At 60.2% G+C, this 57671-nt stretch carries 51 protein-coding genes (2 of these 51 only partly in view); 28 read left to right on the top strand and 23 right to left on the bottom strand.

The window, feature by feature from the left end; translation table 11 throughout:
- The 3 genes from GKKCFE_RS09360 to GKKCFE_RS09350 form a co-directional block, all read right to left on the bottom strand.
- Positions 1–553, bottom strand: the beginning of a protein-coding gene (locus GKKCFE_RS09360; RefSeq protein WP_339491524.1) for a helix-turn-helix transcriptional regulator. Its footprint begins 935 nt before the window's first position; only the first 553 of its 1488 coding nucleotides appear in the window; its start codon is at positions 551–553; its stop codon lies beyond the left edge, outside the window.
- Between the two features lie 117 nt (positions 554–670).
- On the bottom strand, positions 671–1954 hold the full coding sequence (locus tag GKKCFE_RS09355; protein WP_316912953.1) for a Zn-dependent hydrolase: 1284 nt from the start codon (positions 1952–1954) through the stop codon (positions 671–673).
- 152 nt (positions 1955–2106) lie between these two features.
- A complete protein-coding gene (locus tag GKKCFE_RS09350) occupies positions 2107–3585 on the bottom strand; it encodes an NCS1 family nucleobase:cation symporter-1 (RefSeq protein ID WP_047230186.1) in 1479 nt (492 codons plus the stop codon).
- Between the two features lie 622 nt (positions 3586–4207).
- Here GKKCFE_RS09350 and hydA point away from each other — a divergent pair.
- From hydA to preA, 3 genes are all read left to right on the top strand, one after another.
- Positions 4208–5647, top strand: coding sequence for a dihydropyrimidinase (gene hydA, locus GKKCFE_RS09345; protein WP_160892436.1), 1440 nt, complete (start codon positions 4208–4210; stop codon positions 5645–5647).
- A 177-nt stretch (positions 5648–5824) separates the two neighbouring features.
- Positions 5825–7192 (top strand): NAD(P)-dependent oxidoreductase, encoded by a 1368-nt coding sequence (locus GKKCFE_RS09340; RefSeq protein WP_076385282.1) that lies wholly within the window; start codon positions 5825–5827, stop codon positions 7190–7192.
- On the top strand, positions 7193–8467 hold the full coding sequence (preA, locus tag GKKCFE_RS09335) for an NAD-dependent dihydropyrimidine dehydrogenase subunit PreA (protein ID WP_047230183.1): 1275 nt from the start codon (positions 7193–7195) through the stop codon (positions 8465–8467).
- A gap of 142 nt (positions 8468–8609) precedes the next feature.
- On the opposite strand, the gene GKKCFE_RS09330 is transcribed toward preA, so the two are convergent.
- Both GKKCFE_RS09330 and GKKCFE_RS09325 read right to left on the bottom strand, forming a co-directional pair.
- On the bottom strand, positions 8610–9230 hold the full coding sequence (locus GKKCFE_RS09330; protein ID WP_047230182.1) for a TetR/AcrR family transcriptional regulator: 621 nt from the start codon (positions 9228–9230) through the stop codon (positions 8610–8612).
- A 278-nt stretch (positions 9231–9508) separates the two neighbouring features.
- Complete coding sequence (locus GKKCFE_RS09325; protein WP_316912951.1) at positions 9509–9844, bottom strand: DUF6124 family protein; 336 nt, start codon at positions 9842–9844, stop codon at positions 9509–9511.
- An 821-nt stretch (positions 9845–10665) separates the two neighbouring features.
- Here GKKCFE_RS09325 and GKKCFE_RS09320 point away from each other — a divergent pair.
- From GKKCFE_RS09320 to GKKCFE_RS09290, 7 genes are all read left to right on the top strand, one after another.
- Positions 10666–11853, top strand: a complete 1188-nt coding sequence (locus GKKCFE_RS09320) for an OprD family porin (protein ID WP_410479140.1) — start codon at positions 10666–10668, stop codon at positions 11851–11853.
- A gap of 190 nt (positions 11854–12043) precedes the next feature.
- Positions 12044–12865 (top strand): NAD-dependent epimerase/dehydratase family protein, encoded by an 822-nt coding sequence (locus tag GKKCFE_RS09315; protein WP_047227597.1) that lies wholly within the window; start codon positions 12044–12046, stop codon positions 12863–12865.
- Positions 12866–12908: 43 nt separating this feature from the next.
- Positions 12909–13814, top strand: coding sequence for an SMP-30/gluconolactonase/LRE family protein (locus GKKCFE_RS09310; protein ID WP_047227598.1), 906 nt, complete (start codon positions 12909–12911; stop codon positions 13812–13814).
- A 55-nt stretch (positions 13815–13869) separates the two neighbouring features.
- The gene (locus tag GKKCFE_RS09305; RefSeq protein ID WP_047227599.1) at positions 13870–14847 is read left to right on the top strand and encodes a TRAP transporter substrate-binding protein; all 978 of its coding nucleotides are present in this window, start codon (positions 13870–13872) and stop codon (positions 14845–14847) included.
- A 73-nt stretch (positions 14848–14920) separates the two neighbouring features.
- Positions 14921–15448 carry a TRAP transporter small permease gene (locus tag GKKCFE_RS09300; RefSeq protein ID WP_047227600.1) on the top strand — a complete coding sequence of 176 codons (528 nt, stop codon included), beginning with the start codon at positions 14921–14923 and terminating at the stop codon, positions 15446–15448.
- Entirely contained in the window at positions 15448–16728 is a 1281-nt protein-coding gene (locus GKKCFE_RS09295) for a TRAP transporter large permease (protein WP_047227601.1), read from the top strand. Before GKKCFE_RS09300 ends, GKKCFE_RS09295 begins: the two co-directional genes overlap by 1 nt.
- A 183-nt stretch (positions 16729–16911) precedes the next feature.
- Positions 16912–17781, top strand: a complete 870-nt coding sequence (locus GKKCFE_RS09290) for an aldose 1-epimerase (RefSeq protein ID WP_076385294.1) — start codon at positions 16912–16914, stop codon at positions 17779–17781.
- A gap of 37 nt (positions 17782–17818) precedes the next feature.
- Here GKKCFE_RS09290 and bkdR read toward each other — a convergent pair whose 3' ends face one another.
- Positions 17819–18307 carry a Bkd operon transcriptional regulator BkdR gene (bkdR, locus tag GKKCFE_RS09285; RefSeq protein WP_047227603.1) on the bottom strand — a complete coding sequence of 163 codons (489 nt, stop codon included), beginning with the start codon at positions 18305–18307 and terminating at the stop codon, positions 17819–17821.
- A 192-nt stretch (positions 18308–18499) separates the two neighbouring features.
- Between bkdR and GKKCFE_RS09280 the strand changes: the two genes are divergently transcribed.
- From GKKCFE_RS09280 to GKKCFE_RS09260, 5 genes are all read left to right on the top strand, one after another.
- Entirely contained in the window at positions 18500–19735 is a 1236-nt protein-coding gene (locus tag GKKCFE_RS09280; RefSeq protein WP_107322737.1) for a 3-methyl-2-oxobutanoate dehydrogenase (2-methylpropanoyl-transferring) subunit alpha, read from the top strand.
- 1 nt (position 19736) lies between these two features.
- Positions 19737–20795 carry an alpha-ketoacid dehydrogenase subunit beta gene (locus GKKCFE_RS09275; RefSeq protein ID WP_047227605.1) on the top strand — a complete coding sequence of 353 codons (1059 nt, stop codon included), beginning with the start codon at positions 19737–19739 and terminating at the stop codon, positions 20793–20795.
- A complete protein-coding gene (locus GKKCFE_RS09270) occupies positions 20796–22058 on the top strand; it encodes a dihydrolipoamide acetyltransferase family protein (RefSeq protein ID WP_445577769.1) in 1263 nt (420 codons plus the stop codon).
- 3 nt (positions 22059–22061) lie between these two features.
- Entirely contained in the window at positions 22062–23444 is a 1383-nt protein-coding gene (lpdA, locus tag GKKCFE_RS09265; RefSeq protein WP_445577768.1) for a dihydrolipoyl dehydrogenase, read from the top strand.
- A 257-nt stretch (positions 23445–23701) separates the two neighbouring features.
- Complete coding sequence (locus tag GKKCFE_RS09260) at positions 23702–24721, top strand: branched-chain amino acid aminotransferase (protein ID WP_047227608.1); 1020 nt, start codon at positions 23702–23704, stop codon at positions 24719–24721.
- A gap of 54 nt (positions 24722–24775) precedes the next feature.
- On the opposite strand, the gene GKKCFE_RS09255 is transcribed toward GKKCFE_RS09260, so the two are convergent.
- Complete coding sequence (locus GKKCFE_RS09255) at positions 24776–25705, bottom strand: DMT family transporter (RefSeq protein ID WP_139050561.1); 930 nt, start codon at positions 25703–25705, stop codon at positions 24776–24778.
- 109 nt (positions 25706–25814) lie between these two features.
- On the opposite strand from GKKCFE_RS09255, the gene GKKCFE_RS09250 reads away from it, so the two are divergent.
- Positions 25815–26609 carry an AraC family transcriptional regulator gene (locus GKKCFE_RS09250; RefSeq protein WP_047227610.1) on the top strand — a complete coding sequence of 265 codons (795 nt, stop codon included), beginning with the start codon at positions 25815–25817 and terminating at the stop codon, positions 26607–26609.
- Between the two features lie 477 nt (positions 26610–27086).
- Here GKKCFE_RS09250 and GKKCFE_RS09245 read toward each other — a convergent pair whose 3' ends face one another.
- Positions 27087–27842, bottom strand: coding sequence for an ArsR/SmtB family transcription factor (locus GKKCFE_RS09245; protein WP_445577767.1), 756 nt, complete (start codon positions 27840–27842; stop codon positions 27087–27089).
- 55 nt (positions 27843–27897) lie between these two features.
- A complete protein-coding gene (locus GKKCFE_RS09240; RefSeq protein WP_076385304.1) occupies positions 27898–28239 on the bottom strand; it encodes an FKBP-type peptidyl-prolyl cis-trans isomerase in 342 nt (113 codons plus the stop codon).
- 146 nt (positions 28240–28385) lie between these two features.
- Between GKKCFE_RS09240 and GKKCFE_RS09235 the strand changes: the two genes are divergently transcribed.
- Positions 28386–29447 (top strand): M4 family metallopeptidase, encoded by a 1062-nt coding sequence (locus GKKCFE_RS09235; RefSeq protein WP_047227613.1) that lies wholly within the window; start codon positions 28386–28388, stop codon positions 29445–29447.
- Positions 29447–29779 (top strand): protealysin inhibitor emfourin, encoded by a 333-nt coding sequence (locus tag GKKCFE_RS09230; protein WP_139050564.1) that lies wholly within the window; start codon positions 29447–29449, stop codon positions 29777–29779. Before GKKCFE_RS09235 ends, GKKCFE_RS09230 begins: the two co-directional genes overlap by 1 nt.
- On the opposite strand, the gene GKKCFE_RS09225 is transcribed toward GKKCFE_RS09230, so the two are convergent.
- The gene (locus GKKCFE_RS09225) at positions 29776–30084 is read right to left on the bottom strand and encodes an RcnB family protein (RefSeq protein ID WP_047227615.1); all 309 of its coding nucleotides are present in this window, start codon (positions 30082–30084) and stop codon (positions 29776–29778) included. The genes GKKCFE_RS09230 and GKKCFE_RS09225 overlap by 4 nt on opposite strands.
- A 162-nt stretch (positions 30085–30246) precedes the next feature.
- Here GKKCFE_RS09225 and GKKCFE_RS09220 point away from each other — a divergent pair, with 162 nt between their 5' ends.
- Positions 30247–30870, top strand: coding sequence for a DJ-1/PfpI family protein (locus GKKCFE_RS09220; protein ID WP_139050565.1), 624 nt, complete (start codon positions 30247–30249; stop codon positions 30868–30870).
- Positions 30871–31016: 146 nt separating this feature from the next.
- The gene (locus tag GKKCFE_RS09215; protein ID WP_445577766.1) at positions 31017–32120 is read left to right on the top strand and encodes a DNA alkylation repair protein; all 1104 of its coding nucleotides are present in this window, start codon (positions 31017–31019) and stop codon (positions 32118–32120) included.
- A gap of 8 nt (positions 32121–32128) precedes the next feature.
- Here GKKCFE_RS09215 and GKKCFE_RS09210 read toward each other — a convergent pair whose 3' ends face one another.
- Entirely contained in the window at positions 32129–34207 is a 2079-nt protein-coding gene (locus GKKCFE_RS09210) for a putative bifunctional diguanylate cyclase/phosphodiesterase (RefSeq protein ID WP_139050567.1), read from the bottom strand.
- Between the two features lie 187 nt (positions 34208–34394).
- Between GKKCFE_RS09210 and pncA the strand changes: the two genes are divergently transcribed.
- Positions 34395–35021 (top strand): bifunctional nicotinamidase/pyrazinamidase, encoded by a 627-nt coding sequence (gene pncA / locus GKKCFE_RS09205; RefSeq protein WP_139050568.1) that lies wholly within the window; start codon positions 34395–34397, stop codon positions 35019–35021.
- A gap of 14 nt (positions 35022–35035) precedes the next feature.
- On the opposite strand, the gene GKKCFE_RS09200 is transcribed toward pncA, so the two are convergent.
- Complete coding sequence (locus tag GKKCFE_RS09200) at positions 35036–36334, bottom strand: ATP-binding protein (protein ID WP_139050569.1); 1299 nt, start codon at positions 36332–36334, stop codon at positions 35036–35038.
- A 4-nt stretch (positions 36335–36338) separates the two neighbouring features.
- Positions 36339–37040: a response regulator transcription factor gene (locus tag GKKCFE_RS09195; RefSeq protein ID WP_047227621.1), complete on the bottom strand. Its 702-nt coding sequence runs from the start codon at positions 37038–37040 to the stop codon at positions 36339–36341.
- Positions 37041–37430: 390 nt separating this feature from the next.
- Here GKKCFE_RS09195 and GKKCFE_RS09190 point away from each other — a divergent pair, with 390 nt between their 5' ends.
- Positions 37431–37892: a hypothetical protein gene (locus GKKCFE_RS09190; RefSeq protein WP_139050571.1), complete on the top strand. Its 462-nt coding sequence runs from the start codon at positions 37431–37433 to the stop codon at positions 37890–37892.
- A gap of 85 nt (positions 37893–37977) precedes the next feature.
- Here GKKCFE_RS09190 and GKKCFE_RS09185 read toward each other — a convergent pair whose 3' ends face one another.
- The 5 genes from GKKCFE_RS09185 to GKKCFE_RS09165 all read right to left on the bottom strand — a co-directional run bounded on the left by GKKCFE_RS09185 (position 37978) and on the right by GKKCFE_RS09165 (position 46197).
- The gene (locus GKKCFE_RS09185; RefSeq protein ID WP_445577765.1) at positions 37978–40236 is read right to left on the bottom strand and encodes an autotransporter outer membrane beta-barrel domain-containing protein; all 2259 of its coding nucleotides are present in this window, start codon (positions 40234–40236) and stop codon (positions 37978–37980) included.
- 329 nt (positions 40237–40565) lie between these two features.
- The gene (locus GKKCFE_RS09180; protein ID WP_445577764.1) at positions 40566–42584 is read right to left on the bottom strand and encodes a hypothetical protein; all 2019 of its coding nucleotides are present in this window, start codon (positions 42582–42584) and stop codon (positions 40566–40568) included.
- Between the two features lie 119 nt (positions 42585–42703).
- Positions 42704–43519 carry a hypothetical protein gene (locus tag GKKCFE_RS09175; RefSeq protein WP_188252361.1) on the bottom strand — a complete coding sequence of 272 codons (816 nt, stop codon included), beginning with the start codon at positions 43517–43519 and terminating at the stop codon, positions 42704–42706.
- Between the two features lie 208 nt (positions 43520–43727).
- The gene (locus GKKCFE_RS09170; protein ID WP_188252362.1) at positions 43728–44915 is read right to left on the bottom strand and encodes a pyridoxal phosphate-dependent aminotransferase; all 1188 of its coding nucleotides are present in this window, start codon (positions 44913–44915) and stop codon (positions 43728–43730) included.
- 145 nt (positions 44916–45060) lie between these two features.
- Entirely contained in the window at positions 45061–46197 is a 1137-nt protein-coding gene (locus GKKCFE_RS09165) for a glycerate kinase (protein ID WP_445577763.1), read from the bottom strand.
- Positions 46198–46540: 343 nt separating this feature from the next.
- Here GKKCFE_RS09165 and GKKCFE_RS09160 point away from each other — a divergent pair, with 343 nt between their 5' ends.
- On the top strand, positions 46541–47554 hold the full coding sequence (locus GKKCFE_RS09160) for an aldo/keto reductase (RefSeq protein ID WP_445577762.1): 1014 nt from the start codon (positions 46541–46543) through the stop codon (positions 47552–47554).
- A 182-nt stretch (positions 47555–47736) separates the two neighbouring features.
- The gene (gene rarD / locus GKKCFE_RS09155; RefSeq protein ID WP_139050620.1) at positions 47737–48621 is read left to right on the top strand and encodes an EamA family transporter RarD; all 885 of its coding nucleotides are present in this window, start codon (positions 47737–47739) and stop codon (positions 48619–48621) included.
- A gap of 173 nt (positions 48622–48794) precedes the next feature.
- Here the strand turns inward: rarD and hppD are convergent, their stop codons facing one another.
- Positions 48795–49871: a 4-hydroxyphenylpyruvate dioxygenase gene (gene hppD / locus GKKCFE_RS09150; RefSeq protein WP_047227629.1), complete on the bottom strand. Its 1077-nt coding sequence runs from the start codon at positions 49869–49871 to the stop codon at positions 48795–48797.
- Between the two features lie 249 nt (positions 49872–50120).
- A complete protein-coding gene (locus GKKCFE_RS09145; protein ID WP_445577761.1) occupies positions 50121–51065 on the bottom strand; it encodes a DMT family transporter in 945 nt (314 codons plus the stop codon).
- A gap of 189 nt (positions 51066–51254) precedes the next feature.
- Here GKKCFE_RS09145 and GKKCFE_RS09140 point away from each other — a divergent pair, with 189 nt between their 5' ends.
- From GKKCFE_RS09140 to GKKCFE_RS09130, 3 genes are all read left to right on the top strand, one after another.
- Positions 51255–52121, top strand: a complete 867-nt coding sequence (locus GKKCFE_RS09140) for a LysR family transcriptional regulator (protein WP_281459340.1) — start codon at positions 51255–51257, stop codon at positions 52119–52121.
- Between the two features lie 58 nt (positions 52122–52179).
- The gene (locus GKKCFE_RS09135; protein ID WP_445577760.1) at positions 52180–53760 is read left to right on the top strand and encodes an EAL domain-containing protein; all 1581 of its coding nucleotides are present in this window, start codon (positions 52180–52182) and stop codon (positions 53758–53760) included.
- Between the two features lie 186 nt (positions 53761–53946).
- Positions 53947–54312, top strand: a complete 366-nt coding sequence (locus tag GKKCFE_RS09130; protein ID WP_188252367.1) for a histone-like nucleoid-structuring protein, MvaT/MvaU family — start codon at positions 53947–53949, stop codon at positions 54310–54312.
- A gap of 91 nt (positions 54313–54403) precedes the next feature.
- Here the strand turns inward: GKKCFE_RS09130 and GKKCFE_RS09125 are convergent, their stop codons facing one another.
- Positions 54404–54940: a DUF4946 domain-containing protein gene (locus GKKCFE_RS09125; RefSeq protein ID WP_047227633.1), complete on the bottom strand. Its 537-nt coding sequence runs from the start codon at positions 54938–54940 to the stop codon at positions 54404–54406.
- A gap of 191 nt (positions 54941–55131) precedes the next feature.
- Between GKKCFE_RS09125 and gloA the strand changes: the two genes are divergently transcribed.
- Positions 55132–55653 carry a lactoylglutathione lyase gene (gloA, locus tag GKKCFE_RS09120; RefSeq protein ID WP_047227634.1) on the top strand — a complete coding sequence of 174 codons (522 nt, stop codon included), beginning with the start codon at positions 55132–55134 and terminating at the stop codon, positions 55651–55653.
- Between the two features lie 210 nt (positions 55654–55863).
- On the opposite strand, the gene ahpF is transcribed toward gloA, so the two are convergent.
- On the bottom strand, positions 55864–57426 hold the full coding sequence (ahpF, locus tag GKKCFE_RS09115) for an alkyl hydroperoxide reductase subunit F (RefSeq protein ID WP_076385334.1): 1563 nt from the start codon (positions 57424–57426) through the stop codon (positions 55864–55866).
- Positions 57427–57550: 124 nt separating this feature from the next.
- Positions 57551–57671, bottom strand: the 3' portion of a protein-coding gene (gene ahpC, locus GKKCFE_RS09110; protein ID WP_047227636.1) for an alkyl hydroperoxide reductase subunit C. The gene runs 443 nt beyond the window's last position; only the last 121 of its 564 coding nucleotides appear in the window; the start codon falls outside the window, past its right edge; its stop codon occupies positions 57551–57553.

Below are 57671 nucleotides of genomic sequence, written 5' to 3'. Positions count from 1 at the left end.
CGATCACCTGCTCGCGGCTGTAGCCGGTCATTTCCAGAAAGCCTTGGTTGACCTTGATATAGCGCAAGTCACTGAGGCGGCAGATTACCGCCGGCGCCGGGTTGGCACCGAAGGTTCTTTCAAAACGCTGCTCGGCGCTGGCCCACTCGGTGGCATCGCTGAGAATCAGCACCAGCAATTCCGCCTGGCCGCTACGGTCGGTCAGCACCATGCTGCGAATCCGATGAACCCAGGTGCGATCCGGATCAGCCTCGGGCGTGACCTCCACCAATACATCGCTGAACTCATCGCCACGGGCGACCCGGGCAATGGGGTAGTTGTCCGCGGTCAGCGGGTGGTTGTTGCGATAACGCAAATTGAACCGCTGGGCGTATTCCTCGGCGTTGGCCCCCAGCGCCTTGAGGTCAGTGACCCCGTGCATGGTCAACGCCGCTTCGTTGGCCCAGGCGATGGTCTGATCGACTTCGATCAACATCACCCCGTCAGACAGCCCGGCGATGATTTGCAGCAGTTGACGACGATTGGTATCGGTAGTCGGGACATCCTGGCTCATCGGGTCTCCATGTGGTCAGAGGAGCATGGAGATTACGACCATTCGCGGCGATGACACGTTCCCCTATAGGAACTGTCGAGTGCAACGAGGCTGCGATCTTTTAATCCTCAAGCTGCTTCAAGCCGCCATGCGTCCCTCGGCAATTGCCTGTGAGGCGGCGAGCATCGCTCGCAGCAGCACCGCACACCCGGCGGCCAGATCATCCGGGGCGGCGTTTTCGATTTCGTTGTGGCTAATGCCGCCTTCGCACGGCACGAAGATCATCCCGGCCGGCCCCAGTTCGGCGAGGAAGATCGCGTCGTGGCCTGCGCCGCTGACGATGTCCATATGGGACAGGCCCAGCCCTTGGGCAGCACCGCGCACAGCTTCGACACAACCCTTGTCGAAGTACAGCGGAGGAAAATCGGCCGTAGGGGTCAGTTCATACGTCAGGCCGTGTTGCTGACAGGTGTCATCAATGACTTGCCTGACCTCGGCGATCATCGAATCCAGGCGTGCCGGCTCCAGGTGACGAAAATCCAGGGTCATGCGCACTTCGCCGGGGATGACATTGCGCGAACCGGGATAGGCTTGCAGGCAGCCAACCGTGCCGCAGGCATGGGGTTGATGGCCGAGGGCCGCGCGGTTGAGCGCACCGACGATGATCGAAGCGCCGACCAAAGCGTCCTTGCGCAAGTGCATCGGGGTCGGGCCGGCGTGGGCTTCGACGCCCCGCAAGGTCAGATCGAACCACTTCTGCCCCAGTGCCCCCATCACCACACCGATGGTCTTGCGTTCGTCCTCCAGGATCGGCCCCTGCTCGATGTGCGCCTCGAAATACGCCCCCACCGGATGCCCGCTGACCTGGCGTGGCCCGGCGTAGCCGATGGCATTGAGTGCCTGGCCGACGGTAATGCCCTCGGCGTCGGTCTTGGCCAGGGTTTCTTCGAGGGTGAACTTCTCGGCGAATACGCCGGAGCCCATCATGCACGGGGCGAAGCGCGAACCTTCTTCGTTGGTCCAGACCACCACCTCCAACGGTGCTTCGGTTTCTATTTTCAAGTCATTGAGGGTGCGCAGCACTTCCAGGCCGGACAGCACACCGAAGCATCCGTCGAACTTGCCACCGGTAGGCTGGGTGTCGATGTGGCTGCCGGTCATCACCGGTGGCAGGTTCGGATTGCGCCCCGGCCGACGGGCGAAAATATTGCCCACCGCGTCAATGCTGACGGTGCAGCCGGCCGCCTCGGTCCATTGCACGAACAAGTCCCGGGCTTGGCGGTCCAGATCGGTCAGGGCCAGCCTGCACACCCCACCCTTGACCGTGGCACCGAGCTGCGCCAGGTCCATGAGCGACTGCCACAAGCGGTCGCGATTGATGTGCTGTTGGGTGGACTGTAGAACGTCGACGGCTGCGTTCATGGGGGATCTCCAGTTTTTTCAGGCATTTTCTCGTTGTACTTGAGGCCGCTATCGCGAGCAGGCTCGCTCCCACAGGGGATCTGCTGTGCACACAGGCTTGCATTCCCCCCAATCCAGTGTGGGAGCGAGCCTGCTCGCGATGAGGCCCTCCTTTACACCGCAGTTTTAGCGATGGACGGGCTAGCCCGCATACTGCACAACCCGTAATAAATCACCCCGCCCAGTGCCGAGCCGGTGAACCAGCCGTAGCTGTAGAACCAGCTGAATGCGTCGCTGCCCAGCGACAGCAGCGTCAGCACCACGGGCACGCCAAAGGCGATGAAGCCGTTCCAGTTCCAGGCCGGGTAGACGTCGTCGCGGTACAGCCCGGCCAGGTCCAGTTGTTGTTTCTTGATCAGGAAATAGTCCACCACCATGATTCCGGCAATCGGCCCCAGCAGGCTCGAATAGCCCAGCAGCCAGTTGGAATAGACCGACTCAAGGCTGACCTCGGAAACGATCAGACCGAGTTTCTTGAGCAGTTCGTGGGCCATCAGCGCCAGCCCTACCAGCCCGGTCAGCATCACCGCCTTGGTACGGCCGATCAGTTTTGGCGCCAGGTTCTGGAAGTCGTTGGTGGGTGAGACGATGTTGGCGGCGGTGTTGGTCGAGAGCGTGGCGATGATGATCAGCACCATGGCCAGGGCCACCCACAGCGGGCTCTGAATGTGTCCGATCAGGGTCACCGGGTCAGAGACGGTCACGCCCACCAGTTTCGCCGAGGCCGCCGTCATCACCACGCCGAGGGCGGCGAACAGGAACATGGTCAGCGGCAGGCCGATGATCTGCCCCACGATCTGGTCTTTCTGGCTCTTGGCATAACGACTGAAGTCAGGAATGTTCAGCGACAGCGTGGCCCAGAAACCCACCATCGCTGTGAGCCCTGCCAGGAAATAACTGGTCACGCCGGCACCTTCGGGCCGCTTGGCCGGCTGCGCCATCAGTTCGGTCAGGGAGACGTTGGGCAACGCCCACATCAGCAGCCCGACTCCCACCAGCACCAGCAGCGGCGCGGACAGGGTTTCCAGCCATTTGATCGACTCGGCACCGCGCAGCACCACCCACAGGTTCAGGACCCAAAACACCATGAAACCAATCACTTCGCCGGTGCCGCCCAGGCTCTTCCAGCCTTCGAACACCGAGCCGAGAAACAGGTGAATCGCCAACCCGCCGAACATCGTCTGGATTCCGAACCAGCCACACGCCACCAGTGCGCGGATCAGGCAGGGAACGTTGGAGCCGATGACGCCGAAGGACGAACGCAACAGCACCGGGAACGGAATGCCGTATTTGGTCCCGGCAAAGGCGTTCAGGGTCAGGGGAATCAGCACGATGATGTTGGCGAACAGGATGGCCAGCAACGCTTCACCCACCGACAACCCGAAATAGGCCGTGAGCACGCCGCCCAGGGTGTAGGTCGGCACACAGATCGACATGCCGACCCATAACGCAGTGATGTGCCATTTATTCCAGGTTCGCTCGTGCACCTGGGTTGGCGCGATGTCATGGTTGTAACGAGGGCTGTCGAGAACGTCGCTGCCGGCTTCAAGCTCGAATAACCCGTCGCGCTCGGTCACTGTTGATCTGGTCATGTCCGCTCCACTGTTTTCATTATTTTTGCTCATCGACTGGCGATGGCCGGAGTACTTGCATGTAAAGCGCGCGTTCTACCGGCGGCCCTGCCTGGCAGCGACAGCACTCAATAACTGTGCCGATTGCCTCGCCGGGTTGACCGGTTGAACGATATAACACTGACAACTTTATGATATTTAACGCTTTAATTTAATTTCATTGTCCGCTCGCACTGCGCGCCAGTGCCCTTGAGGCTAGATGACCTGCACGTTCTGTCGAGTCCGAGATTCAAAGTGGTGCACCCCACAATATTGCGAAGCGTCTAAACCGTACTTTAACGCCTTTCAAGCTGCTGATTTAGCATGATAAATCTCGCTCAAATAATGATCCTGTCAAGTGCGTCAAAATGGTGAGGCGGCTCACCATTTTGGTGATTTATAGATTAAATTGATATTTTTCAATGAGTTATATATTCAAACAACCCATTAAAAATAATCTTGCCGATTCGTAAAACTCCAGCTAGCTTCTAATCCTGACAGCTGTGACAGGATTAGAACTCTGCACGACTTCATCACTTCCCCATCATGATCTATACAACATAAAGAACCGGCATCAGTCGGTCATGCCTGCGAGGAACTCGGAATGTCTTTGTTGATCCGTGGCGCCACCGTAATAACCCATGATGAACGTTATCGCGCCGATGTGTTGTGTGCCGAAGGTGTGATCAAGGCCATTGGTGAAAACCTGGATGTGCCCGCCGATGTCGAAGTACTCGATGGCAGTGGCCAATACCTGATGCCGGGCGGCATCGACCCGCATACCCATATGCAGTTGCCGTTCATGGGCACCGTCGCCAGCGAAGATTTTTTCAGTGGCACGGCAGCAGGCCTGGCGGGAGGCACGACGTCGATCATCGACTTTGTCATTCCCAATCCCCAGCAATCGCTGATGGAAGCCTTCCACCAGTGGCGCGGCTGGGCGGAAAAAAGCGCCAGTGACTACGGCTTTCACGTGGCGATCACCTGGTGGAGTGAACAGGTTCGTGAAGAGATGGCCGAGCTCGTCAGCCATCACGGGGTAAACAGCTTCAAGCACTTCATGGCCTACAAGAACGCGATCATGGCGGCCGACGACACCTTGGTGGCAAGCTTCGAGCGCTGCCTGGAACTGGGCGCCGTGCCCACGGTGCATGCCGAGAACGGCGAGCTGGTTGATCACCTGCAGCGCAAGTTACTGGCCCAGGGCATTACCGGTCCCGAAGCCCATCCGCTGTCGCGACCATCGCAAGTGGAAGGTGAAGCTGCGAGCCGGGCCATCCGTATTGCCCAGACCCTGGGCACGCCGCTGTACCTGGTGCATGTGTCGACCAAGGAAGCCCTGGATGAAATCACCTATGCCCGCAGCCAGGGCCAGCCGGTCTACGGTGAAGTACTGGCCGGGCATCTGCTGCTCGACGATAGCGTTTATCGCCACCCCGACTGGCAGACCGCCGCCGGTTACGTGATGAGCCCGCCCTTCCGCCCTCGCGGGCACCAGGAGGCGCTCTGGCATGGCTTGCAGTCAGGCAACCTGCACACCACCGCCACCGACCATTGCTGTTTCTGCGCCGAGCAGAAAGCCGCCGGCCGCGAAGACTTCAGCAAGATTCCCAACGGCACCGCCGGTATCGAAGATCGTATGGCGGTGCTGTGGGATGAAGGGGTCAACAGCGGCAAATTGTCGATGCATGATTTCGTCGCCCTCACCTCCACCAACACGGCGAAGATCTTCAACCTTTACCCGCGCAAAGGCGCCATTCGCGTCGGCGCCGACGCCGACCTGGTGCTCTGGGACCCGCAAGGCAGCCGCACGATTTCGGCCAAGACCCACCATCAACAGGTGGACTTCAACATCTTCGAAGGCAAAACCGTGCGCGGCGTGCCCAGCCACACCATCAGCCAGGGCCGGCTGGTCTGGGTCGATGGCGACCTGCGGGCCGAACGCGGAGCGGGACGCTACATCGAACGACCGGCTTACCCGGCGGTGTTCGATTTGTTGAGCAAGCGGGCGGAGTTGCACCGGCCGGTTGCAGTGAAACGCTGATAGCGGCCTACGGCCTATCGCGAGCAGGCTCGCTCCCACACTGGATTTTGAATGGATACAAAATCTGTGTGCACCGCAGATCCCTGTGGGAGCGAGCCTGCTCGCGATGAGGCCAGTCCGGACACAAAAAACACTGCCCACCAGAGGCAGCACCTCAAACACCGTGAGGCCAATTCCATGATCCAGCCCTTGAGTCACCTCCCCCATTCCCAGGAAGACCCGACCACCCTGGCCGCGCGTTTCAGCGACCTGGCGCCGCCGCTCAACCCACGACAGGCGCACCTGGAAGCATCCCGTTGCCTGTACTGCTACGACGCGCCGTGCGTGAACGCCTGTCCGAGCGAGATCGACATCCCTTCGTTCATCCGCAACATCCATCAGGACAACGTTCAGGGCGCGGCGCAGAAGATTCTCTCGGCCAATATCCTCGGCGGCAGTTGTGCCCGGGTCTGCCCCACGGAGATCCTTTGCCAGCAAGCCTGCGTGCGCAACAACGCTCAAGAGTGCGCGCCGGTACTGATCGGCCTGTTGCAACGCTACGCCGTGGACAACGCCCACTTCAGCGAACACCCGTTCAAACGCGCCGCCGCCACCGGCAAGCGCATTGCCGTGGTCGGCGCGGGTCCTGCGGGGTTGTCCTGCGCTCACCGCAGCGCGATGCACGGCCACGATGTGGTGGTGTTCGAGGCCCGGGAAAAGGCCGGTGGCCTCAACGAATACGGAATCGCCAAATACAAGCTGGTGGACGATTATGCCCAGCGCGAACTGGACTTTCTGCTGGGCATCGGCGGCATCGAAATCCGCCATGGGCAAAAGCTGGGCGAAAACCTCAGCTTGAGCGACTTGCATCAGCAATTCGACGCTGTGTTCCTCGGCCTCGGCCTGGCCGCCAGCAAACAACTGGGCCTGAGCGATGAACAGGCGCCGGGGCTGCTGGCCGCCACCGAGTACATCCGCGAACTGCGCCAGGCTGACGACCTTAGCCAGTTGCCGCTGGCCGACCGCTGCATCGTCCTCGGTGCCGGCAACACCGCCATCGACATGGCCGTGCAGATGGCCCGTCTCGGTGCCCGGGACGTCAGCCTGGTGTACCGGCGCGGCCTTGAGGACATGGGCGCCACCGGCCATGAGCAAGACATCGCCAAGGCCAATCAGGTGCGTCTGCTGACCTGGGCCCAGCCGCAACAAGTGCTGCTGGACGAGGCCGGGAATGTGCGGGGCATGCGTTTCTCCCGCACCCACCTGGAGAACGGTCGGTTGGTCACCGGCGCCGACACCTTCGACCTGCCCGCCGACGGGATTTTCAAAGCCATTGGCCAGGCCTTCGATGACCACGCGCTGGCGGACCCGCTGGCCCGGGAACTCAAACGCCAGGATGGACGGATCCTGGTAGACGAGCATTTGCGCACCAGCATCGCCGGCGTGTATGCCGGCGGTGACTGCACCAGCCTGGACCAGGACCTGACGGTGCAGGCCGTGCAGCACGGCAAGCTTGCCGCCGAGGCGATCAACGCTCAACTCATGCTCAACGTGGAGGCTGCGTAAATGGCCGATCTGTCGATTGTCTTCGCCGGCATCAAAGCCCCCAATCCGTTCTGGCTGGCCTCCGCGCCGCCGACCGACAAGGCCTACAACGTGGTACGTGCCTTCGAGGCCGGTTGGGGAGGCGTGGTCTGGAAAACCCTTGGAGAGGATCCGGCGGCCGTGAACGTGTCGTCGCGTTACTCGGCCCACTTCGGCGCCAATCGCGAGGTGCTGGGCATCAATAATATTGAGCTGATCACCGACCGTTCGCTGGAGATCAACCTGCGGGAAATCACCCAGGTGAAAAAGGACTGGCCGGACCGGGCGCTGATCGTGTCGTTGATGGTGCCGTGCGTGGAAGAATCCTGGAAACGCATCCTGCCCCTGGTTGAAGCCACGGGTGCCGACGGTATCGAGCTGAACTTCGGCTGCCCCCACGGCATGCCCGAGCGGGGCATGGGCGCAGCCGTCGGCCAGGTGCCGGAGTACGTCGAGCAAGTCACGCGCTGGTGCAAGACCTATTGCTCGCTGCCAGTGATCGTCAAGCTGACGCCGAACATCACCGACATCCGCGTCGCTGCCCGCGCGGCCCATCGGGGCGGCGCCGATGCAGTGTCGTTGATCAACACCATCAACTCCATCACCAGCGTCGACCTGGACCGCATGGTCGCCCTGCCCATCGTCGGCAGTCAGAGCACCCACGGCGGCTACTGCGGCTCGGCGGTCAAGCCGATCGCGCTGAACATGGTCGCGGAAATCGCCCGCGACCCGCAGACCCAGGGCTTGCCGATTTGCGGCATCGGTGGCATCGGCAGTTGGCGCGACGCGGCGGAATTCATCGCCCTGGGCAGTGGCGCCGTGCAAGTGTGCACGGCGGCGATGCTCCACGGTTTTCGTATTGTCGAAGAGATGAAGGACGGTCTGTCACGCTGGATGGACGATCACGGCCACGCCAACCTGCAGGCATTTTCCGGTCGCGCGGTGGGCAACACCACCGACTGGAAGTACCTGGACATCAACTATCAAGTCATCGCGAAGATCGACCAAGCGGCCTGCATCGGCTGCGGTCGCTGCCACATCGCCTGTGAAGACACGTCCCACCAGGCCATCGCCAGCCTCAAGCAAGCGGACGGGACGCATAAATATGAAGTGATCGATGAAGAGTGCGTAGGCTGCAACCTCTGCCAGATCACCTGCCCGGTGCAGGATTGCATCGAGATGGTGACGGTGGAAACGGGCAAGCCGTTCCTGGATTGGAATCATGATCCGCGTAATCCCTATCATGTAGCGGTCTGAAATTTGCGGTGTCTGGCCGGGCGCCATCGCGAGCAAGCTCGCTCCCACAGAGGATCGTGTCGTTCACAGATGTTGTGTACGCCAGAGATCCAGTGTGGGAGCGAGCTTGCTCGCGATAGGGCCATCAGCCCCAACATACCTCTCAAGGCTCCAACCCAATCCCCCGCAAAATCACACTGGTCACCGTCTGCACCGCCCGTTCAAACTGCATGTCGGACAGTGGCTGGTGATCATTGAGGATGTTGATCTGGTGATCGAAGTCGGCGTAGTGCTGGGTCGAGGCCCAGATCATGTAGAGCAGGCTTGACGGCTCCACGGGGAGGATGCGTTTGTCCTCCACCCACTGGCGGATTTTTGCCTCTTTCATCTTGGCCCAGTCATAGAGGCTGGCATCCAGCGCCTGGCCCAGGGTCGGGGCGCCGTGGATGATTTCGTTGGCCCAGACCTTCGAGCCGTAGGGCCGGCTACGGGAGTGGTTCATCTTGGCGCGGATGTAACTGCTGAGCACCACCCGCGGGTCATCGAACATCTCGAAGCACAAGGCATCCTGCTTCCAGACCTCCAGCAGATCGAACAGCACGGCGCTGTACAGCTCGCTCTTGGTGCTGAAGTAATAATGCAGGTTGGATCGGGGCAGTTGCACCTCGGCGGCGATGTCGGCCATGGCGGTGCCGCCGAAGCCCTTTTCGGCAAAGACCTTTTCGGCGGCCAGCAGGATTTTCTCGACGTTACTGCGACGAATCTCGATCTTGTGATTGCCCATGAGGGCTCCCTGACGACAGCGTTGGTCAAGACTAGCATTCACCCACTTCTGAAAACACCGGCGCTGCTTGTGGGAAAGCTTCTGTGGCGAGGGAGCTTGCTCCCGCTCGGCTGCGCAGCAGTCGTAAAACCGGCTGGCGCGGTATCCCTGGAAAACCGCGCCAGTTCATTTTGGGGCTGCTGCGCAGCCCAGCGGGAGCAAGCTCCCTCGCCACAAAAGCAGGTTCGGGTTGGCCTCTGGGGGTGTTCTTCAAAGGCCAGTTTCAAGGGGTGAGTCAGCTAGTGCGCTTCGACGTTATCCAGCGCACGGTTCGCCAGCAATCCGCTCAATTCGATCAATTGCTGGATGCCCAGGGCGATGTGGCGCCTGGGACCTTCCAGGTCGAAGGCCAAGTCACTGACCATGGCATTGGCCGAGGCCAGGTTTTCGCTGAGGTTGGCGAGCAGGGTTTCGGTGTCGACGCCATTGGCGACGGTGAACAGTTGGCCGGGATCGGCCTCGGATTTGCTGGGTTTGGGCTTGAGGTAGTGGTCGAGGATGCGGTCGGCGGCTTTGTCGAACGCCTTGGAATTGGATGGATCTGTACCGGGTGGGTTGGGGGTTACTTTGAACATTGGTGAATCTCCAAATCGAAAAATGGAGCCATCACTCTCGCTACCAAACGAAGGGTGGCGGCCATACGCGGGTTGGTAGACCGGTGACTTGGAGAACCGGCGCGTCCGAAAACGCCCTGCGCATGACCGCCATAAAACAGATACCAAAACGGACTGTATGACAGGGGCTATGCGTCAAGTCAAAAGCCGGGCTACCAAACCCGATCACTGATTCAATCAGCGACCCGGAAACGATAGAGCCCTGCCCCCCAGACGCACAAGCCGGCGGATTCTGGCGCAGTTGTAGGCAACGGCGCAAGACAACGCAGCCCGACCCCGAACGATCCTACATCTGGATAAACACAAACCCGTTTGGACCCGGCATAGGGTTAAACAACACACCCTTGTGGCGAGGGGATTTATCCCCTCGCCACAAAGGACTTCACCGTCCGTTGGATCGTGCGCATTCGACTAATGTCTTAGACCAGTCATCGCACAACCAAGCACCCTCCCCGCTACTCTCAAACCACGCTTCGACACGGCGCCACGGCCTGCAATCTTGAGCTCGGCCAGCGCCAGCCATTGAAACGTCTCATTTTGAGCACACCCGAGTTGGACAATTCCGATAATGGCCAGTTGACAACGAGGAGCAGCTTCCAAATAATCCACCTCATGTTGTACGACGACGTATGACAAATAAAAACAACAAAAAAGTAGGGAGCGTCATAGTGAGCACACGTGTCCGTTTTTCGCCCAACCACCGTCAAAATCGCCGTACCTTTCTCAACGCCAGCCCCGCCCTGGTCCTTCTCGGTTGCAGCAGCCTTGCCGCGTTCCTGCCAATGTCCGCCAGCGCCGAAGGCTTCGTCGATGACGCTAAGGTCAATCTCAACCTGCGCAACTTCTACATCAACCGCAACTTCACCAACCCGGCTAACGCCCAAGGCAAAGCCGAGGAATGGACCCAGAGTTTCATTCTCGACGCCAAGTCCGGCTTCACCCAGGGCACAGTCGGTTTCGGTGTAGACGTGCTGGGCATGTACTCGCTCAAGCTCGACGGTGGTCGCGGCACGGCCAATACCGCCTTGTTGCCGGTGCATGACGATGGCCGCCCGGCCGATGACTTTGGTCGCCTGGGTGTCGCACTCAAGGCCAAGGTGTCGAAAACTGAGCTGAAAGTGGGCGAATGGATGCCGGTGCTGCCGATCCTGCGCTCTGACGATGGCCGCTCCCTGCCGCAGACTTTCCGCGGCGGTCAGGTCACCTCCACCGAGATCAACGGTCTGAGCCTGTACGGCGGCCAGTTCCGCGCCAACAGCCCGCGTAACGACGCGAGCATGGAAGACATGTCGATGAACGGCCGCGGCGCGTTCACGTCCGACCGCTTCAATTTCGGCGGCGGCGAATACGCTTTCAACGACAAGCGCACCCAGGTCGGCGTCTGGTACGCGGAGCTGTCGGACATCTACCAGCAAAAATATTTCAACCTGACCCACAGCCAGCCCATCGGTGACTGGACCCTGGGCGCCAACCTGGGCTACTTCATCGGCAAGGAAGAAGGCAGTGCCCTGGCGGGCGACCTGGACAACAAGACCGCCTTCGCCATGCTCTCGGCCAAATACGGTGGCAACACCTTCTACGTCGGCCTGCAAAAACTCAGCGGCGACGATGGCTGGATGCGCGTCAACGGCACCAGCGGCGGCACCCTGGCCAACGACAGCTATAACTCCAGCTACGACAACGCCCAGGAAAAATCCTGGCAAGTGCGCCACGACTTCAACTTTGCCGCCGTCGGCGTACCGGGCCTGACCCTGATGAACCGCTACATCAGCGGTGACAACGTACACACCGGCACCATCACTGACGGTAAGGAATGGGGTCGCGAAAGCGAACTGGCCTACACCGTACAAAGCGGTGCGTTGAAGAGCCTCAATGTGAAATGGCGTAACGCGTCGATTCGTCGAGACTTCAGTAACAACGAGTTCGATGAAAACCGCTTGATCGTCAGCTACCCGATCTCGCTTCTTTAAGCCGGGATCGGTCGCCATGGTCGCTTTTCAAATGGGCCATGGCGACGCGACAGCCAAAGGCAGGGACGCCGTTGTAGAGCGATTCGTCGATCAAACGTTGACAAGGTAGCGGTAGGATAAGGATATTCCCTCTCGGTCGTACGACAACTTATAACAACTGATACCTCTCACCGTTTGCTCAGGTAATTTCATGACTACGACACACATTCGCCACCCCTTCAATCGTCTGCTGCTGACCGGTGCTGCCGGCGGCCTGGGCAAAGTCTTGCGTGAACGCCTCAAGCCTTTCGCCCGTCACATTCGCCTGTCGGACATCGCCAACATGGCCCCGGCCATTGATGAAAGTGAAGAAGTGGTGCCGTGCGACCTGTCTGATAAACAGGCGGTGCATCAACTGGTGGAAGGCGTCGATGCCATTTTGCATTTCGGCGGTGTTTCGGTAGAGCGTCCGTTCGAAGAAATCCTCGGCGCCAACATCAGCGGCGTGTTCCACATCTATGAAGCCGCCCGCAAGCATGGCGTCAAGCGCGTGATCTTCGCCAGTTCCAACCACGTCATCGGTTTCTACAAGCAGGACGAGGCCCTCGACGCCCTATCCCCTCGCCGTCCGGATGGCTACTACGGCTTGTCCAAGTCCTACGGCGAAGACATGGCCAGTTTTTACTTCGATCGCTACGGCATCGAAACCGTGAGCATCCGCATTGGCTCGTCGTTCCCCGAGCCACAAAACCGCCGGATGATGAGCACCTGGCTGAGCTTCGACGACCTCACCCAACTGATCGAATGCTCGCTCTATACCCCGAAAGTCGGCCACACCGTGGTGTATGGCATGTCCGCCAACCGCGACGTCTGGTGGGACAACAGCCAGGCCGCGCACCTGGGCTACCAGCCCAAGGACAGCTCCGAAATCTTCCGTGACAAGGTCGAAGCGCAGCCGATGCCGGCCGCCGATGACCCGGCCAGGGTCTACCAGGGTGGCGCCTTTGTCGCAGCCGGCCCGTTCGACGACTGATTCGCCTGTTTTTCATGGGATACGAACGAACCAAGGAATCGCCATGCAAGCCGAATTGATTGTCGATGCACGCAACGCCGTCGGTGAGAGCCCAGTGTGGGTTCCCGAGGAGAACGCCCTGTACTGGGTGGACATTCCCAGCGGTGGGTTGCAGTGCTGGAATGCCGGAACCGGACAGCTCAAAGGCTGGGAAACCCCCGAAATGCTCGCCTGCATCGCCCGTCACCAGGACGGGGGTTGGATCGCCGGCATGGAGAGTGGTTTCTTTCGCCTGCACCCCTTTGATGACGGCAGCCTGGACAGCGAATTGTGCGCCAGTGTCGAGCACGCCCGCACCGACATGCGCCTCAACGATGGCCGTTGCGACCGCCAGGGCCGCTTCTGGGCCGGCAGCATGGTGCTGAACATGGGGGCCAACGCCGACCAGGGGCGGATGTACCGCTTCGATGGCGGACAGCGCGGGCCGGTCGAGGCACAACTGAGCGGGTTCATCGTGCCCAATGGCCTGGGCTTCAGCCCCGATGGGCGCACGATGTACCTCTCCGACTCACATCCGTTGATCCAGCAGATCTGGGCTTTCGACTACGACATCGACAGCGGCACGCCCTCCAACCGACGGCTGTTCGTCGACATGATGCCCCTGGCCGGACGCCCGGACGGCGCGGCGGTGGACGCAGAAGGTTGCTATTGGATCTGCGCCAACGATGCCGGCCTCATCCATCGTTTCACCCCGGATGGCCGACTGGATCGCTCTTTGGCGGTGCCGGTGAAGAAACCGACGATGTGCGCCTTTGGCGGCAGCCGTCTGGATACCCTGTTCGTCACCTCGATCCGACCTGGCGACGACACTGATCCGCAGTCCCTGGCCGGGGGCGTGTTTGCCCTCAACCCCGGCGTCAAGGGCCTTGCTGAAACGGCTTTCGGAGGATCGAAACACGCCGCCAACTGACCTGCATTGCCGCTTCATTCGATAGATATAAAAACAACAACACTGGAGATTGACCATGAATTTCAAACGCACGCTTCTGATCGCAGCCCTCCCCCTGGCCTTCCTTGCGCAAGCGGCACAGGCTCTTGAGATCAAGTTTGCCGATATCCACCCCGATGGCTATCCAACCGTGGAAGCGGAAAAAATCCTTGGCAAGACGCTGGTCGAGGAAAGCAAAGGCCAAAAAGACCCGTTCACCTTCAAGATGTATTCCGGCGGTGTGTTGGGCTCGGAAAAAGAAGTCATCGAGCAGCTTCAGGTCGGTGCCGTCCAGATGGCCCGCGTCAGCCTGGGCATCGTTGGGCCGGTGGTGCCGGACGTAAACGTCTTCAACATGCCATTCGTGTTCCGTGACCAGGCACACATGCGCAAGATCATCGACGGTGAAATCGGCCAGGAAATCCTCGACAAGATCACCAACTCCGAATTCAACCTGGTGGCCCTGGCCTGGATGGACGGCGGTACTCGCAACCTCTACACCAAGAAACCCGTGCACAAGCCCGAAGACATGCATGGCATGAAAATTCGTGTCATGGGCAACCCGATGTTCATCGAGACCCTCAACGCCATGGGCGGTAACGGGATTGCCATGGACACCGGTGAAATCTTCAGTGCTCTGCAGACCGGCGTGATCGACGGTGCGGAAAACAACCCGCCGACCATGCTCGAGCACAACCACTACCAGAACGCCAAGTACTACAGTTTGACCGGCCACCTGATCCTGCCGGAGCCGGTGGTGATGTCCAAGTTCACCTGGGAAAAACTCACCCCCGAGCAGCAAGCCCTGGTGAAAAAAGCGGCCAAACAATCCCAGCTGGACGAGCGCGAATTGTGGGACAAGAAGACTGCCGCCAGTGAAGAGAAACTCAAGGCCGCGGGCGTTGAGTTCATCACCGTCGACAAGAAACCCTTCTATGACGCCACCGCACCGATCCGGGCCAAATACGGTGCACCGTACGCCGACCTGATCAAGCGTATCGAAGCCGTTCAGTAACACCTCTCAATCTGTACTTGAAAAGGCCAGGTGCGCCCGATGTCACGGGCGCGCCCGGTTACGGTGGAACCCGATGAAGAATTTGCTGCTGCGCATCAACGACAAGATTTACATGACTTGCATCTGGGTCGCCGGCCTCTCTGTCCTGGCAATTGCTCTGATGATTCCCTGGGGCGTGTTCGCCCGCTACGTGCTGGGTACCGGCTCAAGCTGGCCGGAACCCACCGCGATTTTGCTGATGATCGTGTTCACGTTCATCGGCGCCGCCGCCAGTTACCGCGCTGGTGCGCACATGGCCGTGGACATGCTCACCAACCGCCTGCCCCCTCACTTGAAAACCGCGGCATCGGTGTTTTCCCAACTGCTGATGGCGGTGATCTGCATCTTCATGATCAGCGGCGGCACCAAACTCTGCCTGTCCACCTGGAACCAGTACATGAGCGCCCTGCCCACACTGCGGGTCGGCATCACGTACATGCCCATACCGGTCGGTGGTTTTCTGACCCTGATTTTTGTCCTGGAAAAACTCTTGCTCGGTGATCAGAGCAAGCGCCGGGTCGTGCAGTTCGACCTGGTCGAAGAAAGTGAAGGTGCCGCTTAATGGACGCTCTGATTCTGCTGGGCAGTTTTTTCCTGTTGATCCTGATCGGCATGCCGGTCGCCTACGCCCTGGGTGCCGCTGCGCTGATCGGCGCGTGGTGGATCGATATTCCATTCCAGGCCGTGATGATCCAGGTCGCGGGCGGGGTGAATAAATTTTCGTTGCTGGCCATTCCGTTCTTCGTCCTGGCCGGTGCAATCATGGCCGAGGGTGGTATGTCTCGCCGGCTGGTGGCCTTCGCCGGTGTGCTGGTGGGTTTCGTGCGCGGCGGTCTGTCACTGGTCAACCTCATGGCCTCGACGTTCTTCGGTGCCATTTCCGGTTCCTCGGTGGCCGACACCGCCTCGGTGGGTTCGGTACTGATCCCGGAGATGGAACGCCGCGGCTACCCGCGGGAGTTCTCCACCGCAGTGACCGTCAGTGGTTCGGTACAAGCCCTGCTGACCCCGCCCAGCCATAACGCGGTGCTGTACTCCCTGGCAGCCGGCGGTACGGTTTCCATCGGTGCGCTGTTCATGGCCGGCATCGTGCCGGGCCTGCTGATGAACGCCTGCCTGATGGTGTTGTGCCTGATCTTCGCGAAGAAGCGCAACTACCCCAAGGGCGAAGTGATTCCCCTCAAGCAGGCACTGAAAATCTGCCGGGAAGCCATGTGGGGCATGATGACCATGTTCATCATCCTCGGCGGCATCCTCTCGGGTGTTTTCACCGCCACCGAATCGGCCGCCATCGCTGTGCTCTGGGCATTTTTCGTGACCATGTGCATTTACCGCGACTACAAGTGGAGTGAGTTGCCGAAACTGATGCATCGCACGGTGCGTACTATCTCGATCGTGATGATCCTGATCGGCTTCGCCGCCAGCTTCGGCTACATCATGACGCTGATGCAGATCCCGGCGAAAATCACCACCCTGTTCCTGACCATCTCCGACAACCGCTACGTGATCCTGATGTGCATCAACGCGATGCTGCTGGTCCTGGGTACGGTGATGGACATGGCGCCGCTGATCCTGATCCTGACCCCGATCCTGATGCCGGTGATCATGGGCATCGGCGTGGACCCGGTGCAGTTCGGCATGATTATGCTGGTGAACCTGGGTATCGGGCTCATTACTCCGCCGGTGGGAGCAGTGCTGTTCGTCGGCTCCGCCATTGGCAAGGTCAGTATCGAAAGCACCGTCAAGGCCCTGCTGCCGTTCTACGGCGTGCTGTTTCTGGTGTTGCTGGCCGTGACCTACATTCCGGCGATCTCGCTGTGGTTGCCGCGTCTGGTGTTGTAACCCTATAAATGAGCAAGCCCCCTTGTGGCGAGGGAGCTTGCTCCCGCTGGACTGCGAAGCAGGCCCATAGGTTTTTGACTCCGGGCGTCTGCTGCGCAGCCGAGCGGGAGCAAGCTCCCTCGCCACAAAAGCATGCACACAAGAGTCGTCCCGAAGTTTTTCCAACCCAGCAGACAAGCCAACATGACCCCGCCTCTTCTCCAACTCGAAGACGAACAGACTCGCCTGACCCTGGCCCCGCACCTGGGTGCCAGCCTGGTCAGTTGGACGTTGCGCGGCAGCGGCCAGCCGCTGTTGCGCCCGCCCGCGCCCCAGGCCGTGGAAAACGGCCTGCCCGGTAAGCTCGGCTGCTTCCCGCTGATCCCATGGTCGAACCGGATCGCCCAGGGCGGTTTCGATTGCCCCGGCGGCTGGCTCGGTCTGGACGCCAACAGCCCCAACGACCCGTTCCCGATCCATGGCAGCGCCTGGCAACAACCGTGGCAAGTGATAGAGCAAAGCGCCCAGGAAGCCTTGTTGCAACTCGACAGCCAACATCCATTCGCCTATTGCGCCAGCCTGCGGATTCGCTTGAGCGGCGGTCAGTTACAGATCGCGATGCACGTCACCCACCTGGCCGAACAGGCCGCGTGGCACGGGCTGGGTTTACACCCGTACTTCCCGCGCACTGCTGGCACACGCCTGCAAACCCGTGCGACCGAAGTCTGGATGTGCGATGAGAAAAAACTGCCAACCACGTTGGGCAGCGTTCCTCGAATCTGGGACTTCCAACAACCCCGCTTGCTGCCGGACACATTGGTGGACAACGGCTTTGGCGGCTGGGACGGGCATTGCCTGATCCAGCAACCGGACCTGGGTTATGAGCTGGAATGCCGAGCCAGCGGCAGCGAATACTTCCTGCTGTACTGTCCCGTGGGCCTGGATTTCTTTTGCATCGAGCCGGTCAGCCATCCGGTCAATGCCCACCACCTGCCAGGGCGGCCAGGGTTGCGCTTGCTGGAGCAAGGGCAGTCAGTGACGCTGGGGTTTTCGATGCAGTGTCGACTCCTGTAACCCCTCCAGACAGGTTTCTCTCCCGCTCGGCTGGGCGTCAGGTCCCCAAGGTCAAACCGTTGGCCGGCAACGGCAGCGCCGTTTTATATCGAACCTGCTTGAGCGCAAAGCTTGAACGGATATTCGCCACCCCCGGGACCTTGGTCAGAAAGTCCATCATGAAGCGCTCCAGCGACTGGATCGACGGCACCAGCACGCGGATCAGATAATCCGGGTCGCCTGCCATCAGGTAGCACTCCATCACCTCCGGTCGGTCGGAGATCGCCTCTTCGAAGTGCTGCAACGCCTCCTCCACTTGTTTTTCCAGGCTCACGTGGATGAACACGTTGACATGCAGGCCCAGCAGATCGGCATCCAGCAGCGTGACTTGCTCGCGTATCACCCCCAGCTCCTCCATGGCCCGGACCCGGTTGAAGCAAGGCGTGGGCGATAGATTGACCGACCGGGCAAGCTCGGCGTTGGTGATGCGGGCGTTTTCCTGAAGGCTGTTCAGAATGCCGATGTCGGTGCGATCCAATTTACGCATGAGACAAATAATCCTGTTTTTTATCGTTGTGCAGATTTTTTATCTGCAAATGATCTGAACAGCAACCCAACAGAGAAAAATATTCTTCTGCGTCGAGCCTATGATTGTTGTAGGACAATTTTCCTTACCCGGGAAAGTTCGTCAGCTAGCGCGCCCACTACAAGAAATTCACAAGATCGAGCGTAGAAAGCCATGAACCCAGCGTATGAACCGCTACGCCTGCACGTCCCCGAACCCTCGGGCCGTCCCGGCTGCCAGACCGACTTCTCCTACCTGCATCTAAGCGATGCCGGCACGGTGCGCAAACCCTCCATCGACGTTGAACCGTCCGACACGGCCGACCTGGCCCGCGGGCTGATTCGCGTGCTCGATGACCAGGGCAATGCCCACGGCCCATGGGCCGAAGACGTGCCTCTCGAGATCCTGCGCAAAGGCATGCGCGCCATGCTCAAGACGCGCATCTACGACAACCGCATGGTGGTCGCCCAGCGCCAGAAAAAAATGTCGTTCTACATGCAGAGCCTCGGCGAGGAAGCCATCGGCAGCGGCCAGGCCCTGGCGCTGAACATCGATGACATGTGCTTTCCCACCTATCGCCAGCAAAGCATCCTGATGGCCCGCGAGGTGCCGTTGGTGGGCATGATCTGCCAACTGCTGTCCAACGAGCGCGATCCGCTCAAGGGCCGGCAGTTGCCGATCATGTACTCGGTCAAGGACGCCGGTTTTTTCACCATTTCCGGCAACCTGGCCACGCAATTCATCCAGGGCGTGGGCTGGGGCATGGCCTCGGCGATCAAGGGCGACACCAAGATCGCCTCGGCCTGGATCGGTGACGGCGCCACCGCCGAATCGGACTTTCACACCGCCCTGACCTTCGCCCACGTCTACCGGGCGCCGGTGATCCTCAACGTGGTCAACAACCAGTGGGCGATCTCCACCTTCCAGGCCATTGCCGGCGGTGAAGCCACCACCTTCGCCGGACGCGGCGTCGGTTGCGGCATCGCCTCTCTGCGTGTCGATGGCAACGACTTCATGGCGGTCTACGCCGCTTCGCGCTGGGCCGCCGAACGCGCCCGCCGCAACCTCGGCCCGGCGCTGATCGAATGGGTGACCTACCGCGCCGGCCCGCACTCCACTTCCGATGATCCGTCCAAATACCGTCCCGCCGACGACTGGAGCCACTTCCCGCTGGGCGACCCGATTGCGCGCCTCAAGCAGCACCTGGTGAAAATCGGCCACTGGTCCGAAGAGGAACATGCCGCCGTCAGCGCCGAACTCGAAGCCGAGGTGATCGCTGCGCAGAAGGAAGCCGAGCAGTACGGCACCCTCGCCGGCGGGCAGATCCCAAGCGCCGCGACCATGTTCGAAGACGTCTACAAAGAGATGCCGGAGCACTTGAAGCGCCAGCGTCAGGAGTTGGGGATCTGACATGAACGATCACAACAACAATATCCAGCTGGACACCGCCATGACCACTACCACCATGACCATGATCCAGGCCCTGCGCTCGGCCATGGACGTGATGCTCGAGCGCGACGACAACGTCGTGGTGTTCGGCCAGGACGTGGGCTACTTCGGCGGCGTCTTCCGCTGCACCGAAGGCCTGCAGAATAAATACGGCACCTCGCGGGTGTTCGACGCGCCGATTTCCGAGAGCGGTATCGTCGGCGTGGCCGTGGGCATGGGCGCCTACGGGTTGCGGCCGGTGGCCGAGATCCAGTTCGCCGACTATGTCTACCCGGCCTCGGACCAGATCATTTCCGAAGCGGCGCGCCTGCGCTATCGCTCGGCCGGCGAGTTCACCGCGCCGATGACCCTGCGCATGCCCTGCGGCGGCGGCATCTATGGCGGCCAGACTCACAGCCAGAGCATCGAAGCGATGTTCACCCAGGTTTGCGGCTTGCGCACCGTCATGCCATCGAACCCTTACGACGCCAAGGGCCTGCTGATCGCCTCCATCGAAAACGATGACCCGGTGATCTTCCTCGAACCCAAGCGCCTGTATAACGGCCCGTTCGACGGCCACCACGACCGCCCGGTAACCCCATGGTCGAAACACCCGTCGGCGCAGGTGCCGGACGGCTACTACACAGTGCCGCTGGATGTCGCCGCCATCACCCGCCCGGGCAAGGACGTGACCATCCTCACCTACGGCACCACGGTGTATGTGTCCCAGGCCGCCGCCGAAGAAACCGGCATCGACGCCGAAGTCATCGACCTGCGCAGCCTCTGGCCACTGGACCTTGAGACCATCGTCAAATCCGTGAAAAAAACCGGCCGCTGTGTGGTCGTCCACGAAGCCACCCGCACCTGCGGTTTCGGCGCCGAGCTGGTGTCGTTGGTGCAAGAACACTGCTTCCACCACCTGGAAGCGCCCATCGAGCGTGTCACCGGTTGGGACACCCCCTACCCGCACGCGCAGGAGTGGGCGTATTTCCCAGGGCCGTCCCGTGTGGGTGCGGCGTTGAAACGGGTCATGGAGGTCTGAATGGGCACGCACGTTATCAAGATGCCGGACATTGGCGAAGGCATCGCCGAAGTTGAACTGTCGGTGTGGCACGTCAAGGTTGGCGACATGGTGGTCGAGGACCAAGTGCTGGCCGATGTCATGACCGACAAAGCCATGGTCGATATCCCCTCGCCGGTGCATGGCCGGGTTATCGCCTTGGGCGGCGAGCCGGGCGAAGTCATGGCGGTGGGCAGCGAACTGATCCGCATTGAAGTCGAAGGTGCCGGCAACCTCAAGGAATCGGTGCAACCCGCCGTCGCCGCGCCAGCGCCGAAACCCGCGCTGGTGGCAACGCCTGAACCGACGATAGAACAACCCGCTGTGGCGCCACGCCCCGCGCCGCAAGCGCCGGTGGCCCGCGATCCGGACCAGCGGCCGCTGGCCTCCCCGGCCGTGCGCAAACATGCGCTGGACCTGGGCATTCAATTGCGCCTGGTCCAGGGCAGCGGTCCCGCCGGACGTATCCTGCATGAAGACCTCGAAGCCTATCTGGCTCAGGGTTCAGCGACCCCGGCGAAAGGCGGCTCGGGTTATGCCGAACGCCACGACGAACAGCAGATCCCCGTGATCGGCATGCGCCGCAAGATCGCCCAGCGCATGCAGGAAGCGACCCAGCGCGCCGCGCATTTCAGCTACGTCGAGGAAATCGACGTCACCGCCCTGGAAGAGCTGCGGGTGCATTTGAATGAAAAGCACGGTGCCCATCGCGGCAAGCTGACCTTGCTGCCATTCCTGGTCCGCGCCTTGGTCGTAGCCTTGCGGGACTTCCCGCAAATGAACGCCCGCTATGACGACGAGGCCCAGGTCATCCACCGTTCGGGCGCTGTGCATGTCGGCGTCGCCACCCAGAGCGATGTGGGCCTGATGGTACCGGTGGTGCGTCACGCCGAAGCCCGTAGCTTGTGGGACAGCGCGGCAGAAATCTCGCGTCTGGCAACCGCGGCCCGCAATGGCAAGGCCAGCCGCGATGAGCTGTCCGGCTCGACCATCACCCTGACCAGCCTCGGTGCGTTGGGCGGCATCGTCAGCACCCCAGTGCTGAACCTGCCGGAAGTGGCGATCGTCGGCGTGAACAAGATTGTCGAACGGCCCATGGTGATCAAAGGCCAGATCGTGATCCGCAAGATGATGAACCTCTCCAGTTCCTTCGATCACCGAGTGGTCGACGGCATGGACGCGGCGCAATTCATCCAGGCCCTGCGTGGCCTGCTCGAACAACCCGCCACCCTGTTTGTGGAGTAAGCGATGCAGACTTTGAACACCACGCTGCTGATCATCGGCGGCGGCCCCGGCGGCTATGTGGCGGCGATCCGCGCCGGCCAGTTGGGCATCCCGACCATTCTGGTGGAAGGCCAGGCGTTGGGCGGGACTTGCCTGAACATCGGCTGTATTCCGTCCAAGGCGTTGATCCACGTGGCCGAGCAGTTTCACCAGACGCGACACCACAGCCAAGGCTCAGCCTTGGGCATCACGGTGTCGGCGCCGACCCTCGACATCGGCAAGAGCGTGGAATGGAAGGACGGCATCGTCGATCGCCTGACCACCGGCGTCGCGACCCTGCTGAAAAAACACAAGGTCCAGGTCATTCACGGCTGGGCCAACGTCGTCGATGGCAAGACCGTTGACGTCGGCGACACCCGCATCCAGTGCGAACACCTGCTGCTGGCCACCGGCTCGAAAAGCGTCGACCTGCCGATGCTGCCGATTGGCGGGCCGATCATTTCCTCCACCGAAGCCCTCGCCCCTGCCTCGGTGCCCAAGCATTTGGTGGTGGTGGGCGGTGGCTACATCGGCCTGGAACTGGGCATCGCCTACCGCAAGCTCGGCGCCGAAGTCAGCGTGGTCGAGGCCCAGGAACGGATCCTGCCAGCCTACGACGGCGAACTGACCCAACCGGTGCACGAGGCACTCAAGCAATTGGGCGTGAAGCTGTACCTCAAGCACAGCGTCGAAGGTTTCGATGCCCAGGCCAGCACGTTGCAAGTGCGCGATCCCGCTGGCCAGACGCTGAACCTGGAGACCGACCGGGTGCTGGTGGCCGTTGGTCGCAAACCTAACACCCAGGGCTGGAACCTCGAAGCGTTGAACTTGGCGATGAACGGTTCGGCGGTGAAAATCGACAACCGTTGCCAGACCAGCATGCGCAATGTCTGGGCCATCGGCGACCTGAGCGGCGAACCGATGCTCGCCCACCGGGCCATGGCCCAGGGCGAAATGGTTGCCGAGCTGATCGCGGGTCAGCATCGCGAGTTCAACCCGACGGCCATCGCGGCGGTGTGCTTCACCGATCCGGAACTGGTGGTGGTCGGCCAGACGCCGGACGAGGCCAAGGCCGCCGGGCTCGACTGCATCGTTTCCAGCTTCCCGTTCGCCGCCAATGGCCGGGCCATGACCCTGGAATCGAAAAGTGGCTTCGTGCGGGTCGTGGCACGGCGGGACAATCACCTGATCGTCGGTTGGCAAGCGGTCGGCGTTGGCGTCTCGGAGCTGTCCACCGCGTTCGGCCAGTCCCTGGAAATGGGCGCACGCCTGGAAGACATCGCCGGCACCATCCACGCCCACCCGACGCTGGGCGAGGCGGTGCAGGAAGCGGCGTTGCGGGCGTTGGGGCATGCGTTGCATCTGTGATTCAGGGGAGTTGGTGGTGTGAGTGAGAGCCCCTTCGCGAGCAAGCTCGCTCCCACAGGGAATTGCGTTCGCATGAACGACCGAGATCACCTGTGGGAGCGAGCTTGCTCGCGATTTTCAAGAACACCATCATTTATCTGCCTGCCCCTTATCGTGCGGGCTGCGAAACAGCCCCGGAATGAAGTATTGTTGTCCCCATCCAAAAAACGTCAGAAGCCTTGAACCGTTTCGACGGTTGTTAAGAAATAGAGGGTGTCATGGGTAACGAGAGCATCAATTGGGACAAACTGGGCTTTGACTACATCAAGACCGACAAGCGCTACCTGTCGCACTGGCGCGATGGCGCCTGGGACGCCGGCACCCTGACCGACGACAACGTGCTGCACATCAGCGAGGGCTCCACCGCCCTGCACTACGGTCAGCAGTGTTTCGAAGGCCTGAAGGCCTATCGCTGCAAGGACGGTTCGATCAACCTGTTCCGCCCTGACCAGAACGCCGCCCGCATGCAGCGCAGCTGCGCGCGCCTGCTGATGCCGCAAGTCGAGACCGAGCAGTTCGTCGAAGCCTGCAAGCAAGTGGTCCGCGCCAACGAGCGCTTCATCCCGCCTTATGGCACTGGCGGCGCGTTGTACCTGCGCCCGTTCGTGATCGGCGTGGGTGACAACATCGGCGTGCGCACCGCACCCGAGTTCATCTTCTCGATCTTCTGCATCCCGGTCGGCGCCTACTTCAAGGGCGGCCTGACCCCGCACAACTTCCTGATCTCCAGCTACGACCGTGCCGCCCCACAAGGCACTGGCGCGGCCAAGGTCGGTGGCAACTACGCCGCCAGCCTGATGCCCGGCTCCCAGGCTAAAAAGGCCAGTTTCGCCGACTGCATCTACCTGGACCCGATGACCCATTCGAAAATCGAGGAAGTCGGCTCGGCGAACTTCTTCGGCATCACCCATGACAACAAATTCGTCACCCCCAAATCCCCTTCGGTCCTGCCGGGCATCACCCGCCTGTCGCTGATCGAACTGGCCAAATCGCGCCTGGGCCTGGAAGTGATCGAAGGCGACGTGTTCATCGACAAACTGTCGGACTTCAAGGAAGCCGGCGCCTGCGGTACCGCTGCGGTCATCACTCCGATTGGCGGCATCAGCTACAAGGACAAGCTGCACGTGTTCCACAGCGAAACCGAAGTCGGCCCGATCACCCAGAAGCTCTACAAAGAGCTGACCGGCGTGCAGACCGGCGACGTGGAAGCGCCGGCTGGCTGGATCGTCAAGGTCTAAGCAGCGCTCATGTGGCGAGGGAGCTTGCTCCGTCGCCACATGGATCTGTACCTACTACCCCCGACGCAATAATCCCCATTGCCCCCAGCGCTGGTAAAACCACCCGGCACCACTGACCAGCACAATACCGCTCAGCACCAGAGCGGCACCGACGATGAAGTTCGGCTCCAGCGGTTCATCCAATAACCAGACACCAAAACCGATGCCAAACAGCGGCGTCATGAACGACAGCACCCCCAACTGCGAAGCCAGGTAGCGGCGCAGCAGGGAAAACCAGATCAGAAAACTGGCGAAAGACACCAGCAACACTTGAAAGGCCAGGCTAGCCAGCAGTTGCGGTGTGGGGTTGATCGACGTTTGCCCCAGCACCACCGACATCCCTACCAGCAGCACCCCGGCGCCGACCAATTGGTACAGCAACGTCTGGCTGGCGGGCAGGTTCGTCAAGCGTGAACAACGCACCGTCACCGTCGTAGCCCCCCAGAGCGCACCGGCCAGCAGCCCCATTCCATCACCCAGTAACGAACTGCCGTTCGCCGCCCCCGTCCCTCCGCTGAACGCCACAACAATACCGCCGAATGCCACGGCGATACCCAGCCATTGCAGAGGTTTTAGACGTTCGCTCGGCAGTTTCCAGTGCAGGCCCAGAGCGGCGAACATCGGCGCGGTGTAGAGGAAAATCACCATGTGCGAAGCCGTCGTATGGCGCAGGCCTTCGCCCACCATCACGAACTCCAGGGCAAACAACAGCCCCACCAACAGGCCGGGACGCCAACTGCCATCGGCCAGGGACAGGCGTTCACCGCGCGCCAGCACCAACAGCCAGACCAGTACCGCAGCGATGGCCGAGCGCACGCCCAGTTGCAGCATCGGCGCCATGTCGGCGGCGCTGGCCTTGATCGCGACTTGCTGGAAACCCCAGATGGCACAAAGGCCCGTCATCAGGGCACTGACCTGGCCATCCAGGGCACGGCGGGTGGTCATGGGAAAGATCCTTGGGCAGAAATGGATGAAAGGATTGTCTGCCTGACACCTTTGCTGGATATAGTGATTACCCGACAAGCCATCCCGGTAATCCGCCATTACGGTCGATATGCAGCCTCCAGCTCAACATCTGAAGATTCCTCCGTTCGACGCGGCCCTGCCCTCGCCGATTTTCTTTCGCAGCGCCTGCATGCCGGCCCACGCCACTTACCCTCGGCACCGGCATGCCTGGGGAGAGTTCGTCTACTCCTACAGTGGGGTGATGGAAATCGAGATCGCCCAGCACCATTACCTGGCACCACCGCAGTACGGCATCTGGTTACCGCCGGACATGGAACACGTTGGGTTCAATCGGCATGAAGCCTGTCATTGTTCGTTGTACCTGGCGGCCGAACTGTGCGCTGCGCTGCCGGCCGTACCTTGCGCGCTGACCTTGAGCCCGCTGATCCGCGCGTTGCTGGAAGAGCTGCGCAGCGACCCGCCGAGCCAACCTCAGACGCCCGAGCAGCAGCGCTTGTTGCAGGTGCTGGTGGACAAGCTGATCCAGGCGCCCCATGCCGGCAGTTACTTGCCCTCCTCGGATGATCCACTGCTGGGCCCCGTGTTGCGGACCCTTGAGGCGAATCCCAGCGACCCACGCTCCCTGCCGCAATTGGCCCGCGCCGCCAACACCACCGAACGCACACTGATGCGCCGGGCCCAGCGGGACCTGGGCATGTCACTGGTGGAGTGGCGCCAGCGCCTGAAGGTCATCGAGGCCCTGGCCCTGCTCGAACGAGGGCAGAGCGTGGAAACCATCGGCCTGGACCTGGGCTACAGCAGCGCCTCGGCGTTCATCAGCATGTTTCGCAAAATGATGGGCACCACGCCGGATGAGTATCGGCGCAGGCACATGGCTGGATAATGAGGGTGGTTCGGGAATCGCTATCGCGAGCAGGCTCGCTCCCACAGGGTCTGTCGTTGGCCATCAATCATGTGTTCAGCGCAATTCCACTGTGGGAGCGAGCCTGCTCGCGAAGGCGGTGGATCAGCTTGCATGGATGTTGGATGTGAAGGCCCCTTCGCGGGCAAGCCCGCTCCCACAGGGTCTGTCGGTGGCCATCGATCATGTGTTCAGCGCAATTCCACTGTGGGAGCGAGCTTGCTCGCGAAGGCGGTGGATCAGCTTGCATGGATGTTGGATGTGAAGGCCCCTTCGCGGGCAAGCCCGCTCCCACAGGATCTGTCGGTGGACATCGATCATGTGTTCAGCGCAATTCCACTGTGGGAGCGAGCTTGCTCGCGATGGCGGTGGATCAGCTTGCATGGATGTCGGACCTGCTGGCGCCATCGCGAGCAAGCTCGCTCCCACAGGGTTTGTCGGTGGCCATCGATCATGTGTTCAGCGCAGGTCCACTGTGGGAGCGAGCCTGCTCGCGATGGCGCCAGCAGGTCCGACATCCATCTCGACATCGACACCCAATCGCGCCGCCATTTCCTTGCGCCCACTGGTCGTCAACCCCAGCGCCCGGCTATCCAGGTCCTGAACCACCCATTTGCGCTTGATCGCCACTTGCAGCAACGCCGCGCCCAAGGCGCCCCCCAGGTGCGGACGGCGCATGCTCCAGTCCAGGCATGGACAGGCAAATCGGCGTCGCTGACCGGCAAGCGCCTGGACATCAATGCCCAGCCCTTGGAACAGCGCTTCGCCGGAGTCACTCAGGCGATACCCTTTGCCTTCCACATCCACCAGCCATCCAGCTTCAAGCATCCGATCATGCATGCGCACCGCCAGCGTGCCGGCCATGTGGTCGTAGCAGGTGCGGGCGAATTGCAGGCGATCCGGGGTGCGCGGGGTGAAGGTCGGGGCGGCGTTCTGGCCGATCACCATCAACGCTTCCAGCGCCTGGGCAACCCGCTTATCCGCCAGGCTGTAATAGCGATGTCGGCCCTGGACGTACAAACGCACCAAGGCCAGTTCCTTGAGCTTCGCCAAATGGCTGCTGGCGGTAGAGGCACTGACATCGGCGATGCTCGCCAACTCCGTGCTGGTTCGGGCATGGCCGTCCATCAACGCGCACAGCATTCGGGTGCGGGCCGGTTCGGCAATGGCCGCGGCGACCTGGGACACCCCAAGGTCATGTTGCTCTGCATTCATATTTCGCCCCCCGACGAATCGAGCCATGGCAGGACTTCAGATAGTAGCAACACTTTCAATCGTCGCGGGTCAGCACTTCCAGCAGCTCGATTTCGAAAATCAGATTGGCGCCCGGCTTGATGTGAGCGCCCATGGACCGTTCACCATAGGCCAGATTCGCCGGCACCCACAGCTTGCGTTTGCCGCCGACCTTCATGCCCATCAGGCCGACGTCCCAGCCCTTGATCACTCGACCGGTGCCAATCACGCATTGAAAAGGTTTGCCTCGACTGTAGGACGAATCGAATTCGGTGCCGTCTTCCAGCGTGCCACGGTATTGGGTGGTGATCAGCGCGCCTTTGACTACGCTTTTGCCGTCGCCCTGCTCCAGGTCGATGATGTGCAGTTCTTCGTTCATGGGCTACTCCCGTGTGGTTCAGGCGCGGGTTTTCGCAGAAATCCGCGTGTCTGGCAAACTTTTGTGTATTGGGTGCACAAGGGAACCGCAGCGGTCGCTTCGGTTCACATGGGTATCGACCCTGTATTTCAGATAAGGATGTTCTGATGATCGACTTTCGCCCGCTCCACGGCTTCATTCCTCCCTATATCCTCAACCGAATCATCGCCCACGGTTCCGAACATCAACGCTCCAGCGCCCTCGGCACCCTGACCCACGTACGCAATCTGCGGCACAACCCCGGTCCGCCGCACACCCCGCCCGCCGCCGCAGCGCTGCCCAGGCCCGGCAAGCCCGGCCAACCCCAGCGCAGCGTGCATGACGCACAAAACACCATGGAACTGCCCGGCCAGCCGGTACGCCTCGAAGGTCAGGCAGCCACTGGCGACCCGGCCGTGGACGAGGCCTACGATGCCCTCGGCGCCACCTACGATTTTTTCTGGAAAGTGCTGGGGCGCGACTCCATCGACAACAAAGGCTTCGCCCTGGTGGGTAGCGTGCATTACGGCCAGGACTACGAAAACGCCTTCTGGAACGGCGCGCAGATGGTGTTCGGCGACGGCGATGGGGAAATCTTCCAGCGTTTCACCCGCTCCCTCGACGTGGTGGCCCACGAGTTGGCCCATGGCGTGACCGAAAGCGAAGCCGGATTGATCTACGCCAACCAGTCTGGGGCGTTGAACGAGTCCATGTCCGATGTATTCGGGGTGCTGGTCAAGCAGTTCGTCCTCGAACAGACCGCCGACCAGGCCGACTGGCTGATCGGCGCCGACCTGCTCACTGACAAGATCAACGGTGACGGCCTGCGCAGCATGTCCAACCCCGGCACGGCCTACGATGACCCGCTGCTGGGCAAGGACCCGCAACCGGCGCACATGCGTGAATTCGTCATCACCCGCGAGGACAACGGCGGCGTGCACATCAATTCCGGCATTCCCAACCGCGCCTTCTATCTGGCGGCCACCACGCTGGGCGGATTTGCCTGGGAAAAGGCCGGCCGGATCTGGTATGAAACCTTGTGCGACAGAAGACTGGCCAACGACGCCTCCTTCAGCGACTTCGCCCGCTTGACCGTCGAGCACGCCCGCCAGCGCTTTGGCATCCGGGAAGTGCAGGCGGTGCAGAACGGCTGGGCTCAGGTTGGCGTCGATTTAACCGAGGAGCACTGATGAAACCCCTTCCAAACCTCGATGATCACGCCGTGGTGCGGCTGTCCCGCCAGGGCGGCGTGGCGGCGATGCCCGGCTTGACTCGCCCTCGGGAAATCGATTTCTCCCAGTGCGATCTCGACCAGCGCACGCGTATCTGTTCGGTACTGGAAGGGTGTCTGCCGCTGGACTCGGCGGCACCGGGGCGTGGCGACCAGCGTTTTTTCCGGATCGAGGTGCGCTATCGCGCCAACGACCAGGACGACGAAATGGTGCTGCAGGTGCCTGAAGACCAGGCACCCGGCGAGCTGGTTCGCCTGTGGGACAAAGGCGAAGTGAGCTCAAAGGACTAGCGTGTGGCGGGGGTGATTTTCAGAATGCGGCCGGAGGCAATTACTACCATCACGTATTTGTCATGGATCTGCACCCATTGCGCGCCTTCTTCGGGTGCTTCGAGCCCCTTCTCCTTCCAGTTTTTAATGGCCTTGTCCGAGCGCTGATATTCAGACGGCGTCCGGTCGGCCTCCACCAACCGGCGACCATTGTTGGGTGAATGTTCCACCGCATCTCCGGTGGCCTCGACCGCTTGCGCCACAGGGCCAAAGGCTCCGAGACCGGCGATCAGGACCAGGCTGGCGATCAGGGTAGGCTTGCGCATAAAAACTCCAGTGATTTCGAGAATACTGAAATCTCCGACTTCAACGGCGGCGAATCATTCCTTTTACTGTAGCGACGAATCCGTCGCCGACTGTACGGGGCGGTGATGCCGACAACCGGCGTAGGCTGGCAAAAAAGCCATTTATAAAAACCGGGGCTCGCCATGCACATCGCCATTCTGACCTTCGACGGCTTCAACGAACTGGACTCACTGATTGCCTACGGCATGCTCAGCCGTATTTCCCTGATCGGCGATAAGGATTGGCGCGTGAGCATCGCTTCACCTACCCCGCGCGTCACGTCCATGAATGGTTTGACCATCGACGCCCAGATCGACCTGGAGCAGGCCTGCAAGGCCGACGCCGTGTTGTTTGGCAGCGGCATGAAGACCCGGGAAGTGGCCGACAACCCGGCCATCATGAGCCGGCTGCGCCTGGACCCGACGCGCCAGTTGCTCGGTTCCCAATGCTCCGGCACATTCCTGCTGGCACGCCTGGGGCTGCTCGGCCAGGCACCGGCCTGCACCGACACCACCAGTAAACCATGGGTCGTGGCGGCGGGTGTCAACGTGGTCAACCAGGCGTTCCACGCCAATGGCAACATCGCTACCGCCGGTGGCTGTTTCTCCGCCCAGTACCTGTCGGCCTGGGTGCTGGCTCGGCTCAAGGGCCTGGAGACCGCGCGGGAAGTGCTGCATTACTTTGCCCCGGTGGGCGAGAAAGAGGCCTATGTGGAACGAGGGTTGGGGCATATCCGCCAGTATGTGAGTGAAGTGGCGCAAGTCTGAGGCGATGCCCCTGTGGCGAGGGAGCTTGCTCCCGCTGGACTGTTGCGCAGCCCGACGGGAGCAAGCTCCCTCGCCACGGGCCGGACTACACATTGGCAGCAACATCCCCTATAAAGTCCAACACACCTCACCGCACGGACCCCGCCATGAGCACCGCCACCACCTCATCCCCTGCCCTCAAGGAAATCTTCAACGCCACACGCCTTGAGCACATCGCCAGTGAAATGAGCGCGGTGTATCCGGCTTTCGATAGCCGGGCGTTCCTGGACATGGCCAATGACGGGCTGAGCGAGTTGTCGGTGATGCAACGCATGGCGCGAGTCAGTGAGTGCCTGCATGCGGTACTGCCCTTGGAGTACGAGGCGTCGCTGGATGTGCTGCGGGACCTGGCGCCCCGACTCAACAGCATGTTTGTCAGCATGTTCCTGCCCCACTACGTGGCGTCCTACGGCCGGCACAGCTTCGACCTGTCCCTGGATGCGCTCAAGTATTTCACCCGGTTCGGCTCTTCGGAGTTCGCCGTGCGGCATTTCCTGCGCGATGACCTGGCGCGCACCCTCAAGGCCATGCACGACTGGGCGCACGACCCCAACGAACACGTCCGTCGCCTGGCCAGCGAAGGCAGTCGACCGCGCTTGCCCTGGTCGTTCCACCTGGAGCCGATCCAGGCCAACCCCGACCTCGCCGCCGCGATCCTTGAGGCCCTCAAGGCCGACAACAGTCTGTATGTACGCAAGTCCGTGGCCAATCATCTCAACGACATCACCAAGCAGCACCCTGACTGGGTGCTGGACCGGATCGAAGGCTGGTCCCTGCAAGATCGCCATACCGCATGGATCGCCCGCCATGCTTTGCGCAGCCTGATCAAACAAGGCAATTCGCGGGCACTGGCGGTTATCGGCGTCGGCGGCAAGGCGCACATCCAGGTGCTGGACTTGCAGGTCACGCCGGCGGTGATTCGTCTCGGCGAACCGATTACCTTGTCGTTCAAGGTGCAATCAACCCTCGAGCAGAGCCAGCGCCTGGTGATCGACTATGCCATCGACTACGTGAAAGCCTCGGGCGGCACCTCGGCCAAAGTCTTCAAGCTCAAGACCTTCGACCTGCCTGCCCTAGCGTGCGTCAGCCTCAGCCGCTCCCAGCATATTCGCGAACTGACCACCCGCCGACACTACGCGGGCCGGCATGCGGTGCATCTGCTGGTCAATGGCGAACGGCTGGGGAGCACGGCGTTCGACATCGTTCCCTGAGCGGCCGCTCAGGCCAGCGCCAACCGTTGTGCCTTGCGAATGTCCTGCAGGAAGCGCTCGGCCGGCAGCGGGTGGCCCAGCAGGTAACCCTGCAGCGAATCGCAACCCAATTGAGTCAGGAAATCCTGCTGCACGTCGGTCTCCACCCCTTCGGCAACAATCCGCAGCCCCAGGGCCTGGCCGAGGGCGACGATGGCCGAGACAATCGCCGCATCATCACTGTCGTGCTCCAGGTCGCGGACGAAACCGCGATCGATCTTCAGCTCGTTGGCCGGCAAACGCTTGAGGTACATCAGGCTTGAATAACCGGTGCCAAAGTCGTCGATGGACAAATCCACGCCCATGTCCGAGAGCTGCTGCAGCACGGTCATGCTTGCATCGGCATCGCTCATCGCCGTGGTTTCGGTGATTTCCAGGGTCAGGCTGTTGGCCGGCAGATGATGAATTTCCAGCGCCGTGGCGACGCTCTGCACCAGGCCCACGTGGCAGAACTGCAAGGCCGACAGGTTCACCGCGATGCGCCAGTCGGTGTAGCCAAGCACGTACCATTCGCGCATCTGGCGGCAGGCCTCGTTCAACACCCATTCCCCGATGGGAATGATCAGCCCGGTCTTTTCCGCAAGGTCGATGAAGGTATCGGGCATCAGCAGGCCCTGGGTTGGATGCGTCCAGCGCAACAAGGCTTCAGCCCCCACCGGACGGCCGTTGGCAGCGTCGAACTTGGGCTGGTAATGGAGGCTGAACTGGCGCTGCTCGACGGCGATGCGCAGGTCTTGCAGCAGTTGCAGTTGCTTGCGGGCGTTGCTGTTCATCGAGGCATCGAAAAAGCTGTAGCCGTTCTTGCCGGCGCCCTTGGCGTGGTACATCGCCGCATCGGCATTCATCAGCAACTCTTCGGCGCTCTGGCCGTTGCCTGGATAAAGCGCGATGCCGACACTGGCGGATATCTGTAGGTCATGATCGGCCACCCGGAATGTGCGACCGATCAGCCCGACCTGGCGGGCCGCCAGGCGCAACGCATCGTCAGGCTCGGCCAGTTGCACCAACAGCACGAACTCATCACCGCCGATCCGCGCCAGGGTGTCCTGGCTGCGCAAGTCTTCCCGCAGGCGCAGGGCCACGTCGCGCAGCAACAGGTCGCCCATGTGATGGCCGAAAGCATCGTTGACCGGTTTGAAGCCATCCAGGTCGATGAACATCAAGGCGAAACAGCCGCCCTGCTCATGCACCCGATGCATGGCCTGACCGATACGATCGGCCAGCAGCACGCGGTTGGGCAATTCGGTGAGGGGGTCGTGCAGGGCCAGTTGCGTCAGCTCACGGTTGGCCAGAGTCAGCGATTGGGCCAGCTCTGCGGTCCGGGCCTCCAGGCGCGCATCGAGAATCGACGTGAGCAAGGCGATGGCCAGTACCGCCAACGTGGTGATCAGCACCAGATTGTCCAGACCCTTGCCACTCAAGCCGTCCAGAGCACCGCAAAAGCTGCCGTCGCTGAAGCGCGCTGCGGCCATGCCGGTGTAATGCATGCCGACAATGGCCAGGCCCATCACGACAGCAGCGCCGGCGCGGGCCAGACGTACATGGGGGATGTTCTGGCGCAGGCGAAAGGCGATCCACAACGCGGCCGCCGAAGCGCCGACCGCAATCACCAGCGAAGCCCCGAACAACGAGGGGTCATAATCAATACCCGGCTGCATCCGCAGCGCCGCCATGCCGGTGTAATGCATGGCGCTGATGCCGGCGCCCATGATCAACGCGCCGAAAGCCAGTTGCCACGCCGGCAATTGCGGTTGACTGACCAACCACAGGGCAAAGCCGCAGGACAGGATGGCAGTCAGCAGGGACAAGGCGGTGATCGACACATCGTAGCCAAGCTCCACCGGCAAGGTGAACGCCAGCATGCCGATAAAATGCATGGACCAGACCCCGACGCCCATTGCCAGGGAACCGCCGGCCATCCACCAATGCGCCGCGCGCCCCTGGGTGGTCGCGATGCGGCCGGTCATGTCCAGCGCGGTGTAGGACGCCAGTACCGCAACAAACAGGGAAATTGAAACAAGGGCCGGAGAGTAACTGCCGATGAGCATGGTTTTTTCTCGTGACTGGAAAGCCGAACTGCTTCCATGCCCGGTTGAAAGGCGGCGATTGTACTCAATTGTGGTACGGCCGTACCGACCAAATATCAAAAAGCCATCAACCCTGGAATATTTGCGACGAAGGACATCTTGTTGCGTTCTACTAAGCTGTGGAGGCCATTTTTCAGGAGACCCATTCATGACTGCCCCAACCACCGCGTTAGTGGTAATAGACGTTCAGAACGACTTCATCCCCGGAGGCCAATTGGCCGTACCGGGGGGTGACGAAATCGTGCCATTGATCAACCGCCTGGGTGGTTCATTCAGGCAGGTCATCCTGGCCCAGGACTGGCATCCGGCCGGGCACGCTTCGTTTGCCTCCAGCCATCCGGACAAGCAACCGTTCGACCTCATTCAACTGCCCTATGGCGAACAGAAACTGTGGCCCGACCACTGCATACAAGGCACCCAAGGCGCCGCGCTGCACCCGGCCCTGGACCTGCCGCACGCGCAACTGATCATTCGTAAGGGTTGCAACCCGGACATCGACAGCTATTCGGCCTTCATGGAAGCCGACCGCCAGACACCCACCGGTTTGACGGGCTACCTCAAGGAGCGCGGCATCGACACGGTGTACATGGTGGGGCTGGCGCTGGATTTCTGCGTGATGTTCTCGGCGCTGGATGCCCGGGCGGCGGGGTTCAATGCGTTTGTGGTGCTCGACGCCTGTCGGGGCATTGATATCGACGGCTCGATGGAGGCGGCAATCCGGCGGATGCAGCAAGCGGGTGTGGCGCTGATTGAATCGAGCGCAATAAACGCCTGACCCCTCCCCCAGCCTCACCGCGTTGGCAACCACAAGCGCAATCGCGCCCCACCCAGCGGCGAAGCTTGCGCCGTCAGCGTACCGCCCTGGGCTTGCAGGGCGCGACGGCTGATGGCCAGGCCCAGGCCAAAACCACCCGTGGCGCGGTCGCGGCTGCGGTCCAAGCGATAGAACGGTTCGAACACACGCTCGCGCTCGCTGTCAGGAATACCGATACCGTCGTCGTCGACCCAGATCTCGCAACCCTGGACGCCGACCAGCACGCCGACCTGGATCCGCTTTTCGCAATAACGCATGGCGTTGCGTAACAGATTCTGCAACGCCCGGGCCGTCAGGCGCGGGTCCAGCACGAAACGCTCCAGCGTGCCGTGCAGCAGCACATCGATCACCACATCCGGCGCCGCCAGGTCCTCGTCAACACTGCCCAGGATACTGTCGATGAACTCGTCCAGCGCCACCTCCACGCGTTCGGGCAGAAGCTCGGGGTTCTGCAGACGGCTGTAAGACAGCAACTCCAGCACCAACTCATCCAGCTCGCGGATGTGCGCCACCAACCCTTGCAGCCGTTCGCGACTGGCCGGCGGCAGGTCATCGGACAGCGCCAGGGCCAGGCCGAAATCGAGGCGGGTCAATGGCGTGCGCAATTCATGGGACACCGCATTGAGCAGATCGCGCTGCTGGTTGAGCAAGCGCTCGATGTCGCCGGCCATTGTGTCGAACACGTGGGCCAGGCTGCCGATGTTCGAGCTGGAGCCAATCTGCGTACGTTCGCTCAAATGGCCTTTGCCGAAGCGTTCAGCCGTGCGTTTGAGCCGCTCCAGATCGCGCCAATGCGGCCGCAACCAAAGCAGCAGGCAAGCCAGCATCGTCGCACCGATCAACACGTTGATGCTCCAGTACAGCCAACTAACCTCGGTCGGGTCCGGGGGCACAATCATCTTGACCGCCGTGCGCTCATCCAGCGGCGCGGCCGCCAAGGTTCGCCAGGCCCATTCGCCCAGGCGCACCATGTTCTCGCCGCGCTTTAGACGCGCCTGCTCGTCGGTGCTGAAACCCTCATCCTCGATGGCCGCCAGTTCGATGCGCAGCGGCTCGAACTCCTTGTCCATCTGTGCCGCCAGTGCTGGCCACTGTTCGCTGGGCACGTTATGGAACTGCCTGACCATCAAGGTTTGCAGGCCACGGGAGTAATCGAGGTTGTAGTTCAGGAAGCGCTCATGAAACAGCCGGACCACCAACTCCGGCATCAGATAGATCGCGGCGCTGTAGGACACGATGGTGACCAGGTAAAGGCGAATCAGCAGCTTCCACATCGACTCAGCATTCCCACTCGGAACGGCTGAACAGATAACCCTTGCCCCACACGGTCTTGATCTTGCGGGCTTCGCCGGCGTTGTCGTCGAACTTGCGCCGCAGCTTGGAGATCGCCACGTCCACCGAGCGGTCGGTGCCGTTGAACTCGATGCCGCGCAGACGCTGCAGAATCTGGTCGCGGCTCAGCACCTCGCCGCAATGCCGGGCCAGTACCACCAGCAGGTTGTATTCGCCGCTGGACAGCTCCACCGCTTGCCCGCGCCAGGTCACGGTGCGTTCGGACAGGTCGATGCACAGGTTGCCCATGAGAATGCGATCGTTGACCGTTTGCGGCTCGGTAAGGCTGCTGCGGCGTAACAAGGTCCGAACACGTGCCAGCAGGACCCGGGGTTCACAGGGCTTGCTGACGTAGTCATCGGCGCCCATTTCCAGGCCCAACACCTGATCATGGCTGTCGTCCCGGGCGGTGAGCATCAGAATCGGCAGGGTCGCCGAATCGGCCCGCAACAAGCGGCAGACCTGCAAGCCGTCCAGCCCCGGCAGCATCAGATCGAGGATCACCAGGTCCGGCGGATCGACCCGCGCCCGTTCCCGCACATGATCGCCACGGCTGAGCACACTGACCCTGTAGCCGTTGCGTTCCAGGTAACTGGCGATCAGTTCGGAGAGGGCGGTGTCGTCTTCGACCAGGAGGATGTTGGGCATGGGTGTTTCCAGAAAAGTGCTGTGGCGCCTGGTTGGGCCTCATCGCGAGCAAGCTCGCTCCCACAAGGGTCTTCGGTACAACACAAAACCACTGTGGGAGCGAGCTTGCTCGCGATGGCGATGTCACAGGCGCAGAGAATCTCAAGCTGCCAAGGATATACGCCCTCACCCACCTACGAGCAAACCCCTTACACAATTTCACACAGCCGCTACAAAGCTTTACCGGTGCAGCCCGTCATCCCTGCACTTTCATAAGCCAGCGTCGCTGTAAACTGTCAAACCTGACAGTTTACAGCGAGCCGGTATCGCGCTCAGATGGCAGGACCCATAGTCAGATAATGCTCTGCACTGTCGGTACAGCCTTGCGATATTCCAATGGAGACCATGACCATGAGCACAGCACAAAAACTGTCAGTCAATACGGTTCGACAATCCCTCTTCAGCAATGAATTCGCAGCATCCATTGATCAACGTCCCCCGGTACCGTTCAGAGCATCCTTTTCCCGCGTGAGCTACCCCCAGTTGGGTGACTGCCTGACCATAACGGCGACGCTTCGAGATGCAGTCGACAACCACATCAAGACCATCAGGATCATTTTCATCGAGGATCCTGTCGATAACACTCCACAACGTGCCAAGGACGTGAGGGTCTTCTACGGTGATACCGCGGAGAGCCCGCCGTCAGAGTATTCAACATCTGAACCTTTGACGTCCCTGAATTTTGATTCGCAAAACCTTTCTATCAGCGGCACCATAGATGCACGTGTAGACGACGGATTGGTAAATCCGAAAGCCCATGACCTGATGATGAATTTCAGGCTGGTTGCAGAGCCTGGGTCCCGACGCACTTGAGCCCGATAAGCGCCGCAATAAAAAAGCTCCGGACTTTCGATCCGGAGCTTTTTTATTGGACGACCAAGCGCGAATCGGCGCATTGTCAGAAGTTGAAACTAAGACCCGCGCTGACGTTGTAATCCTGCTTGACGGTCTTGCTTTGGCTTGAGCCGGCCTCGGCGAAAACCTGAAGTCCGTGGGGCAATGCCCAATTGATTCCACCCGCCAGCTCCAGGCTGGTGGCGGAGCTATCGTTGTTGAACGAACTGTCGTTGACGCCCACCTGGTTGCGCTTGATAAGCTCCTGGCCAACGGCAACGCGCACCCGCGGCTGCAACTTGTGGCCGTTGCCCAGATCGATCTCGCTGCCCAGGTAAGCACCACCCTTGACGACCAGCGACCGGGTCAGCTCGCTATCGACTTCAAGGCCATTGTCCAGCTTGTAATGTTCACCGGATACCACCGCAGCGGCGACCTGAGCAAAAGGTCCCCAGAAGAACCCGCTGCCCAATTGGTCTTGCAGACCCACCTCCAGCGAACCGCTCAAACCGTAGGTGTCATAAGACCCCTTGGTTTTCACGCCATCACTCATGCGCACGTCCAGGCTGTTGTCGAATCGATTGATCTTGGTGACCGCGTCAACATAGAAGCCCGATTGAGGATCGAATTTCGTCAAGTAGGCCCCGACGGAATAGCTGTCCACCGAACCCGAACTGCCATGCTTGAGATCCAGGTTCGAGCGGCTGTACCCCACCATGCCGCCGACCAGCCAATCGCTGTCGCCCAGCGCTGCATCGGCACCGATCACCAGCCCCTGCTGGGTCTGGCTGTAGCCACCGGCGTAGGCATTCTGCACGCTGTAGCGATTATTGTAGGTACGGGTCCAGAGGCCGGGCTTGGCACCGGTCAACCGGCGGTCCCCCATACGCGAATTCAGCAACGTGCTTTCCGCATAAATAATGGTGGGCGCGGTATTGGCGATCGCCAGCACCGAACGAGTACTGGTGCTCGGCCCGTCGTCAGGGCGCAGATACCAGCCATTGCCTTCCTGGACCAGTTGGTAAGTCAGGGCGCCGACATCGACAGCCCCATTGTTCAGCGCCAACTGTCCGTTACCTGCACCGAATTCAGCAATGTGTATCAAATCACCGGCCGCCCTGTTCCCAGTGGCACTGACTGACACGACATGCTCACCCGACGCGCTTTCGGCATTGAGAAAATCCGTTTCACCGGTGACAAAATCGGTGTACATGTTGAAAGAACCGTTACCTGAGAGCTCGCGGACATTCAGCGTGTAGAACGTTGGCCCCGGCGCAAAATCCACCCGGCCACCGTCCAGCGACAGATTGTTCACGTTATTGCTGCCGGTCAGGGTCCAGGTCGCTTGCCCCCTGATCGCAAGGTCGGCTGTACCCTCCACGCCGCCGGTAAATTGGGAGCTGTTATCGAGCACCACATCAGTGGTGTGCCCGGCATCGCCTTTGATGGTGCCGATGAAGGCACTCTGATTATCGAGACTGACTCGCGCTACGTTTTGCAGATCACCGGTCAGCGAGGCCTGGTTGTTCAGTGAAGCGTTCACATTGCTGCCGGCCTCGACCACCACATTGCCCTGCAACAGGCTATTGTCGACGCTGAAGTCGACGTTCGTACCGTCCGTCACTTCCAGGATCGTGCCGTTGCCACCGATAAGCGTCGAACCGTTCGATACTTCAACCACGAACGCTCCCAACGGGATGGCACCCACATTCGCCAAAATCGCCGAGCCCGTCTTGCCTTCGACGCTGGAGTTGTTCAGCACCAGTTTGCTGATCTGTTCGTCGGTACCGTCCAACTCGAACGTCACGCCATTCAGCCCGCCGATGATTTTGGACTGGTTATTGAGCGCCACCTGCCCTCCTGCGATCCGTACACCGAAGCTGGAACTGTCGGTGCCTTCAATGGTGCTGTTATTCAAGTTCAGGGTGCTATAGGAGGTGGCCACCGCGCCCCCCAAAACGCCACTCACGGTGCTGTTCAACAAAGCCACGTTGGAGCCGGTCGACGTGTCGATATCGCGCACCGCCGCAAGCCCGTAATCGAGCCCGGATATCGTGCTGCCGCTGACGTTGGCGTCACTGTTGGTCAGCGAAACCGTAATGGCCCCGCTTGCCCCCGTCACCGTGGCACCGGTCAGGTTCAAGGTCGCCCCATCCGTTGCACTGATCTGCTGGGTCGTACCAGTGTTGACGTTCAAGGTGCCGGCCTGGACGTCGATGTCCAACGTATCGGCGCCATTGACGTTGAGGGTGGCATCCGCGGCGATGCGCCAGCTCTCCACGGTCGGCGAGGGCGAGATGGTTTCCGTCTCCCCGGGGTTCAAGTCTCGCCCCTGTGCATAAGGGATGACAAAAGCGAGCGCCAGGACCGATGGATATCTCCATCTGCCACAATGAACTTTCGATAGAGAAAACTGAGCTGATTGCATATGAACTACTCTAAAAACGATATTTGGAACTGGTTGGCTCGCTGATCTTTACCCGATCACATTCGAGAAGAGGCGCCAGACTACTGAGGAAGCCCAAAATTCAATGTAGGATTATTCTGAAAACAGCTCAGACAATTCCGTTGCAAAAGTAAGATAAGTCGCATCCCTTCACAGCAATTCAACAGAGCACTGCTGCGAAGGGAGACATCAAGCTAGATCTCTACTCAAGTCTGTTCGCAATATTCATTATATGAATTGACAAGATTGACCACTATCTCAAACTTGTCAGAGGGATAATCAACTCCATTAATCTTCACCTCGTACCAAATCCTCCAATAACCAAGATAGGGGCCTGTTCCTCCCGAAGTAGGAGGAGGCTCAGGAATATCGCGGATATAGGGATCATACGGTTGGATGGTCATGGTAAACCCGGCCGTTGGCTCTGGGTCGACAATCGTGTGAGGTGTAGTCGAAGTAAAAGCGGTGCCTGGTGCTACCTGAGTGTAACCCGCATCCCTGTATCCTTGCGCACGCAGGGTAACTTCCCGTCCCACTTGAAGGTGCACAGGGTTTCCCTCGATGTTGACTACCGCGCTCCACGTGGTCTGGTCCAGGTCATCGCACAGTAGCACGCCTGGGTTGTCCGTGGTTATTGAAGGAGGATCCAAGTCAACGACCATTGCATTGTTGGTCACCGTTTGGATGAGTGACGGATTTTCATTGACTCCGCCGATGTCCGAAACGAAATATTGAAGGTTATGAGGACCGATTCCGGCGTCGTTGATAACGTTCCAAGGCAGAATAATCGTTGCCTCTGTATCGTTATCATTCAGGAAAGCAACATCATCCAGTTCCACACCTGCGTACTCAGCCCTAATCATCTGCCCCTGTTTTACGGGCTTATTAGCATCTGCCCACAAGTCAATGGTGATTGTCTGGTTGTCACCATAATCTGCAATCTCAATGATGTTATCCACTGCCGTGCTTGTAACATTAGGTGCATCCAGTTCATCATTGGGTTGACCCGGATCAGTGGGGTCAGTCGGACCGGCGACATAGAGATTCGAAGAAATATCTACAGATGAGACAGACAGAGTCTCTGTCCCGCGCAACAAAGTAGCTTCAACGCTGACTGGAACGTTGCCTTCGGTTGTAAGCCCGCCCGAATAGTAATCATCGAAAACAGTAGCAAAAGGCACAGGGAAAACCAGTTTGGTAAGGCTACCGAAAGCCTTAGTATCTACCGGTGTATTATTCCACGTAAGTTTAATCTCATCTGTATCGTCTATGTGCTCAACCCTTTCCACCTCGACTGTAACGCCACCGGGCTCTGCACAATCTTTCAAATCGATAAGATGATCGGTCTGAGCCAAAGGAACAATGGGATCTTCGAGCACCGGCGCTGGTGCAAAAACAATTTTCAAGGGTTGAGCGTCTGATAAATTACTCTTGTTCCCGACAGCATCAACATGCTGATAAAAAAGAAAGTTGGTGCCAGGTGGCAGACTACGCAAAGTCGCCCCTGGCACTTGAAATACACCAGTTTGCGGTAACGTATAAGGGGGAGGATTAACAGGCTCATCCCCATTAGCTTCCGAAAAAAGCTTGCTGATATATAAGTAACATATATCCCCCGTTTCCCAACCCTGAGTGCCAACCGTAACTTCCATGACACCGCTGGGGAGGTTGCCGACGTAGGTGTCATCGATGATGTAGGACGATGGAATAGCAGGATTGGCACGGGCCATCGGCGGCCGACTCTTTGGTCCGTCAGGGTCCGCTTGGTAGTGGGCCCGTCGGTCAATTACAATTTCTTTCGGATCTGAAGTCCAGGTATTCCCCAAGGGATACCTCACCCGGTATCGAACCCACCATTCAGAAGGCGTGCCGGCCGGATTGTAATCAGTCAAATTTTCTGTCGGAATACCCGCTATATATTCTGGAGGACGTGCACCGATATCAGTGCCGGCGTCAAACTCATCTACCGTCACCCAAGACGTAGAGATTTCCGTTTGTGCGATTTGAACGGTGACACGATCATCGGGGTGTTGGTTTTCCCAGAGCTTAAGCGTAACCGGCAATTTCTGGCCAGGCAGCAGTTTATCAACATACACGCGCCTGTCGGTGTCACTGACAATAACGCCAGGAAACTCTGGAGGAAGTCCCGCCAGAGGTCCTGATGCTGCACGAGCACTGCGCACACGTTGCCGGTCGATTTCCGCTATTTCCTGTTTCACGTTCATCTCATGCTCTCCACAATAATATCCAGATCCAAATTCACACTATCGAAATCCCCCTACCGCAAAGACTGTTTTAACGGGTAAAAAAGCAGTTGATTATTGATCTGAGTGACGAGTGTTCATCAGGGCCCACAAGGTCCAGTCTCGCCGGGCAGATACCGATCGACTTTCACCCGCTTCAACTCGGATTCGCCGATAAACACCCCAGCACTACGGATCTTGTACTGAGCCATCCCACAGCCATAGATCAGGGGTTCAAGATGATTGACCCAAGGAATGGGTGGCAATACAAACCCGTCCGGATTCTCTGCTTCCGCCTTGGTGAGTTCATGGGTAAAGACACCTTCAGTGCCGTCAATATAACTCTCGGGCGTGGGATTCAACGTGCGGTAGGCGCGCCAGGTGAGTACACATTCATCCCCTTCCAGGAACCCCTGATACGGAATTCTTATAAAGACCCCATCCCAAATGGGAGGGGTTGTGCCGCAGTTCAAATACCCATTTGTTGTATACAAAAAATCGACATCTTCCAATCTAGGCAGGGGAATGACACTGTGATCGATAAATAACTCTGTATCTAACGAGGTAAACCAATTGCCGATAGGCTGTATCGGTCTAGCTCGGTAAGAGAGATAAGCCACACCGTCTCCGGCCCATAAATGGACGGGTAATGGAATCACGAACTCAGTTTCCATGATCGGACCTGGCTTATTTTGATCATAGACAGTGGTCGTCGTACCGTCTCGCCGCCAATAAACCACCAACCTATCAACTTTGCCGATTTGATCGGCATAAATAGGCCATAATGGAACCCGAGCCTGCCCGCCATTCATTAGAATCGAGGCCGGAACTTGTCCACTGGGAGGGACATCATCTACCGGCGGCCCCTCGGGCGCCAGGGTGTCTGGCCCTGCCTCCCCATTACCGGATGTCGACATGACGTCCTCCTACTTAATTGGCTCTTGTAGCGGGCGTGCCGTGTTGAATTAAGTAGATACTCGTTATCCGACCTTGCCTACTGTCAGAACTTACAGGTCAATCGACCGTTTATCGGGTTTTAGTGTTTGAATGAAACAAGACAAGGCGCCCCATACAGACGGAGTGGTATCAGTCTTTATCTGCACCCGCGCAACGATAAGCCCGTAGTCAGGTATGGCGGACGCACATTAACTGCGCGGCACACAAGGCCATCCGCTGACAGGCCTGCGTCAGTTTCTGCTGATCAACCACCAACCCGATGCGTATGTGCCCCGCGGCACTGGGCCCGAACGCCTCGCCCGCCAGCACCGACACGCCATGGCCGTCGAGCAGGCGCTCGGCGAATGCCTGGGCGCCCAGGCCGGTGCCACGCACATCGACCATCACGAACATGCCGCCATCGGGCCGCACGGGTTTCAGGCCCGGACAGCCCTCAAGCGCGGCGCACACCAGATCCCGACGCTGGCGATACTCCTGGTGCATCTGCGCCACTTCTGGCAAGTCCCGCTCCAGCGCCACCTGGGCCGCCCGCTGGACGAAATCCGGCAGGCCGAACAACATGCACAACGACAGGTTGGCCAGATGTTCAGCCAGAGGTTCGGGACCGATCACCCAGCCGATGCGCCAACCGGTCATGGCGTGGGATTTGGACAGGCTGTTGATCGTCGCGGTGCGCTCGGCCATGCCCGGCAGGCTGGCCGGGCTGATGTGTTCGCCTTCGTACAGCAGGTCGCTGTAGACCTCATCGCTGATCAGCCACAGATCATGTTCGATGCACAACTGCGCCAATGCTTGCCAGGTGGACAGCGGCAGGCTGGCGCCGGATGGGTTGTTCGGGCTGTTGAGTAGCATCGCCCGGGTACGGGGAGTGATCAGCCGGGCGACGTCGGCCGGGTCAACCCGAAAAGCGTTTTCCGGGCGCACCGCCACCGGCAGCACTTTCGCTCCGCAGGCACCAAATACGGCTTCGTAGGTGACATACATCGGTTCGGCGATGATCACTTCATCACCGGGGTTGAGCAGACATTGCGCAACCGCATAGACCCCACACTGCGCCCCCGGCAACACGGTGACATGCTCGGCGCCTACCGGCTGGCCACAACGTTGGCGATGGCGCCGGGCAATGCTGGCACGCAGGGTGTGCAAGCCGCGCACGTCCGAATAATGCGTGTCTCCGGCGCGCAGGCTGGTCACAGCGGCGTCGATGATGGCGCGAGGGGTGTCGAAATCCGGGTCGCCCACCGATAACAGCAATACATCCATGCCCTGCTCGCGCATGGCCAACGCTCGGTCGTGGATCTGCCACGCGGCGGCGCCGTCGCCGGTGATGCGGCGGGTCAAATCTGAAAAGCGCATGTACCACTCCTGTTTTGCGCGAAGTCCAGCCTCAACCCTATCTCAAATTCAACGCCGTGGGAGCAAAGCTTGCTCGCGATATGGGCGACTCGATTCCTGGGAGACCGCAGCGCCTGTATCGCGGGCAAGCCTTGCTCCCACAGGTCTATCGGGCGGCCACTCGCCAAAGCCGGGCGATGTCCCGGGCTCGTTCAGTCAGCAGGCGTGGCGCGTCGCCACAGGCCTCTTGCAGGGTCATCGGCCCGCTGACCAGGGCAAAGGCTGCTTCGATGCCGTGCTCATACAGCGCCTGATAACCCTCCCCCAGCGTGCCGGCGATGACCACCACGGGTACGCCATGCTGGCGGGCGATGCGCGCCACGCCAAAGGGGGTCTTGCCGCGCAAGGTCTGGGCGTCGAAACGGCCCTCGCCGGTGATCACCAGGTCAGCGTCGTTGATCGCATCGGCCAACCCGGTCAACTGGGCGACGACGTCCACGCCGGTGCGAAAGTGCGCGCCCAGAAACGCCTTGGCGGCGAACCCCAGCCCTCCGGCGGCGCCGCTGCCCGGTTCGTCGCGTACCTCCTTGTTCAACGCCTGGGCACAGTGTCCAGCGAAATGCCCCAACGCCTGATCCAGTTGCTGTACCTGCTCAGGGGATGCCCCTTTCTGCGGGCCGAAAATCGCTGAAGCGCCGTGAGGTCCGCACAACGGGTTATCGACATCGGCGGCAATCTCGAAATTTACCTGAGCCAGGCGCGGGTCCATCTTGCTCAAGTCGATGCGGGCCAGTTCGGCCAAAGCCAGGCCGCCCGGTGGAAGCGGTCGGTTGTGTTGATCCAGCAGCGCCACGCCCAGGGCCTGCATCGCGCCGGCACCGCCGTCGTTGGTGGCGCTGCCGCCGATGGCCAGGATCACGCGCCCGGCGCCTTCGTCCAGGGCGGCGCGAATCAGCTCGCCGGTGCCGTAGGTGCTGCTGGAACAGGCATCACGTTGCCCAGGAGGTACCAGCTGCAAGCCGCTGGCCTCGGCCATTTCAATGATCGCGGTGCGGCTGTCGGGCAACCAGCCCCAACGCGCTTCGACGCTGGCCCCCAACGGACCTTTCACCCAACTGCGCCGCCACTGCCCGTTGCAGGCCGCCAGCACCGACTCCACCGTGCCCTCCCCGCCGTCGGCCATCGGGCACTTGACCAACTGTGCATCCGGCCAGACCTGGGCCAGGCCTTGGGCGACAGCATCGGCAACGCCCTGGGCGCTCAGGCTGTCCTTGAACGAGTCGGGGGCGATGACTATTTTCATACTTATTCTCCGGTTCCAGTGCACGGCACGGCATGCCAGTTGAGCGCAGTTGTTCAAGTTCACGCAATCGGGTTGCCATCGACACGGTTGTCGAGGCTGATGGCATCATCGCGAGCAGGCTCGCTCCCACAGGGATCCGGGCTAGCTGAAACCTGTGGCCCAGGCAGATCAGTGTGGGAGCGAGCCTGCTCGCGATAGCGGTCAGCCTGTCAAATCTCTATCGCGTGCGTGGGTTGTTGTCGGGAGTGTAAGGGGTCGAGTGTGGCCTGCGATCTTTTCGTTTGCCACGCCCGGTTGTTCTGGGGTTTGATTGGGCCTTTCCCATCGATAAAAGGACCTTGTCATGAGCTACCGCACGCTAGGCCATTCCGGGTTGCAAGTCTCGACATTGACTCTGGGCACCATGATGTTCGGCGAACAGACCAGCACCGAGGATTCGCTGCGGATCATCGACAAGGCCTGGGACCAGGGCATCAATTTCATCGACACCGCAGACGTCTACACCAACGGTCGTTCCGAAGAGATCGTCGGCGAGGCGATTGCCAGTCACCGTCATGAATGGGTGCTGGCCACCAAGGTCGGCTTCGGCCCACCAGATGGTGTCCCCAACCGCAGCGGCCTGAGTCGCAAGCACATTTTCAATGGCATCGAGGCCAGCCTGACGCGCCTGGGCACCGATTACCTGGACATCTATTACCTGCACCGCGAAGACCACAACACCCCGCTTGAGGTCACGGTGTCGGCCATCGGTGACTTGATTCGTCAGGGCAAGATCCGCTACTGGGGCCTGTCGAACTACCGTGGCTGGCGTATCGCCGAGGTGATTCGAATCGCCGACCGCCTGGGCATCGACCGGCCGGTGATCAGCCAACCGCTGTACAACATCGTCAATCGCCAGGCCGAAACCGAGCAGATCACCGCCGCGCAGAACTATGGCCTCGGCGTGGTGCCTTTCAGCCCCCTCGCCCGCGGGGTGCTCAGTGGCAAGTACGCACCGGACGTGGCACCGGACGCCAACAGTCGCGCCGGTCGCCAGGACAAACGCATCCTGGAAACCGAATGGCGGGTCGAGTCCCTGCGCATCGCCCAACAGATCCAGCAATACACCCAGGAACGCGGCGTGGGCATTGTCGAGTTCGCCATTGCCTGGGTGCTGAACAACCGCGCTGTCACCTCGGCGATCGTCGGACCGCGCACCGAGGAACAATGGGATGGCTACACCAAGGCGCAGTCGGTGACGATCACGGCCGAAGATGAAGCCTTCATCGATTCGCTGGTGACACCGGGGCATGCCTCGACGCCAGGCTTCAATGACGTGGGCCACTTCGTATCGGGGCGGGTGGCGCGTACGTCATAACTTCGTCGACTCCGACGAACACTGTGGGAGCATGGCTTGCCCGCGATGGCCGTGCTGCGGTTCAAGGGCTGAACCGCGTTATCGTTCATCACGGGCAAGCCTTGCTCCCACAGGCCATGCACCACAGATAAATTTTCCAGTCACAAGTCCGGGTGTCGATGATCGCCCTCATGAGAACCACTGTGTCCAAAGGCATCGTTCTATCGGTCTCGGCCTCTGTGCTGTTCGCCGTCATGTATTACTACACCTCCCTGCTCTCGCCGCTGACCGGCGTGGAAATCTTCGGTTGGCGCATGCTGCTGACGATGCCCTGCATGACGGTGTTCATGCTGGTGGCAAAGGAGTGGAACCTGGTAACGGCGCTCGGTCGGCGCCTGATCGCCGCGCCGCGTCTGTTGCTCGGTGCCATGGCGTCTTCGGCGTTGATGGGCGCGCAGTTATGGCTGTTCATGTGGGCGCCCCTCAACGGCTACAGCCTGGACGTGTCGCTGGGGTATTTTTTGTTGCCGCTGTCGATGGTTCTGACCGGGCGCCTCGTCTATGGCGAGCGCCTGTCCTACCTGCAGAAAATCGCCGTGTTCTTCGCCACCCTCGGCGTGGTCAACGAGTTGTACCAGGTGGGTGGGTTTTCCTGGGCGACACTGCTGGTGGTGGTGGGTTATCCGATCTACTTCATCCTGCGCAAACGCCTGGGGACTGACAACCTGGGCGGGCTGTGGCTGGACATGACTCTGATGCTGCCGTTGGCGCTCTGGTTCGTACAAAGCGGGGAGCAGGGTTTCGCTGTTTTCGACCAGTACCCTTGGCTGTCGCTGCTGATCCCGTTGCTCGGGGTGATCAGTGCTTCGGCGCTGGTGGCCTACATCGTTGCCAGCCGGTTGCTGCCGTTCAGCCTGTTCGGGCTGTTGAGCTATGTCGAACCGGTGTTGCTGCTGGGCGTTGCCCTGCTGCTGGGAGAAAGCATCCAGGCCAGTGAATGGCTGACCTACATTCCCATCTGGCTGGCCGTGGCAGTGCTGGTGTTCGAAGGGTTCAAGCACCTGATGCGCCAGCGACGCCGGACCTGAACTTACACGGACCTTGTGGGAGCGAGCCTGCTCGCGATATCGGCGGCACATTCAACATTGATGTATCTGACAGGTCGCGATCGCGAGCAGGCTCGCTCCCACATTGAGATCTGCTGGCCAATAAAAAACCCGTACGGCAGTTACGCCGCACGGGTTGTCTGTTGCCTCAGCCGTCACTCAGTAGCCAACACACCACGCCGCACCTGGTCACGCTCGATGGACTCGAACAACGCCTTGAAGTTGCCTTCGCCGAAGCCATCGTCGCCCTTGCGCTGGATGAATTCGAAGAACACCGGCCCCATCAGGGTTTCCGAGAAAATCTGCAACAGCAGACGCTTGTCGCCCTGTTCGGAAGCGCCGTCCAGCAAAATGCCCCGCGCTTGCAGTTCATCCACCGGCTCGCCGTGGTTCGGCAGACGGCCTTCGAGCATTTCGTAGTAGGTGTCTGGCGGCGCGGTCATGAAGCGCATGCCGATGCTTTTGAGCTGGTCCCAGGTCTTGATCAGGTCGTCGGTCAGGAAGGCCACGTGCTGGATGCCTTCACCGTTGAACTGCATCAGAAACTCTTCGATCTGCCCGGCGCCCTTGGACGATTCCTCGTTCAGCGGGATGCGGATCATGCCATCCGGGGCGGTCATGGCCTTGGAGGTCAGGCCGGTGTATTCGCCCTTGATGTCGAAGTAACGGATCTCGCGGAAGTTGAACAGCTTCTCGTAGAAGCCGGCCCAATAGGCCATGCGCCCGCGATATACGTTGTGGGTCAGGTGGTCGATGATTTTCAGGCCCGCGCCCACCGGGTTGCGGTCAACGCCTTCGAGGAACACGAAGTCGATGTCGTAGATGGAGCTGCCTTCACCAAAACGGTCGATCAGGTACAGCGGCGCGCCGCCGATGCCTTTGATTGCCGGCAGGTTCAGCTCCATCGGACCGGTTTCGATGTGAATCGGCTGGGCGCCGAGTTCCAGGGCGCGCTTGTAGGCCTGTTGCGAATCCTTGACCCGGAATGCCATGCCGCACACCGACGGCCCATGTTCGGCGGCGAAGTACGAGGCCACGCTGTGGGGCTCGTTGTTGAGGATCAGGTTGATCGCGCCCTGGCGATACAGGTGCACGTCCTTGGAGCGGTGGCTGGCCACTTTGGTGAAGCCCATGATCTCGAAGATCGGCTCCAGGGTATTGGGTGTGGGGGATGCGAATTCGATGAATTCAAAGCCCATCAGGCCCATCGGGTTTTCGTATAGATCTGCCATGTTGGCGCCTCATCATGCTTATCAATTAACGGAGCGTTAGTTGCCGGCCATGCTGAGGGCACGCGGTGGCGCGCAGGAAATGCCGCGAACGGTGCGGGCGAGGAAATCGCCGTAGATCAGTTGAAACCCGAATATCTTCATTGTCGACCCAAGGCTCTTGCGGGCGAGGCTTCTGCTGCCAGAAGACGTTTATTCTTATATGCGTAACTCGATTCTACACAGCGTAACCATGTTTGTCCGCCTTCGGTATCAAATCGTCTTTTGCGGCGACCGCGCAAGGGGTTTGTTGCACAGGAAAATCCCCGTCAGGATCAGCCCCGCACCTACACCCATCAAGACGGTGAGCCGTTCGTCCAACAGCAGCGCCCCGAACAGCACAGCGGTCAACGGGTTGAGTGCGATGAACACGCCGGAACGGGTCGCGCCAATCCGACGGATGCCGTCGTACCAGGCAATATAGGCCAACGCCGACCCCAGCACGCCCAAGTACAGCAGGCTCAGCCATTGCCGAATGTCCAGCCCGCGCAATGCTTCAACGCGAACGTCGCCTGCGACCGCGCAAGCTAGCCACAACATCAAGGTGCCCAGGAGAATCGACCAGGTCACGGTTTGCAAAGGCCCGAGGCTTTCATTCAGTTTTTTGGAAAACAAGGAATAGACGCCCCAGCCCAGCACGCAGCCAAAAATCAGCAGATCGCCCAGCCAGCCCTGCCCTGCACTCTGTAGCAAGGACGGATCGCGACTGACGATCACCAGCCCCGCCCCGCCGATACACAGCACGATGCCCGCAACTTTCGCCCGGCTCAGCCGTTCCTTGAACAGCCACCAGGACGCCAGCCCTATCACCGCCGGATTCAAGGCCACGATCAACGAGGCCCGCGACGCATTGATGTACTGCAAGCCATAGAAGAAACACAGGTTGTAGAAAAAGATCCCGAAGAACCCCAGCGCCGCCAATTGCAGCCCTTGTTTCAGGCTGGGCCTGGCCAGCGGGATCCCGGCCAGGCCGAGAAACAGCAACAGCGCGAGACTGGCCAGCAGAAACCGCAGGCTGGCGGCGAGCAGCGGTGCCAGGGCATCGGAAAGGATCCTGCCGGCGACGAAGGTGCCGCCCCAGATCATGGTGACCATGGCCAGTTTCAGGTAGACCGGCAGGTCCGAAGGGGTTGGAACGGATTGTTCGAGGGTTTTCATGGTTTCACCACATTGAAATAAAACGACTACCCGTGGCGAGGGAGCTTGCTCCCGCTGGGCTGCGAAGCGGCCCTTTTCTATGAGCGCTTCGCACTCAAGCGGGAGCAAGCTCCCTCGCCACAGGAAAGTGCGCTTGAGATACTCTATTGTTCGCCTCATGCTTGATCATCGTAAAATGAGCATTCACTCATGACCCTCACCCAACTCGAGATCTTCTCCCAGGTCGCCGAGCTACGCGGTTTCACCGCCGCGGCGACGCGGTTGGGCATCAGCCAGTCAGCGGTGTCCCACGCCATCAAATCGCTGGAGCAGGAGTTGGGCGTGGAGCTGTTCAGACGTCATCAGACCCTCATCGAACCCAGCGACATTGGCCGGCAGTTGCTGCTGCGCGCCCGGGCCATGCTCGGGCTGGCCAACACCTTGCGCCAGGAAGCCGCCGATGCGCGGGGCATGCGCCGAGGCACCCTGCGCATCGGCTCGTTCGGTCCGACTTCGTCGATGAAGTTGTTGCCCGCCATCTTGCGACGTTACCGGGCTCTGCATCCGGGGATCGAAGTGCACATCGACGAAGGGCCGGACCGGCAAGTCATCCAGTGGCTGGATGAACGGCGGATCGACGTCGGTTTCGTGGTGCTGCCCGAAGACCGTTTCGACACGTTCGCGCTGATGCAAGACCAGATGGTCGCCGTGCTGCCCACCGCCCATCCCCTCGCTGCCCAAGCCAGCCTGAGTCTCAAGGACCTGTGCAACGACCCGTTCGTGCTCACCGAGGCCGGTTCTTCTGAACTGGTTTCGCGCCTGTTCAACGCAGCCCGGCTCACACCGAACGTGCGCTATCGTTGTTCGCAGCTGCTCAGTACCCTGGATGTCGTCAGCCGCGGCGAGGCCGTGACCCTGGTGTCCGAAGGTTCGCTGCCGGGCGGCGACAACCCACGGTTCGTCACGCGGCCATTGTCGCCGCAGGTTCCGCGTCAGATAGGCCTGGCGGTACTGGACAGCCGACAGGCCTCGCCTGCCACCCTGGCATTTATCGAGCTGGCGAGGCAGTCAGTCTGATCACCGGCAACCGAATACACTATCGAAGCTGTTCCTCAAGCCCTCACAGGTTATGCAGATGCCATTGACCGCCACTCGTTTGCGCAAGCGGCCCCGTCGCAACCTGATCACGCTGCTCTGCGGCGTGCTGCCGATACTGTCAGGGCTGGGCATTCTGTACCTGCAGGCCGAACGGACACTGGAGCAACAGAGCCGACAGACCAGCGAAGAGTTGATCGGGCAGATCGAACTGATGCTCGACAACACCGCCCTGGCGGCGCGCGAACTGCTGCCTTTGGCCGGCCAGCCCTGCGAAGCGGTGAAACTGGCCTTGCGCGAACAGGTGACGCGTCGCCCATTCGTCCGTTCGACCAACCTGGTGTGGGACAACATCCTCTATTGCAGTTCGCTGTTTGGCGCCTTCGAGGAAACGGTTGATCCGAACGCCTACCATCAGGGCACCTTGTGGCTCATGAACGGCAACCCGATCACCCCCGACACCGCGCTGCTGATCTACCGGCTCAATGAAGGGCGGCAAGGGGCATTGGCAACGCTGGACGGTTATCACCTGGCCAATGTCTTGCGTCTGATCGGCGGCGAAACCCGGTTGTTGCTGCAAGTCGGGCCAAACTGGCTGACCGCGGACGGGAAGGTCCGAGCAGCGCCCCTGCCCGCGCTGCCGGTCGCCCGCAGCAACCTGACCTCATCGCGCTATGCCTTCAATGTTGAGGCCGGCTTCGATGAGGGGGAAATCTGGCGCTACATGGCCCGTGAGTATCCGCCGCTGTTCAGCCTGCTGATCTTCTTCGGTGTCATCGCCGGAACGCTCGGCCATTGGCTGCAAAAACGCGCCTCATCCCCCAGCCATGAGCTGCAACGCGCGCTTGAGGCCGGGGAGTTCGTGCCGTATCTGCAACCGGTCGTGCAGGGCGACAGCAAACGTTGGGCCGGGGTCGAAGTGCTGATGCGCTGGAACCATCCCAAGGAAGGCCTGGTGCGGCCGGACCTGTTCATTCCCTTTGCTGAACACAGCGGCTTGATCGTGCCGATGACCCGGACATTGATGCAGCAAACGATGCGCTTGCTATCGCCCTTGGTCCCGCAACTGGAAAGTCCTTTTCACGTCGGCATCAACATCACCGCTCGCCACTGTCAGAGTCTGGAACTGGTACAAGATTGCCGCGAGTTCCTGGAGGCCTTCCCACCGGGGGTCATTACCTTGGTGCTGGAACTGACCGAGCGCGAGCTGATCGAACCGACACCCACCACTCACCAGCTGTTCCAGCACCTGCGTGAACTGGGGGTGAAGATCGCAATCGACGACTTCGGCACCGGTCATTCCAGCCTGGGCTACTTGCGCCAGTTCAACGTGGACTTCCTGAAAATCGACCAGAGCTTTGTTGCCATGATCGGCGTCGATGCCCTGTCGCGGCACATCCTTGACAGCATCATCGAACTGTCGGGCAAGCTGGACTTGGGTATCGTTGCCGAGGGGGTCGAAACCGTTGAACAAAGCAACTATCTGGCCGCTCACGGGGTGAACTTTTTGCAGGGTTATCTATTTGGTCGCCCGATGAGTGGCGCGGATTTCATTGCGGCGGTGTCCGTCATTGAAAGCCCTGGTGCTACGTCCCTCCACGGACAACCACAGTCGGACTGATAAAATTCGCATTCCTTGTTACATAACGAAAAAGTTACGATTTACACCCGTGGGTTTCACTACTACAATTTTTTTACCTGTGGCTAATAGCAGGAGCGTCATTATCACCGAGTCGCTTCAAGGCACTTGGCTTATAGCTTTGTTTGCGGTTGGTATCAGCCAAATATTCTGATTGGAGTAACGATATTGTCCAGACTCGCTGAATTTCGTAGAGCAGAACAGGACCTTCAAGAGCGGCTCAAGCAGCTGGAAAAGCTGAAGAATGATGCCGGGCTCAAGAAAGAAATCGAATTCGAAGAGAAGCTCCAGGGACTGATGAAAACCTACGGCAAGAGCCTGCGCGACGTCATCGCGATTCTCGACCCGAACCCGGCCAAGGGGGGCCTGCCATCGACCAAGCCTGTCAAAACCCGCCGTGCGCGAGTGGTCAAGGTGTACCAGAACCCGCACACAGGTGAACTGATCGAAACCAAAGGCGGCAACCATCGAGGCCTGAAAGCCTGGAAAGAACAGTACGGTGCAAAAACCGTTGACGCCTGGTTGCGCAGCTGAGAAAGCTGGCCGAATGAAAAAAACCCTGAGCCTGCTCAGGGTTTTTTATGGGGCAGGATTTCTGGATTAAGTAGTTCTAATACCGAGGGCTTTATAGTTTCAGGCTATTTCGTACCGACTGTATTTCATCCTGGTTTTCTACAAACTCCTGAGCCTGCCCCGCATAGGACAGCACATTAGCCCTGCCCTCCTTTAGTGCAGCGACGAGTGTCTGAGATAACACGTGCCGACCGTTTTGCGTGATCGTGCAAGTGGTCTCGAGTGCGGCAACGTCGCCCAACATCGAAGAATGAATCTTATTACAGACACTTTGATAACCGCTCTGATAAAAGTCCTTTTGAATTGATTTGCGCATTTCCAGTAACACGCCTTGCAAGTTGACTTGATGACCCGGCTCGATGGGCGTCGTGGTCAGTTCCATGACCATCACCGCCGTGCCCGCTGAATCACTCTTTGTCGCCCGTTGCCGGGTCGTTCCCGGCGCTGCCGACGAGGTGCCAGCATCAGAGGGCAATGGTTCGATGACCCAGCCTGGGGGCCAGGCGACCTGCGGTTCGGCGGCCTGGACAGCGACATTTGCCATCGCGGCCAGCAGCAGGACAAACAGCGAAAGGAACGGTCGAATCATTGCATTGCACTCAAGGACGATTCGTAAAGTCTGAAGCCCGCCGCCCAGGCAAGCAATAGCCAGAGGCGTTTGGCGATGCCGCGCCCCTTGCGTATCATGGGTGCACCTGCAAGGAAGCCGTTTAGCGCAAGCCCAGGACCGTCGCAGCAAAGTTGCGATGCCGTTTGCCCCACTTATTTTCCGGAGGGCCCATGAGCCTGCACGAACTCAACACTTTCCCTGGCGTCACCGCCCAACCCGATACCGCCACGGCCAAATTCGTCTTCAACCACACCATGCTGCGGGTCAAGGACATCACCAAGTCCCTGGATTTCTACACTCGGGTGTTGGGTTTTTCCCTGGTGGAAAAACGCGATTTCCCGGAAGCCGAATTCAGCCTGTACTTCCTCGCCTTGGTGGACAAGAGCCAGATTCCGGCCGACGCTGCACAGCGCACCGAATGGATGAAATCCATCCCCGGCATCCTGGAGCTGACCCACAACCACGGCACCGAAAGCGACCCGGCGTTCGCCTACCACAACGGCAACACTGACCCACGCGGGTTCGGCCACATCTGCATCTCGGTCCCGGACATCGTCGCCGCTTGCGAGCGCTTCGAAGCGCTGGGCTGCGACTTCCAGAAGCGCCTGAACGACGGTCGCATGAAAAGCCTGGCGTTCATCAAAGACCCGGATGGCTACTGGGTTGAAATCATCCAGCCCGCGCCGCTGTAAGCGCCACCGTAGGGTGTGTGGGCAATAAAAATCCCACAGCCCCCTGTGGGAGCGAGCCTGCTCGCGATAGCGGCAGCGCATTCAACATTGACGTACCAGACAGTCTGCTATCGCGAGCAGGCTCGCTCCCACAAGGTAATGCGTGATCCAAAAAACAAAACCCCATGAGCACTGGGCCCATGGGGTTTTGTTTTTTTCGCTATCGGCTGTTTATGCCGGCGCGGAGGTACGGATCAGGTGGTCAAAGGCGCTCAACGAAGCCTTGGCCCCCTCGCCTACGGCGATCACGATCTGCTTGTACGGAACAGTTGTCACGTCACCGGCGGCGAACACACCCGGGATCGAGGTTTCACCGCGGGCATCGACAATGATCTCGCCCCGTGGCGACAGCTCGACGGTGCCTTTGAGCCAATCGGTGTTAGGCAACAGACCGATCTGCACGAAGATCCCCTCCAGCGCCACGTCCCGTACTTCACCGCTTGGGCGGTCTTTGTAGCGCAAGCCGTTGACCTTCTGACCATCGCCCGTCACTTCGGTGGTCTGGGCGTTGGTGATCACGGTCACGTTCGGCAGGCTGTGCAGTTTGCGCTGCAATACCGCGTCGGCACGCAATTGCACGTCGAACTCCAACAAAGTGACGTGGGCCACGATACCGGCCAGATCAATGGCCGCTTCCACGCCGGAGTTACCGCCGCCGATCACTGCCACGCGTTTGCCTTTGAACAGCGGGCCGTCGCAGTGCGGGCAGTACGCCACGCCCTTGTTGCGGTATTGCTGCTCGCCCGGCACGTTCATTTCGCGCCAGCGCGCACCGGTCGCCAGAATCACGGTCTTGGCCTTGAGGCTCGCACCACTGGCGAATTTGATTTCGTGCAGCGCGCCATCCTTGCCTGGCACCAATGCATCGGCGCGTTGCAGGTTCATGATGTCCACGTCGTACTGCTTGACGTGCTCTTCCAGGGCGACGGCCAATTTCGGCCCTTCGGTTTCCTGCACCGAGATGAAGTTCTCGATGGCCATGGTGTCGAGCACCTGACCGCCGAAGCGCTCAGCCGCGACACCGGTGCGGATGCCCTTGCGGGCCGCATAGATGGCCGCCGACGCGCCGGCTGGGCCACCGCCCACCACCAGCACATCAAAAGCCTGCTTGGCGCTGATCTTCTCAGCCTGGCGCTCGATACCACTGGTGTCGATCTTGGCGAGGATTTCTTCCAGGCCCATGCGGCCCTGGCCAAAGTTCACGCCATTGAGATAAACACTCGGCACGGCCATGATCTGGCGTTCGTCGACCTCGGCCTGGAACAGCGCGCCGTCGATGGCGACGTGGCGGATATTCGGGTTCAGCACCGCCATCAGGTTCAGCGCCTGGACCACGTCCGGGCAGTTCTGGCAGGACAGCGAGAAATAGGTCTCGAAGTTGAACTCGCCTTCAAGGGAGCGAATCTGTTCGATGACTTCGACACTGGCCTTGGAAGGATGACCGCCGACTTGCAGCAAGGCCAACACCAGCGAAGTGAATTCGTGGCCCATGGGGATACCGGCAAAACGCAAGCTGATATCGGCTCCTGGGCGATTCAACGAAAACGAAGGCTTACGCGCATCGGTGCCGTTGTCGAGCAAGGTAATCTGGTCACACAGACTGGCAACGTCTTTGAGTAACGCGAGCATTTCCTGGGATTTCGCACCGTCGTCGAGGGAGGCGACGATCTCGATCGGCTGGGTGACCCGTTCCAGGTATGACTTCAACTGAGCTTTAAGATTGGCGTCCAACATACGGGCGATTTCCATTTTTTGAATTTCAGAAAAAACAACGCCCGAGCGAATCTCGCCCGGGCGTTTTTTGGGGCGAAGCGGCTTGCTTGATTAAGAGCGGATCGCCCTCGGATGACTCACAGACTTAGATCTTGCCGACCAGGTCCAGGGACGGAGCCAGAGTGGCCTCGCCTTCTTTCCACTTGGCTGGGCAGACTTCGCCCGGGTGAGCAGCAACGTACTGAGCAGCCTTGACCTTGCGCAGC

The sequence above is a fragment of the Pseudomonas sp. E141 genome, from assembly GCF_052659885.1.
This window is presented reverse-complemented; position numbering and strand designations above follow the sequence as displayed.

Excerpts from the sequence above, each read along its gene's own strand:
- GKKCFE_RS09180 (WP_445577764.1), bottom strand. The coding sequence starts at position 42,584 with ATGAACGTGAAACAGGAAATAGCGGAAATCGACCGGCAACGTGTGCGC.
- GKKCFE_RS09140 (WP_281459340.1), top strand. The coding sequence starts at position 51,255 with ATGACCCTCACCCAACTCGAGATCTTCTCCCAGGTCGCCGAGCTACGC.
- GKKCFE_RS09200 (WP_139050569.1), bottom strand. The coding sequence starts at position 36,334 with ATGTGGAAGCTGCTGATTCGCCTTTACCTGGTCACCATCGTGTCCTAC.
- lpdA (WP_445577768.1), top strand. The coding sequence starts at position 22,062 with ATGCAGACTTTGAACACCACGCTGCTGATCATCGGCGGCGGCCCCGGC.
- bkdR (WP_047227603.1), bottom strand. The coding sequence starts at position 18,307 with ATGCGTAAATTGGATCGCACCGACATCGGCATTCTGAACAGCCTTCAG.
- GKKCFE_RS09175 (WP_188252361.1), bottom strand. The coding sequence starts at position 43,519 with ATGTCGACATCCGGTAATGGGGAGGCAGGGCCAGACACCCTGGCGCCC.
- GKKCFE_RS09340 (WP_076385282.1), top strand. The coding sequence starts at position 5,825 with ATGATCCAGCCCTTGAGTCACCTCCCCCATTCCCAGGAAGACCCGACC.
- hppD (WP_047227629.1), bottom strand. The coding sequence starts at position 49,871 with ATGGCAGATCTATACGAAAACCCGATGGGCCTGATGGGCTTTGAATTC.
- GKKCFE_RS09145 (WP_445577761.1), bottom strand. The coding sequence starts at position 51,065 with ATGAAAACCCTCGAACAATCCGTTCCAACCCCTTCGGACCTGCCGGTC.
- GKKCFE_RS09255 (WP_139050561.1), bottom strand. The coding sequence starts at position 25,705 with ATGACCACCCGCCGTGCCCTGGATGGCCAGGTCAGTGCCCTGATGACG.
- GKKCFE_RS09215 (WP_445577766.1), top strand. The coding sequence starts at position 31,017 with ATGAGCACCGCCACCACCTCATCCCCTGCCCTCAAGGAAATCTTCAAC.
- GKKCFE_RS09310 (WP_047227598.1), top strand. The coding sequence starts at position 12,909 with ATGCAAGCCGAATTGATTGTCGATGCACGCAACGCCGTCGGTGAGAGC.
- GKKCFE_RS09305 (WP_047227599.1), top strand. The coding sequence starts at position 13,870 with ATGAATTTCAAACGCACGCTTCTGATCGCAGCCCTCCCCCTGGCCTTC.
- GKKCFE_RS09125 (WP_047227633.1), bottom strand. The coding sequence starts at position 54,940 with ATGATTCGACCGTTCCTTTCGCTGTTTGTCCTGCTGCTGGCCGCGATG.
- hydA (WP_160892436.1), top strand. The coding sequence starts at position 4,208 with ATGTCTTTGTTGATCCGTGGCGCCACCGTAATAACCCATGATGAACGT.
- GKKCFE_RS09165 (WP_445577763.1), bottom strand. The coding sequence starts at position 46,197 with ATGAAAATAGTCATCGCCCCCGACTCGTTCAAGGACAGCCTGAGCGCC.
- GKKCFE_RS09280 (WP_107322737.1), top strand. The coding sequence starts at position 18,500 with ATGAACCCAGCGTATGAACCGCTACGCCTGCACGTCCCCGAACCCTCG.
- GKKCFE_RS09160 (WP_445577762.1), top strand. The coding sequence starts at position 46,541 with ATGAGCTACCGCACGCTAGGCCATTCCGGGTTGCAAGTCTCGACATTG.
- GKKCFE_RS09190 (WP_139050571.1), top strand. The coding sequence starts at position 37,431 with ATGAGCACAGCACAAAAACTGTCAGTCAATACGGTTCGACAATCCCTC.
- GKKCFE_RS09230 (WP_139050564.1), top strand. The coding sequence starts at position 29,447 with ATGAAACCCCTTCCAAACCTCGATGATCACGCCGTGGTGCGGCTGTCC.
- GKKCFE_RS09245 (WP_445577767.1), bottom strand. The coding sequence starts at position 27,842 with ATGAATGCAGAGCAACATGACCTTGGGGTGTCCCAGGTCGCCGCGGCC.
- GKKCFE_RS09350 (WP_047230186.1), bottom strand. The coding sequence starts at position 3,585 with ATGACCAGATCAACAGTGACCGAGCGCGACGGGTTATTCGAGCTTGAA.
- GKKCFE_RS09240 (WP_076385304.1), bottom strand. The coding sequence starts at position 28,239 with ATGAACGAAGAACTGCACATCATCGACCTGGAGCAGGGCGACGGCAAA.
- GKKCFE_RS09235 (WP_047227613.1), top strand. The coding sequence starts at position 28,386 with ATGATCGACTTTCGCCCGCTCCACGGCTTCATTCCTCCCTATATCCTC.
- GKKCFE_RS09355 (WP_316912953.1), bottom strand. The coding sequence starts at position 1,954 with ATGAACGCAGCCGTCGACGTTCTACAGTCCACCCAACAGCACATCAAT.
- GKKCFE_RS09290 (WP_076385294.1), top strand. The coding sequence starts at position 16,912 with ATGACCCCGCCTCTTCTCCAACTCGAAGACGAACAGACTCGCCTGACC.
- pncA (WP_139050568.1), top strand. The coding sequence starts at position 34,395 with ATGACTGCCCCAACCACCGCGTTAGTGGTAATAGACGTTCAGAACGAC.
- GKKCFE_RS09195 (WP_047227621.1), bottom strand. The coding sequence starts at position 37,040 with ATGCCCAACATCCTCCTGGTCGAAGACGACACCGCCCTCTCCGAACTG.
- GKKCFE_RS09250 (WP_047227610.1), top strand. The coding sequence starts at position 25,815 with ATGCAGCCTCCAGCTCAACATCTGAAGATTCCTCCGTTCGACGCGGCC.
- preA (WP_047230183.1), top strand. The coding sequence starts at position 7,193 with ATGGCCGATCTGTCGATTGTCTTCGCCGGCATCAAAGCCCCCAATCCG.
- ahpF (WP_076385334.1), bottom strand. The coding sequence starts at position 57,426 with ATGTTGGACGCCAATCTTAAAGCTCAGTTGAAGTCATACCTGGAACGG.
- GKKCFE_RS09220 (WP_139050565.1), top strand. The coding sequence starts at position 30,247 with ATGCACATCGCCATTCTGACCTTCGACGGCTTCAACGAACTGGACTCA.
- GKKCFE_RS09270 (WP_445577769.1), top strand. The coding sequence starts at position 20,796 with ATGGGCACGCACGTTATCAAGATGCCGGACATTGGCGAAGGCATCGCC.
- GKKCFE_RS09295 (WP_047227601.1), top strand. The coding sequence starts at position 15,448 with ATGGACGCTCTGATTCTGCTGGGCAGTTTTTTCCTGTTGATCCTGATC.
- GKKCFE_RS09325 (WP_316912951.1), bottom strand. The coding sequence starts at position 9,844 with ATGTTCAAAGTAACCCCCAACCCACCCGGTACAGATCCATCCAATTCC.
- GKKCFE_RS09275 (WP_047227605.1), top strand. The coding sequence starts at position 19,737 with ATGAACGATCACAACAACAATATCCAGCTGGACACCGCCATGACCACT.
- GKKCFE_RS09225 (WP_047227615.1), bottom strand. The coding sequence starts at position 30,084 with ATGCGCAAGCCTACCCTGATCGCCAGCCTGGTCCTGATCGCCGGTCTC.
- GKKCFE_RS09260 (WP_047227608.1), top strand. The coding sequence starts at position 23,702 with ATGGGTAACGAGAGCATCAATTGGGACAAACTGGGCTTTGACTACATC.
- GKKCFE_RS09135 (WP_445577760.1), top strand. The coding sequence starts at position 52,180 with ATGCCATTGACCGCCACTCGTTTGCGCAAGCGGCCCCGTCGCAACCTG.
- GKKCFE_RS09210 (WP_139050567.1), bottom strand. The coding sequence starts at position 34,207 with ATGCTCATCGGCAGTTACTCTCCGGCCCTTGTTTCAATTTCCCTGTTT.
- GKKCFE_RS09330 (WP_047230182.1), bottom strand. The coding sequence starts at position 9,230 with ATGGGCAATCACAAGATCGAGATTCGTCGCAGTAACGTCGAGAAAATC.
- gloA (WP_047227634.1), top strand. The coding sequence starts at position 55,132 with ATGAGCCTGCACGAACTCAACACTTTCCCTGGCGTCACCGCCCAACCC.
- GKKCFE_RS09315 (WP_047227597.1), top strand. The coding sequence starts at position 12,044 with ATGACTACGACACACATTCGCCACCCCTTCAATCGTCTGCTGCTGACC.
- GKKCFE_RS09300 (WP_047227600.1), top strand. The coding sequence starts at position 14,921 with ATGAAGAATTTGCTGCTGCGCATCAACGACAAGATTTACATGACTTGC.
- GKKCFE_RS09170 (WP_188252362.1), bottom strand. The coding sequence starts at position 44,915 with ATGCGCTTTTCAGATTTGACCCGCCGCATCACCGGCGACGGCGCCGCC.
- GKKCFE_RS09320 (WP_410479140.1), top strand. The coding sequence starts at position 10,666 with ATGTCCGCCAGCGCCGAAGGCTTCGTCGATGACGCTAAGGTCAATCTC.